Origin of the sequence: Streptococcus sp. TATVAM-FAB8 (assembly GCF_046592795.1) — a bacterium.
Classification (GTDB): Bacteria; Bacillota; Bacilli; order Lactobacillales; family Streptococcaceae; genus Streptococcus; species Streptococcus ruminicola.
In genome coordinates this window covers 1-57,671 of the sequence record NZ_JAWVPQ010000011.1, presented here as the reverse complement: position 1 = coordinate 57,671, position 57,671 = coordinate 1, and the positions used below count along the sequence as shown (strand labels likewise).

General features: G+C 35.5%; 52 protein-coding genes (1 of these 52 running past the window's edge). 45 read left to right on the top strand and 7 right to left on the bottom strand.

Features of this window, described 5'->3' with window-relative positions; all coding sequences use genetic code 11:
- The 18 genes from SFC32_RS06875 to SFC32_RS06790 form a co-directional block, all read left to right on the top strand.
- Nucleotides 1-126: the 3' end of an alpha/beta fold hydrolase gene (locus SFC32_RS06875; protein ID WP_411050147.1), read on the top strand. 612 nt of this gene lie to the left of the window's left edge; 126 of the gene's 738 nt are visible here — the last part of the coding sequence; its start codon lies beyond the left edge, outside the window; the stop codon is at nt 124-126.
- Between the two features lie 16 nt (nt 127-142).
- Nucleotides 143-460, top strand: a complete 318-nt coding sequence (locus tag SFC32_RS06870) for a TfoX/Sxy family protein (RefSeq protein WP_039696644.1) — start codon at nt 143-145, stop codon at nt 458-460.
- 101 nt (nt 461-561) lie between these two features.
- Nucleotides 562-1,317, top strand: a complete 756-nt coding sequence (locus tag SFC32_RS06865; protein ID WP_411050148.1) for a GNAT family N-acetyltransferase — start codon at nt 562-564, stop codon at nt 1,315-1,317.
- Between the two features lie 25 nt (nt 1,318-1,342).
- On the top strand, nt 1,343-1,837 hold the full coding sequence (locus SFC32_RS06860; protein ID WP_074602343.1) for a GNAT family N-acetyltransferase: 495 nt from the start codon (nt 1,343-1,345) through the stop codon (nt 1,835-1,837).
- A 25-nt stretch (nt 1,838-1,862) separates the two neighbouring features.
- Nucleotides 1,863-2,030, top strand: a complete 168-nt coding sequence (locus tag SFC32_RS06855; protein ID WP_006532590.1) for a hypothetical protein — start codon at nt 1,863-1,865, stop codon at nt 2,028-2,030.
- 187 nt (nt 2,031-2,217) lie between these two features.
- Nucleotides 2,218-3,120 carry an NAD-dependent epimerase/dehydratase family protein gene (locus SFC32_RS06850; RefSeq protein WP_411050149.1) on the top strand — a complete coding sequence of 301 codons (903 nt, stop codon included), beginning with the start codon at nt 2,218-2,220 and terminating at the stop codon, nt 3,118-3,120.
- 12 nt (nt 3,121-3,132) lie between these two features.
- Nucleotides 3,133-3,729, top strand: a complete 597-nt coding sequence (locus SFC32_RS06845; RefSeq protein ID WP_411050150.1) for a transglutaminase domain-containing protein — start codon at nt 3,133-3,135, stop codon at nt 3,727-3,729.
- Between the two features lie 9 nt (nt 3,730-3,738).
- Entirely contained in the window at nt 3,739-4,215 is a 477-nt protein-coding gene (locus tag SFC32_RS06840) for a GNAT family N-acetyltransferase (protein WP_411050151.1), read from the top strand.
- Nucleotides 4,216-4,251: 36 nt separating this feature from the next.
- Nucleotides 4,252-4,662: a GNAT family N-acetyltransferase gene (locus SFC32_RS06835; protein WP_074563996.1), complete on the top strand. Its 411-nt coding sequence runs from the start codon at nt 4,252-4,254 to the stop codon at nt 4,660-4,662.
- Between the two features lie 189 nt (nt 4,663-4,851).
- Nucleotides 4,852-5,328, top strand: a complete 477-nt coding sequence (locus tag SFC32_RS06830) for a nucleoside deaminase (protein WP_074602331.1) — start codon at nt 4,852-4,854, stop codon at nt 5,326-5,328.
- Between the two features lie 87 nt (nt 5,329-5,415).
- A complete protein-coding gene (locus SFC32_RS06825; protein ID WP_411216641.1) occupies nt 5,416-5,628 on the top strand; it encodes a hypothetical protein in 213 nt (70 codons plus the stop codon).
- Between the two features lie 230 nt (nt 5,629-5,858).
- Complete coding sequence (locus SFC32_RS06820) at nt 5,859-7,514, top strand: SulP family inorganic anion transporter (RefSeq protein ID WP_411050152.1); 1,656 nt, start codon at nt 5,859-5,861, stop codon at nt 7,512-7,514.
- 344 nt (nt 7,515-7,858) lie between these two features.
- The gene (locus tag SFC32_RS06815; protein WP_411050153.1) at nt 7,859-9,508 is read left to right on the top strand and encodes a peptide ABC transporter substrate-binding protein; all 1,650 of its coding nucleotides are present in this window, start codon (nt 7,859-7,861) and stop codon (nt 9,506-9,508) included.
- Nucleotides 9,509-9,918: 410 nt separating this feature from the next.
- Complete coding sequence (locus SFC32_RS06810; RefSeq protein WP_411050084.1) at nt 9,919-11,565, top strand: peptide ABC transporter substrate-binding protein; 1,647 nt, start codon at nt 9,919-9,921, stop codon at nt 11,563-11,565.
- 104 nt (nt 11,566-11,669) lie between these two features.
- Nucleotides 11,670-12,398 (top strand): pseudouridine synthase, encoded by a 729-nt coding sequence (locus SFC32_RS06805; protein ID WP_411050085.1) that lies wholly within the window; start codon nt 11,670-11,672, stop codon nt 12,396-12,398.
- Nucleotides 12,399-12,481: 83 nt separating this feature from the next.
- A complete protein-coding gene (locus SFC32_RS06800; protein WP_003065505.1) occupies nt 12,482-12,610 on the top strand; it encodes a DUF4044 domain-containing protein in 129 nt (42 codons plus the stop codon).
- 85 nt (nt 12,611-12,695) lie between these two features.
- Nucleotides 12,696-14,009: a GTPase ObgE gene (obgE, locus tag SFC32_RS06795; RefSeq protein WP_039696654.1), complete on the top strand. Its 1,314-nt coding sequence runs from the start codon at nt 12,696-12,698 to the stop codon at nt 14,007-14,009.
- Nucleotides 14,010-14,300: 291 nt separating this feature from the next.
- Nucleotides 14,301-14,483 carry a hypothetical protein gene (locus SFC32_RS06790; RefSeq protein WP_411050086.1) on the top strand — a complete coding sequence of 61 codons (183 nt, stop codon included), beginning with the start codon at nt 14,301-14,303 and terminating at the stop codon, nt 14,481-14,483.
- A gap of 379 nt (nt 14,484-14,862) precedes the next feature.
- Here the strand turns inward: SFC32_RS06790 and rbr are convergent, their stop codons facing one another.
- The 3 genes from rbr to SFC32_RS06775 form a co-directional block, all read right to left on the bottom strand.
- On the bottom strand, nt 14,863-15,399 hold the full coding sequence (gene rbr, locus SFC32_RS06785) for a rubrerythrin (protein ID WP_039696657.1): 537 nt from the start codon (nt 15,397-15,399) through the stop codon (nt 14,863-14,865).
- 307 nt (nt 15,400-15,706) lie between these two features.
- Complete coding sequence (locus SFC32_RS06780) at nt 15,707-16,447, bottom strand: amino acid ABC transporter ATP-binding protein (protein WP_039696658.1); 741 nt, start codon at nt 16,445-16,447, stop codon at nt 15,707-15,709.
- On the bottom strand, nt 16,447-18,651 hold the full coding sequence (locus SFC32_RS06775) for an ABC transporter substrate-binding protein/permease (protein WP_411050087.1): 2,205 nt from the start codon (nt 18,649-18,651) through the stop codon (nt 16,447-16,449). The genes SFC32_RS06780 and SFC32_RS06775 overlap by 1 nt, the downstream gene beginning before the upstream one ends.
- 188 nt (nt 18,652-18,839) lie before the next feature.
- On the opposite strand from SFC32_RS06775, the gene uvrB reads away from it, so the two are divergent.
- Together uvrB and SFC32_RS06765 are read left to right on the top strand one after the other, a co-directional pair.
- Nucleotides 18,840-20,831 carry an excinuclease ABC subunit UvrB gene (uvrB, locus tag SFC32_RS06770; RefSeq protein WP_411050088.1) on the top strand — a complete coding sequence of 664 codons (1,992 nt, stop codon included), beginning with the start codon at nt 18,840-18,842 and terminating at the stop codon, nt 20,829-20,831.
- A 16-nt stretch (nt 20,832-20,847) separates the two neighbouring features.
- The gene (locus SFC32_RS06765) at nt 20,848-21,312 is read left to right on the top strand and encodes an 8-oxo-dGTP diphosphatase (RefSeq protein WP_411050089.1); all 465 of its coding nucleotides are present in this window, start codon (nt 20,848-20,850) and stop codon (nt 21,310-21,312) included.
- A 121-nt stretch (nt 21,313-21,433) separates the two neighbouring features.
- On the opposite strand, the gene SFC32_RS06760 is transcribed toward SFC32_RS06765, so the two are convergent.
- The 3 genes from SFC32_RS06760 to SFC32_RS06750 form a co-directional block, all read right to left on the bottom strand.
- Nucleotides 21,434-22,270 carry a sugar ABC transporter permease gene (locus tag SFC32_RS06760; RefSeq protein WP_013852034.1) on the bottom strand — a complete coding sequence of 279 codons (837 nt, stop codon included), beginning with the start codon at nt 22,268-22,270 and terminating at the stop codon, nt 21,434-21,436.
- A complete protein-coding gene (locus SFC32_RS06755) occupies nt 22,270-23,637 on the bottom strand; it encodes a carbohydrate ABC transporter permease (RefSeq protein WP_411050090.1) in 1,368 nt (455 codons plus the stop codon). The genes SFC32_RS06760 and SFC32_RS06755 overlap by 1 nt, the downstream gene beginning before the upstream one ends.
- A gap of 129 nt (nt 23,638-23,766) precedes the next feature.
- A complete protein-coding gene (locus tag SFC32_RS06750) occupies nt 23,767-25,026 on the bottom strand; it encodes an extracellular solute-binding protein (RefSeq protein WP_074481565.1) in 1,260 nt (419 codons plus the stop codon).
- A gap of 343 nt (nt 25,027-25,369) precedes the next feature.
- Between SFC32_RS06750 and SFC32_RS06745 the strand changes: the two genes are divergently transcribed.
- The 8 genes from SFC32_RS06745 (at nt 25,370) to rpsU (ending at nt 34,599) form a co-directional block, all read left to right on the top strand.
- On the top strand, nt 25,370-26,398 hold the full coding sequence (locus SFC32_RS06745; RefSeq protein ID WP_074481566.1) for a LacI family DNA-binding transcriptional regulator: 1,029 nt from the start codon (nt 25,370-25,372) through the stop codon (nt 26,396-26,398).
- A 165-nt stretch (nt 26,399-26,563) separates the two neighbouring features.
- Nucleotides 26,564-28,066, top strand: coding sequence for a 4-alpha-glucanotransferase (malQ, locus tag SFC32_RS06740; RefSeq protein WP_411050257.1), 1,503 nt, complete (start codon nt 26,564-26,566; stop codon nt 28,064-28,066).
- 21 nt (nt 28,067-28,087) lie between these two features.
- Nucleotides 28,088-30,352: a glycogen/starch/alpha-glucan family phosphorylase gene (gene glgP / locus SFC32_RS06735; protein ID WP_411050258.1), complete on the top strand. Its 2,265-nt coding sequence runs from the start codon at nt 28,088-28,090 to the stop codon at nt 30,350-30,352.
- Between the two features lie 160 nt (nt 30,353-30,512).
- Nucleotides 30,513-31,331 carry an ABC transporter substrate-binding protein gene (locus SFC32_RS06730; protein WP_411050167.1) on the top strand — a complete coding sequence of 273 codons (819 nt, stop codon included), beginning with the start codon at nt 30,513-30,515 and terminating at the stop codon, nt 31,329-31,331.
- Between the two features lie 12 nt (nt 31,332-31,343).
- Entirely contained in the window at nt 31,344-32,153 is an 810-nt protein-coding gene (locus SFC32_RS06725; protein ID WP_411050168.1) for a transporter substrate-binding domain-containing protein, read from the top strand.
- Nucleotides 32,154-32,239: 86 nt separating this feature from the next.
- Nucleotides 32,240-33,349: an aminotransferase gene (locus tag SFC32_RS06720; RefSeq protein ID WP_411050169.1), complete on the top strand. Its 1,110-nt coding sequence runs from the start codon at nt 32,240-32,242 to the stop codon at nt 33,347-33,349.
- An 82-nt stretch (nt 33,350-33,431) separates the two neighbouring features.
- On the top strand, nt 33,432-34,247 hold the full coding sequence (locus tag SFC32_RS06715) for a transporter substrate-binding domain-containing protein (RefSeq protein ID WP_411050170.1): 816 nt from the start codon (nt 33,432-33,434) through the stop codon (nt 34,245-34,247).
- A gap of 175 nt (nt 34,248-34,422) precedes the next feature.
- The gene (rpsU, locus tag SFC32_RS06710; protein ID WP_000048058.1) at nt 34,423-34,599 is read left to right on the top strand and encodes a 30S ribosomal protein S21; all 177 of its coding nucleotides are present in this window, start codon (nt 34,423-34,425) and stop codon (nt 34,597-34,599) included.
- 72 nt (nt 34,600-34,671) lie between these two features.
- Here rpsU and mscL read toward each other — a convergent pair whose 3' ends face one another.
- The gene (gene mscL, locus SFC32_RS06705; protein WP_411050172.1) at nt 34,672-35,055 is read right to left on the bottom strand and encodes a large conductance mechanosensitive channel protein MscL; all 384 of its coding nucleotides are present in this window, start codon (nt 35,053-35,055) and stop codon (nt 34,672-34,674) included.
- Between the two features lie 117 nt (nt 35,056-35,172).
- Here mscL and dnaG point away from each other — a divergent pair, with 117 nt between their 5' ends.
- The 17 genes from dnaG to SFC32_RS06620 form a co-directional block, all read left to right on the top strand.
- On the top strand, nt 35,173-36,981 hold the full coding sequence (gene dnaG, locus SFC32_RS06700; RefSeq protein WP_411050173.1) for a DNA primase: 1,809 nt from the start codon (nt 35,173-35,175) through the stop codon (nt 36,979-36,981).
- An 8-nt stretch (nt 36,982-36,989) separates the two neighbouring features.
- A complete protein-coding gene (rpoD, locus tag SFC32_RS06695) occupies nt 36,990-38,099 on the top strand; it encodes an RNA polymerase sigma factor RpoD (protein WP_024343868.1) in 1,110 nt (369 codons plus the stop codon).
- Between the two features lie 22 nt (nt 38,100-38,121).
- Nucleotides 38,122-38,457, top strand: coding sequence for a metal-sulfur cluster assembly factor (locus SFC32_RS06690; RefSeq protein ID WP_039696672.1), 336 nt, complete (start codon nt 38,122-38,124; stop codon nt 38,455-38,457).
- Nucleotides 38,458-38,811: 354 nt separating this feature from the next.
- Nucleotides 38,812-40,785, top strand: coding sequence for a peptide ABC transporter substrate-binding protein (locus SFC32_RS06685; RefSeq protein WP_411050143.1), 1,974 nt, complete (start codon nt 38,812-38,814; stop codon nt 40,783-40,785).
- Nucleotides 40,786-40,852: 67 nt separating this feature from the next.
- A complete protein-coding gene (locus SFC32_RS06680) occupies nt 40,853-42,355 on the top strand; it encodes an ABC transporter permease (protein WP_074602291.1) in 1,503 nt (500 codons plus the stop codon).
- Entirely contained in the window at nt 42,355-43,281 is a 927-nt protein-coding gene (gene oppC / locus SFC32_RS06675) for an oligopeptide ABC transporter permease OppC (protein ID WP_021142592.1), read from the top strand. The genes SFC32_RS06680 and oppC overlap by 1 nt, the downstream gene beginning before the upstream one ends.
- Nucleotides 43,282-43,289: 8 nt before the next feature.
- Nucleotides 43,290-44,360: an ABC transporter ATP-binding protein gene (locus SFC32_RS06670; RefSeq protein WP_074602289.1), complete on the top strand. Its 1,071-nt coding sequence runs from the start codon at nt 43,290-43,292 to the stop codon at nt 44,358-44,360.
- Nucleotides 44,353-45,279 (top strand): ATP-binding cassette domain-containing protein, encoded by a 927-nt coding sequence (locus SFC32_RS06665; RefSeq protein ID WP_074602286.1) that lies wholly within the window; start codon nt 44,353-44,355, stop codon nt 45,277-45,279. Before SFC32_RS06670 ends, SFC32_RS06665 begins: the two co-directional genes overlap by 8 nt.
- 170 nt (nt 45,280-45,449) lie before the next feature.
- Complete coding sequence (gene cps2T, locus SFC32_RS06660; protein WP_074602284.1) at nt 45,450-46,604, top strand: beta 1-4 rhamnosyltransferase Cps2T; 1,155 nt, start codon at nt 45,450-45,452, stop codon at nt 46,602-46,604.
- Entirely contained in the window at nt 46,594-47,529 is a 936-nt protein-coding gene (locus SFC32_RS06655) for a glycosyltransferase family 2 protein (protein ID WP_411050144.1), read from the top strand. Before cps2T ends, SFC32_RS06655 begins: the two co-directional genes overlap by 11 nt.
- Nucleotides 47,526-48,332: an ABC transporter permease gene (locus SFC32_RS06650; RefSeq protein WP_074560549.1), complete on the top strand. Its 807-nt coding sequence runs from the start codon at nt 47,526-47,528 to the stop codon at nt 48,330-48,332. The genes SFC32_RS06655 and SFC32_RS06650 overlap by 4 nt, the downstream gene beginning before the upstream one ends.
- A complete protein-coding gene (locus SFC32_RS06645; RefSeq protein ID WP_133018403.1) occupies nt 48,332-49,552 on the top strand; it encodes an ABC transporter ATP-binding protein in 1,221 nt (406 codons plus the stop codon). The genes SFC32_RS06650 and SFC32_RS06645 overlap by 1 nt, the downstream gene beginning before the upstream one ends.
- The gene (locus SFC32_RS06640; RefSeq protein WP_411050271.1) at nt 49,549-50,868 is read left to right on the top strand and encodes a glycosyltransferase family 2 protein; all 1,320 of its coding nucleotides are present in this window, start codon (nt 49,549-49,551) and stop codon (nt 50,866-50,868) included. Before SFC32_RS06645 ends, SFC32_RS06640 begins: the two co-directional genes overlap by 4 nt.
- The gene (locus SFC32_RS06635) at nt 50,865-52,643 is read left to right on the top strand and encodes a rhamnan synthesis F family protein (protein ID WP_411216640.1); all 1,779 of its coding nucleotides are present in this window, start codon (nt 50,865-50,867) and stop codon (nt 52,641-52,643) included. The genes SFC32_RS06640 and SFC32_RS06635 overlap by 4 nt, the downstream gene beginning before the upstream one ends.
- Nucleotides 52,627-55,116 carry an LTA synthase family protein gene (locus tag SFC32_RS06630; protein WP_411216639.1) on the top strand — a complete coding sequence of 830 codons (2,490 nt, stop codon included), beginning with the start codon at nt 52,627-52,629 and terminating at the stop codon, nt 55,114-55,116. The genes SFC32_RS06635 and SFC32_RS06630 overlap by 17 nt, the downstream gene beginning before the upstream one ends.
- 8 nt (nt 55,117-55,124) lie before the next feature.
- A complete protein-coding gene (locus tag SFC32_RS06625; RefSeq protein WP_411216642.1) occupies nt 55,125-56,390 on the top strand; it encodes a hypothetical protein in 1,266 nt (421 codons plus the stop codon).
- 32 nt (nt 56,391-56,422) lie between these two features.
- Nucleotides 56,423-57,671, top strand: a 1,249-nt coding sequence (locus SFC32_RS06620) for a hypothetical protein (RefSeq protein ID WP_411216638.1), incomplete at its 3' end; no start/stop codon positions are given.

The window sequence follows — 57,671 nt, the reverse complement described above, 5'->3', positions numbered from 1 at the left end:
TCAGCAAGGTATTTACATGATCTTTTACCAGACAGTCGCTTGGAAATCAAAGCTGGTCTGGCTCACGGTCAATATGCGATTAACCAGCCAGATTTATATGTGAAAGAACTTTTTGAGAGTTTATGATTAAGGAGTGAACGATATGGCATCAAGTAAAGAATACTTAGCTTTTATATTGGACCAACTTTCAGAAATTCCAGAGATTTCCTACCGTTCAATGATGGGAGAATACATCCTTTATTACCGTGGTAAGGTCATTGGTGGGATTTATGACAATCGTTTTTTGATTAAACCAACTAAGTCTGCTACAGCTTTATTACCAGAAGCAAGGCTTGAGATTCCCTACGAAGGGGCTAAAAAGATGCTTTTAGTCGATCAACTTGATGACAAAGCTTTACTCAGCCGCTTGCTGCAAGCCATGTACGAAGAATTACCAGAACCTAAGAAAAAAAGAAACTAGCTTACCAAAGGTTAGTTTTTCTTTTGTCATAATCATCTGATTTTGCTACAATGAAAGCAAAGAGTGATAACGCTTTCTTGGGTGATTAGGAGGTATTGATTATGGAATACATCCAAGTGACAAAAGATAATTTAGAAAACGAGCATATTTGCTGTGCTATTTCTAACAACAAAGATGTTCAAGTCTCATCTAAAAAAGCTTGGTTATCTGAGCGCTTTGATGATGGACTTGTTTTTCTAAAAAGTGTTGAACGTGGCAAGTGTTTTATCGAGTATCTTCCTGCAGAAAAGGCTTGGAATCCCATTGAGGCAGAAGATTACATGTATATTGATTGTCTCTGGGTTTCGGGTTCTTTAAAAGGTCATGGTTATTCGACTGATTTGCTGGAGGCTTGTATCGCTGATAGCACAGCAAAAGGGAAGAATGGGTTGTGTATCTTAGCAGCAGCTAAGAAGAAACCATTTCTTGCTGATCCAAAGTACCTAGCTTACAAAGGTTTTAAGGTGGCTGATGAAGCTGATAATGGCATTCAACTTTGGTATCTGCCGTTTTCCGATGATGCTAAAGTACCAAACTTTAAAGCTTGTGCCAAACACCCTTACATTGAAAAATCAGGTTATGTTTTGTATTACACCAGCCAATGTCCTTTCAATTCTAAGTATGTCCCAATCCTTGAAGAAACAGCTAAGCAAGAAGGGATTTCTTTTAAGGCTATTCAAATTACGGATAGGAAAACAGCGCAAGCTGCGCCGACACCTATAACGACCTACGCTCTTTTTTACAATGGGGATTATGTTACAAATGAGCAGATGAATGCCAAAAAATTTTTAAAACTCGTCTCAAAAGTTGGAGGATAATAATTTTTCACTAAAAGAGGTAAGTATGATTGAGTTGAAACCACTTGTTTCAAGTGATCGTGAACAATTTATTAAAGATAACCAAGAAGCTTTTAATTATGGAGCTTTAGAGGAATTTGGTCTTCGAGATGACCATTTTGAAGAAGATGGTCAAATCATCTCTCGAGAGACAATTGAAGAATCCATAGATAGTGGAGAAGCCTACCGTATCCTTGATGATGGAAAGGTTGTCGGTGGTGTTGTAGTCCGTATCGAGGGAGATAGAGGAGATTTGGATTTGCTTTTTGTTTCTCCCAAATGCCACAGTAAGGGAGTTGGCTACGGCGCTTGGTGTCAAATTGAAAAGATGTTTCCACAAGTGAAAATCTGGGAAACCGTGACGCCATATTTTGAAAAACGTAACATTCATTTTTATGTGAATCGCTGTGGGTTTAAGATTGTTGAATTCTTTAACAGCCATCACAAAGATCCAAATGATGATGAGGCTTCAGAAATGTTCCGATTTGAAAAGCACTTATAGTTTCAGATTTTAGGAGGGCAATATTATGACTAAAGGAAATGGTATCTTAATTGGTATGGGATTTGGAGTAGCCATTGGTGCAGGAATAGGTTTTCTAACACATAATATTGGACTTTGGATGTCACTTGGTATTGCCTTTGGGGTTATGGTTGGACTATTTATTGACAAAGATGACGATGATGAAGGCGAGTAATTTATCAGACGATTGAATCTATAAAGAATAAGATGTTAAACTGTAGCTTTTCTGGCTGCAGTTTTTGAATGTTTTAGAGGATGACGCGAGATAAAAGCTAAAAAACAGTTGTTCTTTGTAAGTGCTGTCTTTTTGTGCTACAATGCAAGTATCATAATATTCTGATAATTCAAAAGGAGGTTTCTGGATGAAAACAGTACTTGTAACGGGTGGCACAGTTTTTGTTAGTAAATATACAGCGGCTTATTTTGCTAAAAAAGGCTATGACGTCTATGTGCTCAATCGAAATACCAAGACACAAGTCGAAGGCGTGACTGTGATTCAAGCTGATCGACATAATTTGGGCAATCGACTGAAAAGTCACCATTTCGATATCGTTTTGGATGTGACAGCTTATAACGCTAATGACATTTCTTGTTTAGTAGAAGCAATAGGCTCATTTGAAACATATATCATGATTAGTTCAAGTTCTGTTTATCCAGATGACGGCGCGCAACCATTTTTAGAAACCTCTCAACTTGGTGAAAATAAATTCTGGGGCCAGTATGGTCTAGATAAGATTGCAGCAGAAAAACGTTTGCTTGAGCTGGTTCCAGAAGCTTATATTTTACGTCCACCATATCTCTACGGACCGATGAATAATGTTTATCGCGAAGCTTTTGTCTTTGATTGTGCTAAGGATGATTTGCCATTTTATCTGCCACGCCACGGTGAATTAAAATTACAATTCTTTTATATTAAGGATTTGTGCCGCATGATGGAAGCTATTATTGAAAAGCGGCCAACAGAACACCTCTATAACGTAGGAAATACTGAAGTTATAAGTACTCGCCAGTGGGTGAAGCTCTGCTATGCCTGCAGCAATAAAATTCCAGAATTCATCGAAGTCTTTGATGAGGTCAATCAGCGCAATTACTTTAGTTTTTACGACTATGAGTTCTTTTTAGATGTCAAAAGGCAAGAGAAATTATTACCAGAGCTAACACCTCTAGAAATTGGTTTAAAAGAATCCTACACATGGTATGAAAACCATGTCTTCGACGTCAAAAAGAAACCATTTTTTGATTATATTGAAAAACATTTGAAGTAAGGGAGGGCGTTTATGAATCAAGAATTTTTAGAAGTCAGTGAATATGTTGATTATCTTCATCCTGAAATTCAAAAACTTGCTCACCAATTAAAAAATGAGAGCATAGATGAAATAGATTTGGTCAAAAATACTTTCCATTTTGTGAGAGATGACATCCACCATTCGTGGGATGTTAAAGATAAGCACGTTACAGTTTCAGCAAGTGATTGTCTTTGTGAAGGTGTTGGCATTTGTTGGGCAAAAGCTAATCTTTTAGCAGCACTACTTCGTACCAATGGTATTTCGTCAGGTTTTTCTTACCAGCGCTTGATACTTGGATCTACTCCGGATACGGGCTATTGCATCCATGCTCTTAATACTGTCTATCTTGATTCTATAGGAAAATGGCTTCGCCTAGATGCTAGAGGAAATAAGAAAAATGTTCAAGCAGAGTTTTCGTTAGATGAGGAACGATTAGCTTTTTATCCAGATGCAGAAGGTGAGGTAGATTATCACGATAATCATGCAAAACCAGATCAAGGCTTGATGACGGTACTAGAAAAGAGTACAGATGCTATTGATATGTACCTGCATCATTTACCTGATAGATTAACTTGCGAAGTGAGGTAAGGGAGCGATATGTTATTTAAAAAAGCTAGTATTTCTGATATAGATATGTTGGTGTCAACACGGATTGAAGTGCTACGGGCGGCAAATCAATTAGAGCATTCCGTAGATTTAAGTCATTTGACTAAAAGTTCAAAAAAGTATTATCAAGAAGCTTTGTCAAATGGCAATCACACAGCATTTTTGGTTTATGATGCTGACAAGGTGGTTGCAACAGGAGCAATTTCTTACTATCGTGTTATGCCAACCTATCATAATCCGTCAGGAAAAAAAGCTTATATTATGAACATGTATGTGGCTCCAGAATATCGTAGACGAGGGATTGCGAGCAATTTATTGGATTTGTTGATTGCTGATTCAAGAGAACGTGGCATTGACTTCATCACGCTTGAAGCGACTCAAATGGGAAGAAAGCTTTATGAAAATTACGGCTTTTGTCAAATGAATGATGAAATGCAATTTATTATTCAAAATAAAGCGCGTGAGTAAGATAAGCGTACTTGTACGAAGAAACGAGGTAATCAGATGGCGGCAGATATTGATTATAAATCTATTCAAAATTTTAAATGTAGCGACTTAGAGCGTTTATTTCTTTCAGTAGAATGGTCCTCAGGCCATTTCCCTGAAAAGTTAGTCCTTGCCATGCAGAATTTTAAGACTGTCTATTCAGCTTGGGATGGAGAGAAGCTGGTAGGTATGATTTGTGTTATGGATGATGGCATCATGAATGCCTACATTCATTATTTGCTCGTTGATCCTGACTATCAAGGGCATACTATCGGAAGAAAACTGATTCAGATGGTAAAAGAAAAATACAAGTCTTTCATGCGAATTGCTGTGATTGGCTATAATAAGGAAATTGACTTTTATGAGAATTGTGGCTTTGTTAAAAGTGAAAATTGCTCACCACTTTTCATTACATCGCTATGGACTTAGTTTTTTATATTAATGAGTGAGAAGGAATAACTGAATATCTTGTTAAATTAACAAGAGAAAGTCGCTGAAAGTTTGTCGCAGTTATCAAAAGTTAAGAATACTTATTTTAGAAATAAACGTCACTTTTTGATAGCGCTTACCAAAATCCTATGATATACTGAAAGTGTCTGATAGGAAGGGGTGTTTTTGATGTCAAATGAAACATTAGAAATTTATATGCAAAAGGCTATTGAAGAAGCTTATGATGGAATTCATAAGGGAGATGGTGGACCTTTTGGTTCAGTTGTTGTGAAAGACGGCGAAATCATTGGTAGTGGTCATAATATGGTAATCAGAAAAAATGATCCAACTGTCCATGGAGAATTGTTGGCAATTCGTGAAGCTAGTCAAAAGTTGAATAACTTTGACTTATCTGGATGTATTTTGGTGTCAACAGGTGAACCAAGCTTACTTAGTTTGGCAGCATGTCTTTGGGCAAACATTGATAAAATCTATTATGGCTGTTCAAATGATGATATTGCAAAAATTGGTTTTCGCAATGAAAAATTAGATGACATTGTTAATAGCTTGTCACATCTTCCTAAAAATTATTTAAACCAAATATGTCACGAAGAGTGTCTCAAGCTATTTGATGATTATCAAAAAATGAATCATGACCTTTATTAGATTGAAGGATTCAAGTTGTTATTAGCTGTAGCAAAATATGCTACAGTTTTTTTGTTAATAAAATGATATAATGACTGAGGTATTTTTATGGCAGGATTGGTTAGTAAAAAATCATTATTTTGCCAGTGTTATTCTGATTTGGTAACGCCATTAGCAACTCAAATTGCTCCCGCTCATACAGAGATTCACATTTTTTATGCTGAAAAAATGGGTAAGAAATACTTGAAATGTTATCAAAAACATTTTAAAAATCTAATCATTCACCTGAAGGTTGAAAATAATCTGAAAAATTACTTTTGAATTTTTGTGGATTTTCAAAAAACGCAGCTAAAACAGCGTATAGCGCTTACAATTTTAAATCAGAATGATTTTTGATTCAAAATCCAAAATCTGTAAGCTAGCGGAGCTAAAAACTAGCAAATAAAGCTAGTTTTTCCCTTGATATACCTAGAATTCTAACTTTCGGTGTGATAAAATGGTAGTATGAGTTCTCGTAAGCGTCTGAGAACAAATAAAAATAGGAGGAAAAGATGGACGCTTTTAAGTATATTAAGCCAAAACTGTTTAGTACTCTCAAAAATTATTCGGGTGCACAGTTTGCAAAAGACCTTGTTGCGGGGATTATTGTGGCGATCATTGCCCTACCATTGTCAATTGCTTTAGCGATTGCATCAGGTGTTAATCCAGAACAAGGTCTTTATACTGCAGTTGTCGCAGGTTTTTTTATTTCATTTTTAGGTGGTAGTCGTGTTCAAATCGGTGGACCGACAGCAGCATTCGTAGTCATCATCTACGGTATCATCGCCCAATATGGTATGGCTGGTCTTACCATTGCTACATTCTTAGCTGGTATTATGATGATTGTGATGGGGCTTCTTCGTTTTGGAGATTTGATTAAATTCATTCCTAAAACAATCACAGTTGGGTTCACATTAGGTATTGCTGTAGGAATCTTTGTTGGTCAATTAAAAGATTTCTTCGGACTAAGTATGGGGGCTGTTCCAGCTGAATTCGTTGAGAAAATGGTAGCTTATGCTCAACACATCAATACAATCAACTGGCCTACACTTTTGATTGGTATGATTGCTTTGCTTATCCAAATCTTCTGGCCACGTGTTTCTCAAAAAATCCCAGGTTCTCTTATTGCTATTATCGTGACAACAGCTCTTGTTGGATTTGGTCACATGTCAGTTAAAACAATCGGTGACTTGTACACTATCAAAGCTGGTTTACCGTCATTTACAATGCCTGAATTGTCATTTGGTCTTATCCGTCAAATGATCTCACCAGCCTTTACAATTGCAATCTTGGCATCTATCGAATCACTTCTTTCATGTGTGGTTTCAGATGGTATGATTGGTAGTCAACACCGTTCAAATGCTGAATTGGTCGGACAAGGTGTTGGTAACATGATGTCTGCTCTATTTGGTGGTATCCCCGCTACAGGTGCTATCGCTCGTACAGCAGCCAACGTTAAAAATGGTGGTCGTACACCAATCGCTGGTATGACTCACGCTGTGACATTGCTCTTGATCCTCTTGTTCTTGATGCCTTACGCATCACTTATCCCAATGAGCTGTTTAGCATCAATCTTGATTATGGTTGCATACAATATGAGTGGATGGCGTACATTTGTACACATGCTTAAAAAAGCACCTAAGAGTGATATTGCTGTCTTGGTGATTACACTTGTATTGACAGTCTTCTTTGATCTTGTTGTAGCCATCGAATTTGGTATGGTTTTGGCTGCCTTCTTATTCCTTAAACGTATGTCAGACGTTGCTGCAGTTCGTCAATGGGTTGATAAAGATAGCCTTGATGATGCTGAACTTTCAGAAAACACTGATTTGAAACATGTTCCAAGTAATACAGTTGTTTATGAAATCTTCGGTTCATTGTTTTTCGGTGCAGCCAATGACTTCCTTAACTTCACTCATGAAGAAGGGAAAAATGTTTTGATTCTTCGTATGCGTAATGTGCCTGCTATGGATATTTCAGGACTTGAAGCTCTTGAAGAAACACTTGAAATCTGCAAAAAACGTGGCATGACATTGATTTTATCTCACGTTAATAAACAACCATATCGTGTGATGGAAAAAGCTGGCTTTATCGAAAAAGTTGGTCAAGAAAATCTTTGTGAAAATATTGATGCTTCACTAAAACGCGCAGCAACTTTAGCAAAATAATATAGATAAAAGGGTGTCCTTTGGGCATTCTTTTTTATTATAGTGTTAGTTTTTCTCACTTATTTTGCAGGAAAGAAGCGTAAAATTTTATGCTTTTATTTTTTAATCTTTGCTAAAAGTGAAAAATCAAGAATACCAGAAGTAGTGGGCTTTGCCATAAAAGTGCCTTAAAAGCCTGTATTTTCAAGCAATTTCACCATTTTTCAGTCATAAATGACATCTTGTTATCATAAAGTGAGTTTTTGAAATTTTTATTAATTTTAAAATTTTCTGTATTTTTAGAAAATAGTGTGTTATAATACCAGACATACCGAAAGAAAGTTTATGGTAGGAGGAAAAATTTTATGGAAAGTAAATCAACTTGGAAACGTGTTGGTCTGGGAGCGGTTAGTTTGGCTTCTGTCGCTCTACTAGCAGCATGTGGTGGCGGTAGCAAATCAGCTACTAATAAAGATGAAATCAATTGGTACACACCGACTGAAATCTTGTCACTTGATATTTCAAAAAATACTGACCAATATTCAGCACTAGCTATTGGTAACTCATCAAGTAACCTTCTTCGTGTTGATAAAAATGGTAATCCAAAACCAGACTTGGCTAAAAGTGTTGAAGTGTCTGAGGATGGTTTGACTTACACAGCAACTTTGCGTGATGGACTTAAATGGTCAGATGGCAGTGCTTTGACAGCAGATGATTTTGTCTATACTTGGCAACGTATGGTTGATCCAAAAACAGCTTCTGAATATTCTTATCTAGCTGTTGAATCTCACCTAGAAAATGCGGATAAAATCAATTCTGGTGAAATCAATGATCTCAATCAACTTGGAGTAAAAGCAGATGGAAACAAAGTAACTTTCACTTTGACAAGCCCATGTCCACAGTTCAAATATTACCTTGCCTTCTCTAACTTCATGCCACAGAAAAAAGCATTTGTTGAAAAAGAAGGCGATAAATACGCGACAACTTCAAAAAATCAACTTTACTCAGGTCCTTATACAATTAAAGGTTGGAATGGTAGTGAAGGTAGCTTCACATTGGTTAAAAATAAATACTATTGGGATGCTAAACACGTTAAGACTAAAAAAGTTAACATTCAAGCTATCAAAAAAGCAGATACCGCTGTTCAAATGTATAAAAATGGTGAGCTAGACACAGCAAATATCTCAGCAACATCATCTATCTATAAAGCTAATAAAGGAAACAAAGATGCTGTTCCAGTACCAGAAGCTCGTATGACTTACATCGTTTATAACGAAACTGGTTCAGTAGCTCCTCTTGCCAATGAAAAAATCCGTCAAGCACTTAACCTAGCGACTGACCGTAAAGGAGTTGTTGAAGCAGCTATCGATACAGGATCAAAACCAGCCACAGCTCTTGCAACACCAGGACTTGCTAAATTAACTGATGGTACTGACCTTTCTAAATACGTTGAACCAGGTTACAAGTACGACGAAAAAGCTGCCGCTAAATTATTTAAAGAAGGCTTAGCTGAACTTGGTACAAACTCAGTTAAATTGACAGTGACTGCTGATTCAGATGACGCCGTTACAAAAGCAGCTGTTGACTACATCAAACAAAGTTGGGAAGAAGCTCTTCCAGGCTTGAAGATTGAAGAAAAATTTGTTACCTTCAAACAACGTCTTGAAGATACTAAGAACCAAAACTTTGAAGTTGCCCTTGTATCATGGGGTGGAGATTATCCAGAAGGATCAACATTCTATGGTTTATTCTCATCAGCATCAGCTTACAACTATGGTAAAGTATCAAGCCCAGAATTTGACCAAGCTTATAACAAAGCTTTGACAACTGATGCTTTGGATACTGATGCAGCAGCAGCGGATTATAAAGCAGCTGAAAAAGTCCTTTACGAAGGTGCACACTACAATCCAATTTACTTCCGTAGTACTGAATGGCTTCAAAATCCAGATCTTAAAAACCTTGTTCGTAACTCAACAGGTCTAACAGTGGACTTTAGCCATGCTTATAAAAAGTAAGCATTAGAATTTAGTTTAACCAAATAAGCCCAACTGATGTTTGGGCTTATTTTTTTGTGTGATATTTATACTTTTTATGTAAAAATATGTAAAAATATGTAAAACGATGTCAGCTTTTATACGCTGACAAATACTTTGAAAAGTATGATTATTTGAGTGATTAAAACTCTAATAATCGCTGAAAATGATAAAAGAAAACTGATTGTAAATCACCAAAACAAGTGAATTTTTATAAAATAACGAACAATTTCCATCTCTATCAGTCTAAATGTTTGCAAAATGAGTGAAAAATGAGTGTAAGCAATCTTTTTGAAATTTTAATTAATTTTCAAATTTTCTGTATTTTTAGATAATATTGTGTTATAATACATAACATACCGAAAGAAAGTTATATGGTAGGAGGATCTATTATGGAGATCAAAACTTTAAAACGTGTCGGTCTTGGGGCTGTCACATTGTTGTCTGCTGCTACACTAGCAGCATGTGGTGGAAATAATTCATCATCAAAATCTGCTAGCAAAGATATCAATTGGTTTGTACCAACTGAAATCAGCACACTTGATATTTCAAAAGTAACTGATACTTACTCATCAATTGCTATTGGTAACTCAGGAAGTAACCTTCTTCGTGTTGATGAAAAAGGTGATTTGAAACCTGATTTGGCTGAAAAAGTTGAAGTATCTGAAGATGGTTTAACATACACAGCTACACTTCGTGATAACCTTAAATGGTCAGATGGTAGCAAATTGACAGCTGAAGACTTCGTATACAGCTGGCAACGTATTGCTGATCCAAAAACAGCTTCTGAATACTCATATCTTGTTTCAGATGCGCATGTTTTGAACGCTGAAGATGTTATTGCAGGTACTAAAGGTGTTGACCAACTTGGTGTTAAAGCTGACGGCAACAAAGTTATCTTTACTTTGTCAAACCCTTCTCCACAGTTCATGAGTCTTCTATCATTTGCAAACTTCATGCCACAAAGTAAAGCATTTGTTGAAAAAGCAGGTGACCAATACGGTACAACTTCTGAAAAATCATTGTACTCTGGTCCATACACAGTTTCAAAATGGAACGGTACAAATGGTAACTTCACACTTGTGAAAAACAAATACTACTGGGATGCTAAAGACGTTAAAACTAAGAAAGTAAACGTTCAAACAATCAAGAAACCTGATACAGCTGTTCAAATGTACAAAGATGGTGACCTTGATACAGCAAACATCTCAAATACAGAAGCTACATTCAAAGCTAACAAAAATCGTAAAGATGTTGTTCCAGTTCCAGAAGCAACAACAGCTTACATGGTTTACAACCAAACTGGTACAGTTACTGCTTTGAACAACCTTAAAGTTCGTCAAGCACTTAACCTTGCAACTGACCGTGCAGGTATCGTTAAAGCTGCCATCGACACTGGTTCAAAAGCTGCAACTGCCCTTGCACCAACAGGTCTTGAAAAACTCCCTGATGGAACAGACTTGGCTAAATATGTATCACCAGGCTACTCATACAATAAAAAAGAAGCAACTAAACTCTTCAAAGAAGGTCTTGCTGAACTTGGTACAGATTCAGTTAAATTGACTGTAACTGCTGACTCAGATACTCCAGTTGCTAAAGCTGCTGTTGACTACATCAAACAAACTTGGGAAGAAGCTCTTCCAGGCTTGAAAGTTGAAGAAAAATTCGTTACTTTTAAACAACGTCTTGAAGATACTAAGAACCAAAACTTCGATGTTGCCCTTGTTCTTTGGGGTGGTGACTATCCAGAAGGATCAACATTCTATGGACTCTTTACTACTGGTTCATCATACAACTACGGTAAATTCTCAAATGCTGATTACGATGCTGCTTACCAAAAAGCCATCACTACAGACGCTCTAGATGCTAAAGCTGCTGCTGATGATTATAAAGCTGCTGAAAAAGCTCTTTATGATAACGCACTTTACAACCCAATCTACTTCCGTAGCACTAAATCACTTCAAAATCCTGACCTTAAAGGTCTTGTACGTAACTCAACAGGATTGCAAGTTGACTTCACTCACGCATACAAAAAATAAATCATTCTAGTGATGATAAGACAAGGTTCGAGCCTATCGAGCCTTGTTTTTTTATGACTTAAAAAATGGTACAATGAAAGTATCATATTAGTAAAAGGAAATATATGCGTTTAGATAAATTTTTAGTTGAAGCAGGTCAAGGCTCACGCACAGAAGTCAAACAACTTCTTAAGAAAAAACAAGTCTCTGTCAATGGAAAAATCGAGACCTCTCCCAAGACACAAATCGATGAAAAAGTAGATCAAGTCATTTGTCAGGGACAAAATCTGTCTTATGAAAAATACGTTTATTACATGCTTAATAAGCCAAAAGGAGTCATTTCTGCAACTGAGGACAATCATCATAAGACGGTTTTGGATTTACTTGATAAGACCGCTTGGGATAAAGAAGTCTTTCCTGTTGGACGATTAGATATTGATACTCACGGACTTTTGCTTTTGACAAATAATGGGAAATTGGCGCATGCCATGCTTTCGCCTAAAAAGCATGTTGATAAGCTTTATCTCGCTAAAGTAGCTGGGATTATGACAGCTAAAGATGTCGAGCATTTTGCTAAAGGCATCGAGTTGAAAGATTTCACGTGTCAACCAGCGCAGCTAGAGATTTTAGAAATTGATGAAGCTGCCAAGACAAGCTTAGTGGCTATTACGATTAAAGAAGGCAAATTCCACCAAGTTAAACGCATGGTTTTAGCTTGTGGCAAAGAAGTTACAGACCTAGAACGTTTGAGTATGGGACCATTACAATTGGATGAAAACTTATCACTAGGTGAGTGGCGTCGATTGACAGCAGAAGAGCTAGCGAAACTAGAAGTATTTGCCGTTGAGCTGTAAATTTCTTACAGTACTTATTTGATTATTTAGCCTAATCATGTTAAGATAATAGTAATAAAATCAATTGAGCGAGGTGTATTAAGGTGGCATTTGGTGAAAACGGACCACGTAAAAAAACAGCGTTTGAAAAACTGACTTTAGTAGTTGTTATCTTAATGGTTCTAGTAACTGTAGGTGGTCTTATTGCGACTGCTATTGGTTCAATTATTTAAAGAACGCTGAAGAGGCGTTTTTTTATGCTTTTGCACATCCAATTTTAGTGCAACAGTTATTACAATGAAAGAATAGGAATTAATAATGAGTATGTTTTTAGATACTGCCAAAATCAGCGTTAAAGCTGGTCGTGGTGGTGATGGCATGGTTGCCTTCCGTCGTGAAAAATACGTCCCTAATGGCGGTCCTTGGGGAGGTGACGGTGGTAAAGGTGGCTCAGTCATCTTTAAAGTTGACGAAGGACTTCGTACATTGATGGACTTCCGTTACAACCGTATTTTTAAAGCTAAATCTGGTGAAAAAGGGATGACAAAGGGAATGCACGGACGTGGTGCAGAAGACCTTATTGTTCGTGTCCCACAAGGAACAACTGTTCGTGATGCTGAGACAAATAAAGTTATCACTGACCTCGTTGAAAATGGTCAAGAATTTGTTGTGGCTCATGGTGGACGTGGTGGACGTGGTAATATCCGCTTTGCGACACCACGTAACCCTGCACCAGAAATTGCCGAAAATGGTGAACCAGGTGAAGAACGTGAACTTCAACTTGAATTGAAAATCTTGGCAGATGTTGGTTTGGTTGGATTCCCATCAGTTGGTAAGTCAACATTGTTGAGTGTAGTAACTGCTGCTAAACCAAAAATCGGTGCTTATCACTTTACAACTATTGTACCTAATCTAGGTATGGTTCGCACAAAATCAGGTGACAGCTTTGCCATGGCTGACCTTCCAGGATTGATTGAAGGAGCTTCACAAGGTGTAGGTCTTGGAACGCAATTCCTTCGTCACATCGAGCGTACACGTGTTATCTTGCACGTTATCGACATGTCAGCAAGTGAAGGCCGTGACCCTTACGAAGATTATGTTTCAATTAATAATGAGCTTGAAACTTATAACCTTCGTTTGATGGAACGTCCACAAATCATTGTTGCTAACAAGATGGACATGCCAGAAGCAGAAGAAAACTTGAAAGTCTTCAAAGAAAAATTGGCAGCAAATTACGATGATTTCGATGAAATGCCAATGATTTTCCCAATTTCAAGCTTAGCTCACCAAGGTTTGGAAAATCTGATGGAAGCAACAGCAGAGTTGCTTGACAAGACTGATGAATTCTTGCTTTACACTGAAGATGATATGATTGATGAAGAAGTTTACTACGGATTTGATCCAGACGAACGTCCGTTTGAAATTTCACGTGATGACGATGCTGCTTGGGTATTGTCAGGTGAAAAACTTGAAAAACTCTTTGTCATGACAAATATGGAACGTGACGAATCAGTTATGAAATTTGCCCGTCAATTGCGCGGTATGGGTGTCGATGAAGCCCTTCGTGAACGTGGTGCTAAAGACGGAGATATTGTACGTATTGGTAACTTCGAATTCGAATTCGTGGATTAATATAAGATACAAAGTCCGTTAAGCGAGCAAAGCAAAAATAGAAATTTTAACGAAGAGCAATGAGCTCTAGGAAAAATTATCTTTTTTGCCCAGCTCGTAGGACGTGTTCGATTGTTATGTTAGCTATTACTAATTGGTATACTAATTAACAGTTGTGGCAAGCTCTATAGAGCGTTGCCTAGGCATCTTACTAGTTTGATAATGGTTTAATGTCGAACCCATTTTCTCATGTCGTAGCAGGTGTTTATCAACGATAATAAGTTTTATAGATATTTTTAACGGGAGGTTCTTATGGGTGAAAAACCGATATCTTTTAGAGATAAAGATGGTAATTTTGTATCAGCAGCCGATGTTTGGAATGCTGAAAAGCTAGAAGAACTTTTCAATACCCTTAATCCCAATCGACGTTTTCGCTTAGAACGTGAAAAATTAGCAAAAGAAAAAGCAGGAGAAGCAGAAGACCACGAGTCTTAACCTGCACTCCTACTTAAGCTCAGCTTTTTGGCTGGGCTTTTTTAGTTGCTGTTAACTGAGGCAAGCGGTGAAATATTTTAACTGATTAATTTCTAGCATAAGATCCTCGCTTTCAAAAAAACACACTCTACCATAGCAGGTAGAGTGTGAATCTCATTATGGTCAACGCTAAAAATACCCAACACGTCTGATGGATAAGCAAGAGAATAGAGAAGTGCACTAAAAACAAAACCTGATATGGTATACCAAAACGTTTTGTCCTTAGTTGTTCATTGCTTAAATTCCTCCTACTTGATTTGCTTTCATTTTAGCAAAAGAGTGCTATTTTTGTCAAAGAATATGCGAAAATCCCCAGTCAAAAGGCTGAGGATTTTTGAAATTAATAATTTTCAGCTCGGACTTCAAAGTAAGATTGAGCGTGAGCGCAGACTGGGCAAACTTTTGGTGCTTTTGTACCAACAATAATGTGACCACAGTTGCGACATTCCCAAATCTTAACTTCGCTCTTTTCAAAGACTTTAGCAGTTTCGACATTTTTGAGAAGAGCACGATAGCGTTCTTCGTGGTGCTTTTCGATTTCAGCAACCATGAGGAATTTTTTAGCAAGTTGAGGGAATCCTTCTTTTTCGGCGGTTTTGGCGAATTCAACATACATATCCGTCCATTCGTAGTTTTCACCATCTGCAGCAGTTTCCAAGTTTTCGGCAGTATCACCAATGCCAAAGAGTTCTTTATACCACATTTTGGCATGTTCTTTTTCGTTGTCAGCTGTCTTCAAGAAAAGTTCTGCGATTTGTTCAAAGCCATCTTTTTTGGCTCTTGATGCAAAGAAAGTGTACTTGTTGCGTGCTTGAGATTCACCAGCAAATGCAGCTTGCAAATTTTTTTCGGTTTGAGTACCAGCATACTTAGACATATCAAAATCCTCCTTATATTAAACAGTAGATACCTACTGATTTTACACAGAAAAAAGTTATGGATTTGCTACCTTAGCGCTCATATCTCGCTTAAAAAAGGAGTTTTCTGTCAACATAAGTGAGGTAATTCCCTAAGTTATTAGGGTTGAGTTTTTGTTTGTAGCTTGTCTTGATAACTTACCTTCAGTCTACCAAAAGCAAAAATGAAAGTCAAAATTTTAACAGAGATTGTTAAAAGAAAATATTGTTATTTGGTCAATATGGAGACACAAAAAACTAGGTCTTAAAACCTAGTTTTTTGTGTTATTAGACGTTCAATACTTTGTTCAAGAAGTCTTTTAGACGTGGGTGTTGTGGGTTATCAAAGATTTGTTCTGGTGTTCCATCTTCAATAAATTGTCCGCCGTCTGTGAAGATAACACGGTTGGCAACTTTACGAGCAAATCCCATTTCGTGGGTAACGATTAACATGGTCATACCTTGCTCTGCCAAGTCTTTCATAACACCAAGAACGTCACCGACCATTTCAGGGTCAAGTGCAGAAGTTGGTTCGTCAAAGAGCATGATATCAGGATTCATTGCCAAGCTACGTGCGATAGCGACACGTTGTTTTTGACCACCAGATAGGCTATCTGGTTTGGCGTCGCGTTTATCAGCAAGACCAACTTTTGCAAGAAGTTCCATAGCGTGTTTTTCAGCATCTTCTTTGCTTTCTTTTCCTAATTCGATAGGAGCGAAAGTGATGTTTTCAAGAACAGTCATGTGTGGGAAAAGGTTGAAGTGTTGGAATACCATACCGATATTTTCACGAACTTTATCGACGTCAGTATTTGGGTCAGATAGTTCAAAACCATCAACAACAACTTTACCACTTGTGATTGTTTCAAGAAGGTTAAGAGTACGAAGGAAAGTTGATTTTCCTGAACCTGAAGGGCCGATGATACATACAACATCACCTTCGTGGAATTGTGTTGTAATTCCTTTTAAGACTTCATTATCTCCATAAGATTTATGCAAATCTTGAACATCAATTTTTAATTCTGCCATTATTTAAGCCTCTTTTCTAGACGTTTTGCTAAACGAGTCAAAAGGGTGATCATTACAAGGTAGATGATTGCTAAGATAGCGTACATACGGAATGATTGGTAGTTACGAGCGATAATGATTTTACCTGTTTGGAAGAGTTCAACAAGACCAATTGCTGATACGATAGTTGTATCTTTCAATGAAATAACGAATTGGTTGATGAAGTTTGGCAACATCACGCGAACAGCTTGTGGCAAGATAACTTTTTTCATTGTCTTACCGTATGAGATACCTAAGCTTCGACTTGCTTCCATTTGTCCTTTAGGAACTGCTTCGATACCACCACGAACAATTTCAGCGATATAAGCACCAGCGTTCAATGAAAGTGCGATTGTTGCAGCAAGGAAATCATTGATTGGGCTTTGGTGACCTGTCATTGATTCGATAAGGTTTGGAATTCCCCAGAAGATGAAAGCAGCGACGATCATCAATGGGATACCACGAACAACATCGACAAAGACTGCTGATATTGTACGAAGAACTTTATTTGGAGCAACGGCCATCATACCAAAGATGATACCAATAACCATAGCAATTGCAAATGAAATTAGTGTTAGACTAAGAGTTGTTCCAAGACCTGTAAGCAATTGTGAGTAGTTGTTTTTGATAAGTCCCCAAATTGTTGTTTCATCAACGCTTGATGATGTTGATTTTTTAGAATCAGTTGAACCAAGGTATTTGCTTACGATTTTATCGTATTCACCTGATTTGACAAGTGCAGCAAGACCGTTGTTGAACATTTCAAGCAATTCTGGGTTAGCACCTTTGTTTACGGCAAATCCGTATTCACCAGATTTTTCACCATCGATTGGTGTATCAAAGTTACGACCTTGTTTGATAGCATAACGAAGGACAGCTTCATCATCCATAAGGGCGTCGATTGAACCAGAGTTCAAACTATCATACATTGTAGATGCTTCATCAAAGGCACGAAGTGTGTAGCCGTATTGAGCGGCGTGTTCTGACAACCATGTGTAAGATGATGTACCATTTTTGGCACCAACAGTTTTACCGCTTAAGTCATCGTATGATTTTACTGAGCTTCCCTTTTTAACAGCAAGCAAGATGTTTGAAGTGTAGTAAGCATCTGAGAAATCAAAGATTTCTTTACGCGCATCAGTGATTGACATACCAGCCATAACACCATCAGCTTGACCAGCTTGGACAGCGTTAAGTGCTGCATCAAAACCTGGGTTTGAGATTTCAATGTTGAAACCTTGTTGTTTTGCGATAGCTTTGATTAAGTCAACGTCGATTCCTTCATATTTACCTGAGTCATTTTGGTACTCAAATGGGGCAAATGAAGAATCCATAACGATTTTATAACTTGATTTGACTGGAGTTGCCTTTGCAGAAGCGTCACCAGATAATTTTAGGCTGCTTGAGGCAACAACACTTGATTGATCAGCAGCTTTATCAGAATCACCGAGCCATTTTGCCATGATAGTATCGTAAGTACCATCTTTTTTCATTTCAGCAAAAGCTTGGTTAAATTCGTCGATGAGGTATTCGTATTTGCTTCCTTTTTTAACAGCAAAAGCGAAGCTTCCGACTTTTTCACCGTCGATATTGATAGCGTAGTTTTTACCTTGGCTAATAGCGTATTGGACAACAGGTTGGTCATCCATAGCAGCATAGACTGAACCAGCATCCAAGCTGTTGTTCATCAAGTCGCTTGTATCAAAAGTTTTGATTTTATAGCCATATTTCTTTTGATTTTCTTTAAGGAATGCTTGTGCAGCAGTTCCGTTTTTAACACCAACAGTTTTACCTGACAGTTGTTTATAGTTAGACACTTTAGCATCGCTACGAGTGTAGACAACAACAGCTGTATCGTAATAAGTATCTGAGAATGTGAAGACTTTTTTACGAGCTTCTGTGACTGTTGTACCAGCCATAAGGGCATCGGCTTGACCAGCTTGAACCGCATTAACTGCTGCGTCGAAACCAGGGAATGTCATATCGATATTCCAACCCTCTCGGTTTGCGACTTCATTAATAATGTCAACGTCAATACCTTTATAAACTTGATCTGAATCTTTGAATTCGAATGGGGCATAAGCAGTGTCAGACACGATACTGATTGTATCGGCGTTAGTATTTGCACCAAACACAAAGATTGCAGAAACCATTGCTAGCATAATAGCTTTCAATTTGTGCTTCATGTTAGTCTCCTTTAGAATAGATTGCATTAATTATATCAAAATTCAGACACTTAAGCAACTTAAGTTTTTATCTCATGTTAGAAAACCTAACATGAGAAGTCAGGACGAATTGCCTTCGATATCAAAAGGGAGTATTTTGCCCTTATTTATGGTAGAATGAAGGTAATAAAGGCAGTTTGAGGAATATTATGATTGATAGAATAGAAAATAATCATTTTAAATTAGTCTCGAAATATGAGCCATCTGGTGACCAACCACAGGCAATTGAGACTTTAGTTGATAATATTGAAGGGGGAGAAAAAGCTCAGATTCTTCTCGGAGCGACAGGTACTGGTAAAACTTATACTATGAGTCAAGTCATTGCTAAAGTTAATAAACCGACCCTTGTTATTGCACATAATAAGACCCTGGCTGGTCAGCTTTATGGGGAATTCAAGGAATTCTTCCCAGAAAATGCGGTTGAGTACTTTGTATCTTACTATGACTATTACCAACCCGAAGCTTATGTGCCATCAAGTGACACCTATATTGAAAAAGATAGCTCGGTCAATGATGAAATTGACAAGCTACGCCACTCAGCAACGTCATCACTTCTTGAACGAAATGATGTTATTGTCGTTGCATCTGTATCATGTATTTATGGTTTGGGGTCACCGAAAGAATATGCTGATAGTGTTGTAAGTCTTCGTCCAGGTCAGGAAATCTCACGTGACCAATTGTTAAATGACCTTGTTGACATTCAATTTGAACGAAATGACATTGATTTTCAACGTGGTCGCTTTCGTGTTCGCGGTGATGTGGTTGAAATTTTCCCAGCCAGCCGAGACGAACATGCCTTTCGTGTCGAATTCTTCGGTGATGAAATTGATCGCATTCGAGAAATCGAAAGTTTGACAGGCAAAGTTTTAGGTGATGTTGAGCATTTGGCGATTTTCCCTGCAACCCACTTCATGACCAATGAAGAACACATGGAAGAAGCTATTCAAAAAATCCTAGCAGAAATGGAAGATCAGGTTAAGCAGTTCGAAGCTGAAGGCAAACTCATCGAAGCACAGCGTATTCGTCAACGTACAGAATATGATGTCGAAATGCTTCGCGAGATGGGCTATACAAATGGTGTTGAAAACTATTCTCGTTATATGGATGGACGTTCAGAAGGTGAGCCGCCATTTACCCTTCTTGATTTCTTCCCAGAAGACTTTTTGATTATGGTTGATGAAAGTCACATGACCATGGGACAAATCAAGGGAATGTACAATGGTGACCGTTCACGTAAGGAAATGTTGGTTAACTATGGATTCCGCTTGCCAAGTGCACTTGATAACCGTCCGCTTCGTCGTGAAGAGTTTGAAAGTCATGTTCACCAAATTGTTTACGTCTCAGCGACCCCTGGTGATTATGAACTAGAACAAACCGATACCGTCGTTGAACAAATTATCCGTCCGACAGGTCTACTTGATCCTGAAGTCGAAGTTCGTCCGACGATGGGGCAAATGGATGACCTTCTTGGTGAAATCAATACTCGTGTTGAAAAAGGTGAGCGTACATTCATCACGACATTGACTAAGAAAATGGCAGAAGATTTGACGGATTATCTCAAAGAAATGGGTGTCAAAGTCAAATACATGCACTCAGATATCAAGACTTTGGAACGTACCGAGATTATTCGCGATTTGCGTTTAGGTGTTTTTGATGTTTTGATTGGGATTAATTTGCTGCGTGAAGGGATTGACGTGCCAGAGGTTAGCTTGGTCGCTATTCTTGATGCAGATAAAGAAGGATTCCTCCGTAATGAACGTGGTCTGATTCAAACCATTGGTCGTGCTGCGCGAAATAGCGAAGGTCATGTTATCATGTACGCAGATAAGATTACAGAATCAATGCAAAAAGCCATGGATGAAACAGCGCGCCGTCGTAAGATTCAAATGCGTTACAACGAAGAACATGGTATTGTACCGCAAACCATTAAGAAAGAAATTCGCGATTTGATTTCTATTTCTAAAGCGACAGATACTGAAGTGGCTGAGGATACGCCAGATTACTCAAGTATGAACAAGGCAGAGCGCAAAGATGCTATTAAGAAATTGCAAAAACAAATGCATGAAGCTGCTGAAATGCTTGATTTCGAGCTAGCTGCTCAACTGCGTGATATGGTATTAGAGTTGAAAGCTATGGATTAGGGGGAAATGTAAGAAAATGTCTCGTGCACAACGTGTGATTTTAACCAATATGTGCTTAATTGAAGATGGCAAAGGCAATGTCGTCATGCAGATTCGTGACCCAAAACGTTATTCTTGGTCAGGCTATGCTCTTCCTGGAGGACATATCGAAGCCCATGAAGGTTTAGTTGAATCAGTTATTCGTGAAGTCAAAGAAGAAACAGGACTTACCATTAAAAATCCTCAGTTAGTTGGAATGAAACATTGGTACACTAAAGAAGATGAACGTTATCTAGTTTTCTTGTACCGAACTTCTGATTTTGAAGGGGATATTCATTCTACTGATGAGGGAGAAATTAAATGGGTAGCTAGAAAAGATTTACTTAACCTTGACTTAGCTTATGATATGCTAAATTTGCTACGTGTTTTTGAAGAAGATAATCTCAATGAACTCTTTTATCGTGAACGTTTGAAAGACGATTTCTTACGCGAATTTTGGTAAGAATAATAAGTTTTCTTCCTATTAAATAACCAGATTTTAAACAGTCAAAAAGCCTGGAACAATTGTTCCAAGCTTTTTTTGATAATTAATAATAGAAGGGGAGAAGTGATTGAACTTCTTCTTATTTAACTGAACCACCAGTAATGCCTTCAACGTAGTATTTTTGCATAAACATGAAGAGCAATGTGATTGGGACAGCGATAAGAACTGAACCAGCAGTGAATGACATGAACCAGTCATTAATAGTATCTTGTTGCAACATTGAGAATAGACCAATGGCAACAGTGTATTTACTTGTTGCATCACCTAGGATAACCTTAGCGAAGATGAAATCAATCCAAGGACCGATGAATGCCATAAGCGCTGTGTAGACAATGATTGGTTTTGAAAGCGGGAGAGTGATTTTAAAGAAAATGTCAGCGCGAGTAGCTCCATCAATCATAGCAGATTCATCAAGTGAGTAAGGGATTGTATCAAAGAATCCTTTAGCAATGTAGAAACCAAGTGCTGCACCAGCAGAGTAAACTAGGATAAGTGCTAGTAATGTTTGGTCAAGGTTGAATGCTTTTAAGATGTAGTAAACAGCAATCATACTCATGAAACCAGGGAACATATTAAGCACAAGTGCTAACTTCAAGAAACCATTGCGGTGTTTGAATTTGATACGACTAAGTGAGTATGCCATAGCAACGGTGATGAATGTTGAAATTACACAAGTAGCAGAAGCGACGAATAATGTATTCAAGAACCATTGCCCAAATGGAAAGGCATCAGAAGTAAATAGTTTAATGTAATTATCTAGCGTCCAAGTTTTTGGAATGAAGTAGTTAACGTATGCTGTTCCTTCGCCACGGAAGCTAGTAAGAACAACCCAAACGATTGGAAAGAGCCAGATGATTGATAAAACAATCAATAAAATATAGACAAAAGTCAGTGTTAATCTTTTTTTGTTTTTCATTATTTAGCAACCCCTTCCTTGTAAGAACTTGTTCTTGTGTAAGCCAAGAGACTAAATACAGCAGAAAGAACAAAGATAAGAATACCGATAACAGAAGCAAGGTTGTAGTCAGCTGCAGTAACTGTTAAGTTGTAGAGCCAAGTAACAAGCAAGTCTGTGCTACCAGCTTGGTAGAAGTTAGAGTTAGTAGGACCACCACCAGTAAGAAGGTAAATAACGTTGAAGTTGTTGATGTTACCGATAAATTGTTGAATCAAGTTTGGCATCATCACAAGTAAGATTTGAGGGAATGTGATTGATTTAAAGATTTGGAATTTATTGGCACCATCGATTTCAGCGGCTTCAATTTGTTCTTGAGGGAGGTTCATGATAATACCTGAAGCGACAAGCATTGTGACAGGAATACCTACCCACATGTTAACGATGATGATTGAGAATTTAGCCCAAAGTGGGTCTGACAAGAATGGCAGTGGGTTTGTAGCAGATATAAGTCCGATTTTTTCAAGGAATGCATTGACTGGACCAGCATCACTGAGCAAGTTTCTCATGATAAGAAGTGAAATGAATTGTGGTACGGCGATTGTGATAACGAAGATAGTACGCCACATTTTTTTCAATTTCAAACCTTTAGTATTGATAATAAGTGCTAAGACAATACCAAAGAAGAAGTTTGTTACTGTAGCAAATACTGCCCAAATCAAAGTCCAAGAAAGAACTGGGAAGAATGTTCCCGCCATACGACCATTAAAGATGTTACCGAAGTTAGCAAGACCAACCCAGTCAAACAAACTTTTCGGTGGTAAATGATTGTGGTCATAACTTGTGAAGGCCAAACAAATCATATAAATTAATGGCAAGATAGTGAAGAGAAGTACCCCAATCATTGGAACTGCCATCAAAGTCATGTGGAAACGACCGTTTGCCAAAGTTTCAAAGTCTTCTTTAAAGGTAGGAACTTTCAAACCTTCTTTATCGATGACATAAAGATTTCTAGCGCTCTTAAGGTTACACCAATAAATGTAAGCAAAAACAAGGCAGAAGATAAGTGAAGCAAGACCGAAGATAAGCATTAACATTGAGTTATCGCCATCAACAGCAACTTTCATCTTAATCCCGTTGACGGTTTGTTCAACAAGACCTTGTTGGTGTGTTCCCAGAGTGATTAATCCTTGCAAGTTTGGAATAATCTGAGAGAAGAAAGTGATTAAGAAAAGAATCTCTGATAGTAAAAACAAACAACCTTTAATAATCTGTTTATGGTAAAAATTTGAGAATCCCATAATCAGAAATGACAGTTTGGTATCAAATTTTCCTTTTTTAAAAGCCTCAGTAACTGATACACTGTCAAAATAGTGTGAATTAGTCATACAAAACTCCTTTTATTAATCTTGTTGGAAGTCACTGCTAAAAATTTAATCTTAAAGTTCTTAGCAATAACTCCGACAAGAGTTTCCCTAAAAATAAAGTGGGGATGTAACTCCCCACTTCAGAACATCTTACTTAGCGTTAGCTAAATCTTTGTCAAATTGTTGCAATTTAGCGAGGTAGTCACCACTTTGAATTTTACCATTGTAGACGTCGCTGAGAAGAGCAGCACTTTCAGTCCAGAATGTAGTCATTTGACTAAGTTTAGGTGTTACAACTGTGTAGTCTGATGATGAAGCCATCTTGATAACTGCTTGAGCTAATTCATCTGATTGAACTTTATCTGATGATTGAACTTCTTTGTTAGCAGGAATAATGTTACGACCTTCGTAAGTGAATTGGTTTTCTTGGCTTTCTGCGCTAGTAAGCATAGAAGCAAGTTTGTAAGAAGCAGCGATACGTTTTGTATCTGAACCTGCAGGAGCTTGGTTAACAGCAAAGAGTTTCACACCAAGGAAAGCTTTTTGTTGTACTTCGTTACCGCCGATTGAGATTTTTGGATAAACAGCGATACCAAGATTATCTTTACCAACAGCGTCTTGTGCAGCTTTAAGATCCCAAGGGCCTGATTCAAGTGAAGCAACGCTTCCGTCACCGAATTTAGACATTGCATTTTCAGCAGTCAAGTTAACGAAACCTTTGTTTGATTTTTGATCAGCAATCCATTGAAGAACTGATACACCAGCATCATTACCCCAGTTAGTGCCATCAACTGTTTCGCCATCTTCACCAAATAGTGTATCACCAACTGACATGAAGAGTGGAGCAGTTGCGTAAGCGTTCATTGCTTTAAATGTTGCACCGAATGTTGCTTTGCTTGTGATTGTTTCGTAGTTAGCAACATCGTCAGCTGAAAGTTTTGATTTGTTATAGAAGAGAACTTGTGACTCGATACCAAATGGGAAAGCGTAAGTTTTACCATTGTATTTTGCACCAGCTACTGCTTGATCAGTATCGTTAGTAGCAATTTCTTTGGCATAATCTTCAGGAACTTCTTGGATAACACCAGATTCAACTAGTTGACCAAGTTGATCGTGTGGAAGTGAAAAGACATCAGCAGCTTTTTGTGGGTCTTTCTTAACGTTTTCTTGTGCTTTTGAATCATTTGATTCAACCATCTTAACTGTGTAACCAGATTCTTTTTCGAAATCTTTAACAATAGCAGTGTAAGATTTTTTAGCACCAGTTGGTACCCAAAGTTTGATTGTCTTGCTGTCAGAGGCAGAAGATGATTTAGTTGATGAGTTATTTGAGCAAGCAACTAAAACGCTTCCAGCAAGTGTTAAACCTGCACCAGCAAGGACCATTTTTTTCCATGTGTTCTTCTTCATGAGTTTCCCCTCCTAGAGAAAGATTAGTAATATTATTTACACTTATATTATGCAACCGTTTGCAGTTAATGTCAAGCGTTTTTTGTAAAAAAGTTTAAAAAACTTGAAAGGTCAAACAAAGAAAGTGATAATAAGTGCGTTAATCTGATATATATTGGTCAGTTTTTACTATAAAATAGCTTGAAAAAACAATATTTTTCTAAAAAATATCACAAAATAGGGCAAACAATTGCAGAAATATCTTATTTATGTATAATAGGGGATAAAAATAAGAGTTTTTACCTCTAAAACCTTGTCAGTACAGTAAATCTATTATAAAATGTAAGATGCAAAGGAGACTTAGATGGTTACAATTAAAGATGTAGCGGCTAAAGCTGGCGTCAATCCTTCGACGGTTAGCCGTGTTTTGAAGGATAATAAATCCATTTCTCAGAAAACAAAAGACAAAGTTCGGAAAGCGATGGCAGAGTTAGGTTATGTTCCTAATGTAGCTGCCCAAATGTTAGCTAGTGGCTTAACGTATAATGTTGGTTTGATTTTTCCACCGTTAATCACACCAGATCGTTTAAACGAACCATTCTTTATGCAAATTCTTTCTACTATAACTAGTGAAGCGAAATTAAATGATTTTACAGTTTCTATTGCAACCGGTATGACAGTTGATGAATTAGAAGAACAAGTAAAATTAATGTATCGCCAAAAACGTGTAGACGGATTTATTATCTTATACTCTGATCCAGAAGATCCAGTTCGTAAGTATTTAATGGATAATAATGTACCTTTTGTGATTGTCGGTGCTCCCGAAGGTTTCGAAAATGATATTACTTATATAGATAATGATAACCAATTGATGGGTAAAAAAGCAGTTGAATATCTTTATCAAAAAGGACATCGTGAGATTCTATTTGTTACGGATGATTTGAAATCTGAAGTGTCATCAGAACGTTATTTTGGTTACCTTCGAGGCATGGAAAAGCTTGGTCTGACAAGCGATAAAGCACTTTTGTTCGATCGTAGAGATCCAATGATTCTGGAAGCATTAATTGAAAAAATTGAATCAAGTAAAGCAACGGCTCTGATTGTGATTGCTGATACAATTTCAGTTCGATTAGCACAGTTCTTGTCTTATTATCAATTGAAGGTTCCTGATGATATTTCAATTATCACTTTCAATAACTCAGCCTATTCCACTTTGATTCACCCTTATATGACAACATTTGATATTAATGTTGCTAATTTAGGTCGAACTAGTTTCAGACGATTGGTCGAATTGATTAAATCTCCTGAAACAGCGATTACTGAAAAAATCATTGTTCCTTTTACCTTGAGAGAGCGTGAAAGTGTCCGTCAATTGCATGTTGAAGACAAATAAAATCCCTTTCTAGCGGTTTTTATGAATGAAAATAAACGCCTTAATTGCTATTAGTTTTAGCAGTTAAGGTGTTTTTTTTATATTTTTTTGCAGAAAATGATTGACTTACGCAAACGCTTGCGTTATAATTTGCAGTGTAAAGATCGTTGATAAAGGAGAAAACATATGGAAAAACGTGCAAGTGGTGTACTGATGCATATCACATCATTACCCGGCAAACAAGGGGTGGGAACATTTGGTCAAGAAGCTTATAACTTTGTTGATTTCTTGGTTGAAACTGACCAAACATACTGGCAAATCCTACCATTAACAACGACAAGTTATGGTGATTCCCCTTATCAATCATTCTCAGCAACAGCTGGGAACACTCATTTAATTGATTTAGAATTGCTTTGTAAACAAGGCTATTTAACAAAAGAAGACTATGAAACCGTTAACTTCGGTGATGACTTAGAAAACGTTGATTATGCTCGTATCTTCGAAGCACGACGTCCAATTTTGGAGAAAGCAGTTGCAGAATTTATGCAAAATTCTGATAACCAAAAAGCTCTAGCAGAATTCGAAAAAGAAGCGACATGGGTGAAAGATTATGCTGAATTCATGGCTATTAAAGAATTCTTTGGCAATAAAGCTTTGCAAGAATGGGATGACAAAGCAGTTGTTCGTCGCGAAGAAGCAGCTCTTGAAACTTATCGTGAAAAATTAAAAGACGTTATCACTTACCATAAAGTCACTCAATATTTCTTCTACCAACAATGGGATGATTTAAAAGCTTATGCCAATGAAAAAGGTATTAAGATTATTGGTGACATGCCAATCTACGTTTCTGCTGATAGCGTAGAAGTTTGGACAATGCCTGAACTTTTCAAAGTTGATGCTGAAAAGAACCCACTTTGTATTGCTGGTGTTCCTGCGGATTCATTTAGTGATGATGGTCAACTTTGGGGAAATCCAATTTATGATTGGGAAAACCACAAGAAAACAAATTATGCTTGGTGGGTTTACCGTATTAAAGAGGGGATTAAGCTCTACGACCTTCTTCGTATTGACCACTTTAAAGGTTTCTCAGATTATTGGGAAATTCGTGGCGATTACGAAACTGCAAATGATGGTAGCTGGCAACCTGGTCCAGGACGCGCTTTGTTTGATGTCGTACGTGACGAGCTTGGCGAACTTCCTATTATTGCAGAAAACCTTGGTTATATTGATGCCAAAGCAGAGCAATTGTTAACTGACACTGCTTTCCCAGGTATGAAGATTCTTGAATTTGGTTTCTATGATACCGAAGGTAAGAGTATCGATGCTCCGCATAACTGCAATAAAAATAGTGTTGCTTACAACGGCACACATGATAATGAAGTGGTCAATGGTTGGTACGATAACTTGACTGATGAACAAAAAGCATTTGTTGATGCTTATACGCATCGTCATGAAGGCGAACCAATCACACAAACAATGCTTCGTACCTTGTTTGCAACGGTTAGTGATATTGCAATTGCAACTATGCAAGACATCCTAGACAAACCAGCTGAGTCTCGCATGAACATTCCAAATACTGTTGGTGGCAACTGGCAATGGCGTATGTTAAAAGAAGATTTGACAGATGAACGCAAAGCATTCTTGAAAGACATTACAGCACTATATTGCCGCAAAAATACATTTAAATAAAAAAGAAAAAGGGATATTATAATGACAACTAAATTTACAGATTACGTAACTTCGAAAGGCCAAAAACTTGCTGAATTGAGCAATGAAGATATCTATGTAGCGCTTTTGCACTACGTTAAAGAATTAGCTGCCGAAAAACCAAAAAATACAGCTAAACGCAAAGTTTACTACATTTCTGCTGAATTCCTTATTGGTAAACTTTTGTCAAATAACTTGATTAACCTTGGTATCTATAAAGATGTTAAAGCTGAACTTGCTGCAGCTGGTAAATCAATTGCAGAAGTAGAAGATGTCGAACTTGAACCATCACTTGGTAATGGTGGTCTTGGTCGTTTGGCATCATGTTTCATCGATTCAATGTCAACTCTTGGTATCAATGGTGAAGGTGTCGGACTTAACTACCACTGTGGCCTATTCAAACAAGTCTTCGTTGATAACCAACAAGAAGCAGAAGCTAACTACTGGATTGAAAAAGATTCATGGCTTGTACCAACTGACATCAGCTACGATGTTCCATTTAAAGACTTTACACTTAAATCTCGTCTTGACCGTATTGATGTTCTTGGTTACAAACGTGATACTAAAAACTACTTGAACTTGTTTGATATTGATGGGCTTGACTACGGTTTGATCCACGATGGTATTTCATTTGATAAGACTGAAATCAAGAAGAACTTGACACTCTTCCTTTACCCAGATGATTCAGACCGCAATGGTGAATTGCTTCGTATCTACCAACAATACTTCATGGTATCTAATGCTGCACAATTGTTGATTGATGAAGCTCTTGAACGTGGTTCAAATCTTCACGATTTAGCTGACTACGCTTATGTTCAAATCAATGATACTCACCCATCAATGGTTATTCCTGAGTTGATTCGTCTTTTGACTGAAAAACATGGTCTTGAATTTGAAGAAGCTGTTTCAATCGTGAAAAGCATGGTTGGTTACACTAACCACACAATCTTGGCTGAAGCGCTTGAAAAATGGCCTCTTGACTACCTTAACGAAGTTGTGCCACACTTGGTAACAATCATTGAAAAATTAAACAAACTTGTTGCTAGTCAATATTCAGACCCAGCTGTTCAAATCATTGATGAATCAGGTCGTGTTCACATGGCTCACATGGATATTCACTTCTCAACTTCAGTAAATGGTGTAGCTGCTCTTCACACTGAAATCCTTAAAAATAGTGAATTGAAACCATTCTATGACATTTACCCTGAAAAATTCAACAACAAAACAAATGGTATCACATTCCGTCGTTGGCTTGAATTTGCTAACCAAGACTTAGCGGATTACCTTAAAGAATTAATCGGTGATGAATACCTTACTGATGCTACTAAGCTTGAAAAACTACTTGCTTACGCTGATGACGAAGCTGTTCATGCAAAACTTGCTGAAATCAAACACAATAACAAATTGGCGCTTAAACGTTATCTTAAAGATAATAAAGGTATCGAACTTGATGAAAACTCAATCATTGATACACAAATCAAACGTTTCCACGAGTACAAACGTCAACAAATGAATGCACTTTATGTCATTCATAAATACCTTGAAATCAAACGTGGTAACCTACCAGAACGCAAAATCACTGTTATCTTTGGTGGTAAAGCAGCTCCAGCATATATCATTGCACAAGATGTTATTCACTTGATTCTTTGCTTGTCTGAATTGATTAACAACGACCCAGAAGTAAACAAATACCTAAATGTTCACTTAGTTGAAAACTACAATGTTACTGTAGCTGAACACTTGATTCCTGCGACAGATATTTCAGAACAAATCTCTCTTGCTTCTAAAGAAGCTTCAGGTACTGGTAACATGAAATTCATGCTTAATGGTGCTTTGACGCTTGGTACAATGGATGGTGCCAACGTTGAAATTGCTGAACTTGCTGGTATGGATAATATTTATACATTCGGTAAAGATTCAGATACTATCATTGATCTCTATGCAACACAAGGTTACGTAGCAACTGATTACTATGAAAATGATCCTGTTATCAAAGAAGCAGTAGACTTTATTGTTAGTGATGAGTTGGTTAAACATGGTAATGCTGAACGTCTTGAACGTCTCTATAATGAATTGATTAACAAAGACTGGTTCATGACATTGATTGACCTTAAAGAATACATTGCTGTTAAAGAACAAATGCTTTCTGATTATGAAGATCAAAAATCTTGGATGACAAAAGTTATCAAAAATATTGCTAAGGCTGGTTTCTTCTCATCAGACCGTACAATCGAACAATACAACGATGAAATCTGGCACAGCAAATAAACAATAGTTTAAATAAGCGAGGTTGTTAAAGCAACCTCGCCTTTTTTATGTATATACAGAAAAATACAAAAAATGATGAATTTTTATAAAAATAGGGTTGACAAATGTATAAATATTAAATAAAATGTATACATATCAAAAAAGAAAAGAGAAAATGACTATGAAAGTAAGTAAAATGTTTGGTGGGTTAGCTCTTGTTGCTTCAGCTTTTCTATTGACAGCTTGTGGCTCAGGAAATCAAAAAGATACATCAGTTTCAGATATTAAAGATAAAGGAACTCTTGTCGTTGCTATGAATCCAGAATTCGCTCCTTTTGAATTTAAAACTTTAGTTGATGGCAAAGATACTATTGTTGGTGCGGATGTAGAGATTGCAAAAGCTATCGGTGAAGAGCTTGGTGTTAAAGTGAAATTCTCTTCAATGTCATTTAACAATGTTTTGGCAAGTCTTCAATCAGGTAAAGCTGATGTGGCTATCTCAGGTATTTCAGCAACGCCTGAACGTAAAAAAGCTTATAATTTCTCAGAAGCTTATTATGAATCAGAAAATGTTGTATTGATTAAGAAAACAGATGTTGATAAATATACAAAAATAAGTTCATTAGCTGGTTTGTCTGTCGGAACTCAAAAAGGATCTATTCAAGAAACAGTTGCTTCTGAGCAATTAAAAGGATCTAAAGTTGTTGCCTTGACACAAAACGGAGAAATGATTAATGAGTTGAAAAATGGTCAAATCCAGGCAGTTGTTCTTGAAAAACCAATTGCAGAAGGTTACGCTGCTAATAACGATGATTTGACAATTGCCAATATCAAATTAAAAAATGATGATGCCGATGCATACGCTGTTGCTCTTCCTAAGGGAGATGACAAATTGACGAAAGAAGTTAATAAAGTTATCAAAGACTTGAAAAATTCAGGTAAAATCGATCAATTTGTTCAAGAAGCTTATGCTTTGTCAACTAGTGAATCAAGTAACTAAGGAGAAAATGATATGAAGAAGTTTTTAGGAGGTTTGTTTCTACTTTTAGCATTAGGAACGATGACAGCTTGTTCAACGTCAGGAACAAGTCAAAAAAGTATTCAAAATAAAGGTAAAATCGTCATCGCGACGGAATCAGAATTTGCACCTTTTGAATTTAAAACTTTAATTGATGGAAAAGATACCTTGGTTGGTGCAGATATTGAACTAGCTAAGGTAATTGCTAAAGAATTGGATGTTAAAGCTGATTTTTCAGTGATGTCCTTCAATAACGTTCTCGCTTCTGTGACTTCTGGTAAAGCTGATATCGCTATTGCGGGAATTTCAGTGACAGATGAACGTAAAAAAGCTTACGAGTTCTCAGATGCTTATTATGAAGCAGAAAATGTCGTGATTCTTAAAAAAGCTGATTTAGCGACTTATACAAGTCTTGAAAGCTTGGCAGGAAAATCTGTTGGTGCACAAAAAGGGTCAATTCAAGAAAACATTGCCAAAGACCAATTACCAAGTTCAAGTCTAGTTTCACTAACTTCAAACGGTGAAATGATTAATGAATTGAAAAATAATCAACTTCAGGCAGTTGTGCTAGAAAAAGCGATTGCTGAGGGCTATATTTCTCAAAATCCTGATTTAGCCATCGCAGATATGCCATTGAAATCAACTGATACAGATGCTTATGCTGTAGCCTTTGCTAAAGGAACTGATAAAAAGTTAATTGCTTCTGTAAATAAAGTTATCAAGAAAGCTAAGAAATCAGGTGAGTTTGATGCTTGGATTGAAAAAGCTTCAACTTACACGCAGAGTAGTTCTGAATCAGAATAATGAAGTGAAAAGAAACTGAGGGTTATTGCTCTCAGTTTTTCCTTACGGATGGTAAAATAATCTTAGAAAGTCAAAAGAGGTAAGCGATGAAATTACCACGATTTGGAGTCGAAGAATGGCTCAATAGCCACGAAAGAGAAGCTGTGTATGACATTGCAGGTGTGTCAATAGAAGCTCTAACATTGCAAGAATTATTTGAATTGACAGGGGAGTCTGAAACGTCTTTTTATCAGGAATTACTTGCTAAAAAATTAAATTATGGCTGGATTGAAGGGGCTCCAGAATTTAAAAAGGCGGTCAGTCAATTATATGAATCTGTGACTGAAAATCAAATTCTCCAAACCAACGGTGCCACAGGTGCGAATATGCTGGTTTTGTATGGTTTGATTGAACCTGGGGATCATGTGATTTCTTTGTATCCAACTTACCAACAACTTTATGATATTCCAAAATCTTTGGGAGCGGAGGTTGATTTATGGCAGGTCCGTGAAGAAAATAAGTGGTTACCAGATTTAGCAGAACTTCGTCAATTGATTCGTCCAAATACCAAAATGATTTGCATTAATAATGCCAATAACCCGACGGGTGCTGTTATGGATGATGACTATCTGCGTGAACTAGTCGCTATTGCTAGATCTTGCGGAGCTTATATTTTGGCCGATGAGGTTTATCGTCCTTTTACGGACACAAAAGTTTCGTCGATTATTGATTTGTATGAAAAGGGGATTTCGGTAAATAGTCTTTCTAAGACCTTTTCACTGCCTGGAATTCGTGTCGGCTGGGTGGCCGCTTGTGATAAAGTAACTGATATTTTGCGTGATTATCGCGACTATACCATGATTTGTGCGGGTGTGTTTGACGATATGGTTGCTAGCTTAGCTTTGAAACATAAGGACGTAATTCTAGAGCGTAATCGCAAAATCATCAGACAGAACCTTGAAATTCTTGACAAATGGATAAAAAAAGAGAAAAAAGCTTCCTATATAAGACCAGCAGAAGTGCCGACTTCATTTGTCAAATTGGAGGTTGATTGTCCAATTGAGGAATTTTGCCTGACTCTGCTCAAAAATTACGGTGTCTTATTGGTTCCTGGAAACCGTTTTGAGCGAGAAGGATATGTTAGATTAGGATATTCATGTAAAAAAGAAACTTTAGAAAAGGGATTAGAGTTATTATCTTTGTGTTTGAATAAATAATTGAATTTTTATTCAAAAATCGTTGACTAATCGTTCAAAAATGGATAAAATAGAGATAATATTAAGAGAAGAGAGAATAAATATGAAAATTAAAAAGCTTGTTCTAGGGGCACTTGCGCTTGTCTCTGTTTTTGCCTTGGCAGCTTGTGGATCTTCATCAAATGAAAATTTGCAAGAAAAAGTGGTTAAAAAAGGTAAATTAGTTGTTGCAATCAGTCCAGACTATGCACCATTTGAGTTTAAAGCTTTGGTTAATGGCAAAGATACTATTGTCGGTGCTGATGTTGAGTTGGCGAAAGCCATTGCTGATGAACTTGGCGTTAAACCTGAATTGTCTTCAATGAGTTTTGATAACGTCCTTTCAAGTCTTCAAACTGGTAAAGCTGATATTGCGATTTCTGGTTTGTCAGCAACTAAGGAACGTAAAAATGCTTACGATTTCTCAGACCCGTACTACGAAACTGAAAATGCCATTCTTGTCAAAACAAGCAACCTTGATAAATTCACTTCAATTAGTAGCTTGTCAGGTCAAAAAGTAGCAGTTCAAAAAGGAACTATCGAAGAAGGTTTGGCTAAAGACCAATTGAAAGATTCAAAAATTGTTTCTCTAACAGCAATGGGTGAAGCCATTAATGAATTGAAATCTGGTCAAGTTCAAGCGGTTGACCTTGAAAAACCAGTTGCTGAAGGTTACTTGTCACAAAACTCAGATATTGCTCTTGCAGGTTTTGCTCTAAAAACTAGTGATGGAGACTCTAAAGCGGTAGCAATGCCAAAAGGTAGTGGCAAAATGGTTAAGACAGTTAATAAAGTTATCAAAAAATTAGCTAAAGACGATAAATACAAACAGTACATTTCAGACGCTGCAAAATTGACAGCAAATGAAATCGAAGACTAATAAAAGAGAGCTGATTTACGGCTCTTTTTTTCTATTTTAAAATATTATTTTAGTGGACTAGGAGAAATCGCAAAAATTGTCATTTAATGCGGTTTTTAGATTGACTTTTTGATATAATTCATGTATCATGGTAAGGAACGTGTAAATGTTACAATGTCTTGAGGAGGTGAAACATATGTCAAAAACAGTAGTACGTAAAAACGAATCACTTGACGATGCACTTCGTCGTTTCAAACGTTCTGTGACTAAAGCTGGGACTCTTCAAGAATCACGTAAACGTGAATTCTACGAAAAACCTTCTGTAAAACGTAAACGCAAATCAGAAGCAGCTCGCAAACGTAAAAAATTCTAATTAAACATTAGATACAAAGAAAAGAGGCGCTAAGCTAGGCGTCTCTTTTTATGCTTTAACGATTGATAAAGATTATTTTTCTTTCAACAAATCGCGAATTTCTGTAAGAAGTTCTTCTTGAGTTGGAGCGGCATCTTCGTTTGCTTTTCCAGTTTCTTCTTTCTTAGTAAGAGCAGCAGCGGCGTTAGCAGCTTTGACGATGAAGAATAGTGTTGTACCAACAATAAGGAAGTTGATAACAGCACTTAGAAAGCTACCATAAGCGACACCATTCCAAGAAAGGTCAGCTATTTTGGCAACACCAGCAGCTTTTAGAGCTGGGTTTAAGAAAAGTGGTGTAATGACATCATTAACAAGTGATGTTACGATAGCGTTGAAAGCAGCCCCCATAACAACAGCGACAGCGAGATCAAGAACGTTTGCTTTGAACAAAAATTCTTTGAGTTCTTTAATCATACGAAAAACCTCCTGTATGTTTTATTAGTATTATTATACCAAAATTATGTGCTAAAGTCTGGTTTTTGAGAATTTACAAATCTGAATCAAAATGGTATAATGAAATACAAAACTAAAATGGGAATAGTGCGTGGAGGTGATCTTTTGGCAATTGACAAAGAGTTAATTACCGAGATAAAAAATAGCGTTAATATTGTTGATGTTATTGGCGAAGTGGTCAATCTTACACGTGCAGGACGCAACTATATAGGATTATGTCCATTTCATAAGGAAAAAACGCCATCTTTTAATGTTATTGAAGACAAGCAGTTTTTTCATTGTTTTGGTTGCGGAAAATCTGGGGATGTTTACAAGTTTTTAGAGGAATATCATCAGATTAGTTTTTTAGAGAGTGTTCATCGTGTCGCTGAACGTGCTGGAATTCCTTTGCAGGTTGAAACACAGCAAGCACAAGCAAAAACGCAAAATCCTAACCAAGTTCTTATTGATATTCATAAGGATGCGGCTAAGTTTTACAATGCTGTTTTAAAAACAACCAAAGAAGGTCAAGAAGCGAAAGCTTATCTAGCACAACGTGGTTTGACGGATGAATTGATTGATTATTTCAATATTGGATTGTCGCCAAATGAGCCTGATTTTCTTTATCAATCTCTTGCAAAACGTTATGAAGAGAATGCTTTGATGGCTTCAGGTCTTTTTAATTTGTCTGAACGTACCAATCGAGTTTATGATGCGTTTCAAAATCGTATCATGTTTCCTTTGACGGATGATAATGGTCAGGTGGTTGCTTTTTCTGGGCGTATTTGGACGAAAGAGGATTTAGATAGTCAGCAAGCTAAGTATAAGAACACAAGGTCGACAGCTTTATTTAATAAGTCTTATGAATTGTATCATCTTGATAAAGCTCGTCCGGTTATGTCTAAAAAACATGAAGTTTACTTGATGGAAGGTTTCATGGACGTTATTGCGGCTTATCGCGCTGGTATTGAAAATGCTGTTGCCTCGATGGGGACGGCATTAACACCTGAACACGTCAGACATTTAAAACGATATGCTAAAAAAGTTATTTTAACATATGATGGTGATAATGCTGGGCAGAATGCGATTGCTAAGTCTTTAGAGCTTTTAAAAGATTTTAATGTTGAAATTGTGCGAGTTCCTGAACAGATGGACCCAGATGAGTTCATTCAAAAGAATTCACCTCAAGCCCTGGCTAACTTGCTTGAAAATAGTCGCATTAGCAGTACTGAATTCTTTATTCATTACTTAAAACCGGAAAATAGTGATAATCTCCAGGCTGAGATTGCTTATGTGGAAAAAATTTCTAGGATTATTGCACAATCGCCGTCAATTACAGCACAAAATTCGTATATTAATATGGTGGCTGATTTATTGCCTGACTTTGATTATTATCAAGTTGAACAGTCGGTAAACAGCGAGCGACTTCAAAATCGTTCAGCTCTTCAGTCGGAAGCTGCTAAGCAAAGAGTGACGGTCGTTGAATTGCCAATATCAAAGAATATCTCTGCGATTATGAAAGCAGAGAGTCAATTGATGCAACGGTTGTTGACGCATGATTATCTTCTTAATGAATTTAGAAATCGGGAAGAATTTACCTTTGATACCCAAGAATTGCAGACACTTTATGATTTGTTGATGCAACAAGGTGAGGTGACTTCCTATGATTTAGCGCAGCTAGATGACCGAACGCGGCAGATGTATTATCAAGTGTTAGAAGAAAATCTACCAGAAGATGTTGCCCCTAATGAAATTGAGGAAATTATTCAAAAACGCAATCGCCTGCTCCAAGAAAGAGATTTGCAAAAGCAAAGTAAGTTAATTCGTGAATCTAGCAATCTTGGGGATGTTGATGCAGCACTTGCGGCTTTGGAAAATCTCATTGCTCAAAAAAGAAAAATGGAATAGAGGAAAATATGGCAAAAGAAAAAGAAATTACTACTTTTAATGTTCAAGTTGCAGAATTTATTCGTAATCATAAAAAGAACGGAACAGCTGTCGATGACGAAGTGACAGAAAAATTGGTTATTCCATTTTCACTCGATGCTGATCAAATTGATGATCTTTTGGAACGTTTGACAGACGGTGGTATTTCAATTACTGATAAAGAAGGTAACCCATCAACAAAATATGTGGTTGAAGAACCAAAACCTGAAGAACTAACTGACGAAGAATTGCTTGGTAGCAACTCTGCTAAAGTTAATGACCCAGTTCGTATGTACCTTAAAGAAATTGGGGTTGTGCCTTTGTTGTCAAGCGAAGAAGAAAAAGAATTGGCAGTTGCAGTCGCAGCAGGCGATCTTCAAGCAAAACAACGTTTGGCAGAAGCTAACTTGCGTCTGGTGGTTTCTATTGCTAAACGTTATGTTGGACGTGGTATGCAATTCCTTGATCTTATCCAAGAAGGTAACATGGGATTGATGAAAGCCGTTGATAAATTTGATTACTCAAAAGGGTTCAAATTCTCAACTTATGCAACATGGTGGATTCGTCAAGCTATTACACGTGCGATTGCTGACCAAGCTCGTACAATCCGTATCCCTGTTCACATGGTTGAAACAATCAACAAACTTGTTCGTGAACAACGTAACCTTCTTCAAGAACTTGGACAAGATCCAACGCCAGAACAAATTGCTGAACGTATGGATATGACGCCTGATAAAGTTCGTGAAATCTTGAAAATCGCTCAAGAACCTGTTTCTCTTGAAACACCTATCGGTGAAGAAGATGACAGCCATCTTGGGGATTTCATTGAAGATGAAGTTATTGAAAATCCAGTAGACTACACAACTCGTGTTGTTCTTCGTGAACAACTTGATGAAGTCTTAGACACATTGACTGACCGTGAAGAGAACGTCTTGCGCTTGCGTTTTGGTCTCGATGATGGTAAAATGCGTACATTGGAAGATGTTGGTAAAGTCTTCAACGTGACGCGTGAACGTATTCGTCAGATTGAAGCTAAAGCACTTCGCAAGCTTCGCCATCCGAGCCGTAGCAAACAGCTCCGTGATTTTATCGAAGATTAAAAAATAGTCAAGAGGTTCGCTTATGTCTGAACAAAAATATACAGAAGAAGATGTCGCAAAGATTAAAGATCGTATTCTTGAAGCTTTGGAAACAGTTATTGACCCTGAATTAGGGATTGATATTGTTAATCTAGGGCTTGTTTATGAGATTCGATTCGAACAAAATGGACACACTGAAATTGATATGACCTTAACAACAATGGGTTGTCCACTAGCAGACCTTCTTACCGATCAAATTCACGATGCAATGCGTGAGATTCCTGAGGTAACTAATACTGAAGTCAAATTGGTATGGTACCCAGCCTGGTCAGTTGATAAAATGAGTCGCTATGCCCGCATTGCTTTGGGAATTAGATAAAAGATGACACCAGTAGAAATGCTGGTGTTTTTGTGTGGCAAAATTCACATAGTCTTTATTAATGTTTTTTATAGAGATGTTTTATCTAACAAATTGTGTAACAAATACAAAAAATTTAGAAAATTCCATAAATAGTCTTTACATTTTAATCTGATGGTGTTATATTATCTCTCATAAGTAAGAAGTTTTGATAAAATGGGTTCTTATTTATAACATTTTTATATTGGGGTATAGAAAAGAGGGATTTATCATGAACAGTAAATATTACAGACGCTTTTTTGTAACATTACTCAAATGGAATGAATAAGTCGTGGTTGTTGTTGATATAATCAGATTTATTTTTATGAAAAGAGGATGTTTATGAAAAAATATTTAACTGTCGCAGGAGTTGCACTTTTATCGGTTTCGCTTTTACAAGGATGTTCTAATTCAAAATCGACTAAGCAAAAATCAAATGTTTATTCTTATGTCTATGTTTCTGATCCGAATACACTAGATTATACAGTATCAGGTCGAGCAACTACATCATCTGTAACAACTCAGGGAATAGATGGTTTGCTAGAGAATGATAAATACGGTAATTTAGTGCCTTCTCTTGCAAAAGATTGGAAAGTTTCAGCTGATGGTTTAACTTATACCTATAAGCTGAGAAAAGGTGTTATGTGGTACACTTCTGATGGTGAAGAATATGCAGAAGTTACGGCGAATGATTTTGTTACAGGATTAAAGCATGCAGCTGATAAGAAATCAGATGCCCTTTACATTGTGCAAAATTCAATAAAAGGTTTGGATGATTATGTTAGTGGTGCTACAAAAGATTTTTCAACTGTTGGCGTTAAGGCGTTAGATAAATATACTGTTCAGTATACTTTGAATAAACCTGAAACCTATTGGAATTCTAAGACGACCTATGGTGTACTTCAACCAGTTAATAAAGATTTCTTGAAGGCAAAGGGTAAAGATTTTGGTTCTGTAGATCCATCTAGTATTCTTTATAATGGTCCGTTTATTTTGAAATCTTTGACTTCTAAATCTTCAATCGAATTTGATAAAAATGAAAATTATTGGGATGCTAAGCACGTAAAACTTGATGGGGTTAAACTAACTTATTTTGATGGTTCAGATCCTGAATCTCTTTATAAAAATTTTGAAAAAGGAAATTACAGCTGTTCAAGACTATACCCAACCAAACCAGGTTTCAAGAAAATTGAAAAGAACCATAAAAATGAAATTAATTACTCATTACAGGATCAATCAACCTATTTCGTTGTCTTTAATTTGAATCGTAAAGCTTATGATTTTACTTCAAAAAACAGTGATACTCAAAAAAATGATACCCATGAAGCTATTTTAAATAAAGACTTCCGTCAAGCTGTTACTTTTGCTTTTAACAGAGCAGCCTACAATTCACAAAATGTTGGTCAAGAGGCTTCAACTAAATCACTTCGTAGTATGTTTGTACCACCAAAATTTGTGTCTTCTGATGGTAAGGATTTTGGTGATTATGTTAAAGATGAGTTAGGCGATAATGCAACTTGGAAAGATGTTGATTTTTCAGATGCTAAAGATGGATTATACAATGTTGATAAGGCAAAAGCGGCATTTTCTAAAGCAAAATCTACATTGCAAAGTGAGGGTGTTCAATTTCCAATCCACTTAGATTTTCCTGTAAATCAAACAAGTGATATTACGACACAACAAGCTAATTCATTTAAGCAATCTGTGGAAGCATCACTTGGTAAGGATAACGTCGTTGTTGATATTCAAAAAGAAAGTGAAGAAGATTATCAACGTACAGGATATTTTGCAGAATCAGCTGATCAAAAGGATTATGATTTGTCTCAAGACTCTGGATGGAGTCCCGATTATGATGATCCTTCTACTTATCTTGATATCTTAAATTCAGATACAGGTACTTCAATTAAGAATAGTGGTATTGATTCATCAACTGATGAAGGTAAAGAAGTTGCACAAAGAGTAGGATTGGATCAGTTCAATAAATTAGTTACAGATGCAAATAATGTTACTGATGATATAACTGCCCGTTATACAGATTATGCAAAAGCCCAAGCGTGGTTAACGGATAGCGCTATCATTATACCAACAACATCTTTAGGTGGTAGACCATCAGTTTCAAAAGTCGTTCCATTTTCGGCTTCTTATTCAACATCTGGAATTAAAGGTAGTGACTGTTACAAATATTATCAATTGCAAGATAAGCCTGTTACGGTTAAACAATACAAAAAAGCTTTAGATAGTTGGAAAAAGGCCAAAGATAAATCAAACACAGAATATCAAGAAAAGCTTTCTGAGCATATTGAAAAATAACATATTTGATAGCTAGAGATTCTCCGTTCTTCGGGGAATCTTTAACTTGATGATTTTTGGAGGAATTATGAAAAAATATGTTGGAATGCGAATTCTGCGTTCGCTGGTATCGATTTTATTAGTAACGACATTAACTTACGGCATTATATACGCTTTAGTACCGAGACACCTCATTTTTAGACAAGATCCTAATTATAATAAAATGGTGACAACAGCTGACAAGCGAATTAATTATGAAAATCAAATTTATAGTAAGACAGGATATATTGAGTACAAAGATAGTAAAGATTTAAGTAAGATTGCTTCTACAATAGATAGTAAAGTCACCGTTGATAATACCAAAAAGAATAAAAAAATTTATCAAGATTGTGTCGATAAACTTGGAAAAGGATGGAAACTTTACCAGTTTCCAGAAAGTAAAAAATTTTATGCAGTACGCGAAATTCCACTCTACGAAAGAGTGCTGAAATTTTACTCTAATTTGATTGTGATTGATCATCCTTGGAAGATTAAGGATTCATCTAATCCAAATTTAAAACGCTATGTTCGGTTTGAAAATGATCCTGCAATAGGTCCAGCTTTGGTTGGTTCAGGAACGGAGCATAAGTACTTGATTTACTTTAATGGTGCCTTTCCATTTGTTCATCAACATATTGTGACGATGAATCTTGGTATTTCTTATCCAACTTATGCTAATGTGCCGATTTTACAAGTAATTAATCAAGGTCAAGGGAAAGCAAAATTAAAAGAAGTTAAATTCCCAACGGGTAAAACTAAAATGAGTTCGATAGATATCTATACACGAACTTACAAATCACCTAAAGAAGCTGATGCAATGGCAGTCAATAATTTTGGAAAGGGTGATGCTTATACTGCGACAAGAAGTATTTACTCAGATCCTTCAATGGTGTCCAATTCAGTTCGAATTGGTGTAATCGGTGTACTTATTTCATACTTGTTAGGGTTACCGATTGGACTTTTAATGGCTAGATTTAAGAATGGTTTTTTTGATCGTTTTTCAACAGGCATTGTTACGTTTTTGCTAGCTGTTCCTAGTATTGCTATTATTTATGCGATTCGTTTTATTGGTTCAGCGATTGGGTTACCAGATGCTTTCCCAACTCTAGGAGCTCACGATTGGCGATCTTATGTATTGCCAGCATTTATTTTAGGATTTTTGAGTATTCCAGGGATTGTCGTTTGGTTTAGACGTTATGTTGTTGATTTACAAAATAGTGATTTTGTGAAATTCGCTAGATCGAAAGGATTATCTGAAAACGAAATTTCTAAGAAACACTTATTTAAGCAAGCTATGGTTCCGATTGTTAATGGGATACCAGAGGCTATTTTAGGGACAATTGTAGGAGCTACTTTGACTGAAACGATTTTTGCTTTTCCTGGTATGGGGAAAATGTTGATTGATTCAATCAAGGCCACTAATAACTCGATGGTTGTAGGTTTAGTTTTCTTATTTACCAGCTTATCAATTATTTCTCTCTTGCTAGGTGACCTTTTAATGGTTATATTGGACCCTCGAATTAAGTTATCATCAAAAGGAGGTAAAAAATAGTGGAAAAAATTGATAAGAAACAATTTGAATTTGTTAGTTTAGATAGTTCAGCTTCAGAAATTATCGATGCTCCAACTTATTCTTATTGGAAATCTGTTTTTAAACAATTTTTCTCTAAAAAATCTACTTTCTTTATGTTAGCAATATTGATTGCAATCATTTTTATGAGTTTTGTCTATCCATTCTTTGTTCATTGTAATTTTAATGATGTCAGTAATATTAATGACTTTTCGAAACGTTATGTTTGGCCGAATAGTCAGTATTGGTTTGGTACGGATAAAGATGGTAGATCTTTATTTGATTGTGTATGGTACGGTGCTAGAAATTCTATTTTAATTTCTGTTTTAGCAACAGTTATTAATATGATTTTAGGGGTTGTTATTGGTGGCATATGGGGTGTCTCAAAGACAGTTGATACCATTATGATTGAGGTATATAACGTTGTCTCTAATATTCCTCAGTTGTTAATTATTATGGTCTTAACCTATTCTTTGGGTGCAGGTTTTTGGAATATGATACTTGCATTCTGTATTACAGGATGGATTGGAATTGCTTATTCGATTCGTGTCCAAATCTTACGTTATCGTGATTTAGAATACAATCTTGCTAGTCAAATTTTAGGAACATCAAAATTTAGAATTGTTGTTAAGAATTTATTGCCACAACTGATTTCTGTAATTGTGACTATGGTATCTCAGTTATTACCATCCTACATTTCATATGAAGCTTTTCTTTCTTATTTTGGTATTGGGCTTCCAATTTCAGTTCCAAGTCTAGGGCGTTTAATTTCAAATTATTCCTCTAATTTAACGACTAATGCTTACTTATTTTGGATTCCTCTGACGGTTTTGGTATTGGTATCTTTGCCGTTATATATCATTGGTCAAAATCTTGCTGATGCAAGTGATCCAAGGACACATAGATAGGAGAGAATATGGTTAGTGAAAATGTAATAATTAGCGTGAATAACTTAGTTGTAAAATTTAAGGTGCGTAATCGTCTTTTGACAGCTATCCGAAATATTTCGCTGGATCTTTATAAAGGAGAAGTTCTTGCAATTGTTGGGGAGTCTGGAAGTGGGAAATCTGTTCTAACCAAAACTTTTACAGGGATGCTAGAAAGTAATGGTTTTATTTCAAATGGTTCTATTTTATATCGTGGACAAGAGTTAACTGATTTAAAATCAAATAAAGATTGGGAGTCGATTCGTGGAAGTAAGATTGCTACTATTTTTCAAGATCCGATGACATCTCTTGACCCTATTAAAACGATTGGCAGTCAGATTGTTGATGTTATCGTTAAACACCAACATCTTTCAAAATCAGAAGCTAAAGCAATGGCTCTAAACTATATGAAAGAAGTTGGAATTTCTGATGTAGAACGCAGATTTGATGAATATCCTTTTCAATATTCAGGTGGTATGCGACAACGTATTGTTATCGCTATTGCGCTTGCTTGTAAGCCGGATGTATTGATTTGTGATGAACCAACGACAGCACTTGATGTTACCATCCAAGCACAAATCCTTGCGCTATTAAAACGATTGCAAAAAGAATATCAATTTACAACTATTTTTATCACGCACGACTTAGGTGTTGTAGCTAGTATCGCTGATAAAGTTGCTGTCATGTATGCAGGACAAATTATTGAGTATGCAACAGTTGAAGAACTCTTTTATGATCCAAAGCATCCGTATACATGGAGTTTATTATCTAGTCTTCCTCAATTAGCTGATGAAAAAAGTGGCTTGCTTTTTTCAATTCCTGGTGCCCCTCCCTCTCTTTATGCGTCAATTCAAGGTGATGCATTTGCTCCGCGATCACATTTTGCAATGAAAATTGATTTTACGGAAGAACCACCGATTTTTAATGTATCAAAAACGCATTGGGCTAAAACTTGGTTACTTCATCCAGATGCTCCAAAAGTTGATAAGCCGGAGGTTATCCAAGATTTACATCATAAGATTTCGCAAAAAATGTTGAGTAAGGAGAGAGAAAATGCCTGAAAAATTAGTAGATATTCGAAATTTAGAAATCTCATTTGGGGAGGGAAATAAGAAATTTACTGCTGTAAAAAATGCGAATTTCTTTATCAACAAAGGAGAGACATTTTCACTTGTCGGAGAATCAGGAAGTGGAAAAACAACGATTGCACGAGCAATAGTAGGCCTTAATGAGACAAGTTCTGGAGATATAATTTTTGACGGTAAGAGAATCAATACGAGGTTGAGTAAGGCTGAAAAAGGAAATCTTATTCAAAAAATTCAGATGATATTTCAGGATCCAGCAGCCAGTTTAAATGAGCGAGCAACAGTAGATTATATCATTTCTGAAGGTCTTTATAATTTTAAATTATATAAAGACGAAGAAGAACGTAGACAAAAAGTTAGAGAAATTATTGAAAAGGTAGGTTTGTTACCAGAACATTTAACACGATATCCTCATGAATTTTCAGGGGGACAACGACAACGTATTGGAATTGCAAGAACGCTTGTAATGAATCCAGAATTTATTATCGCTGACGAACCTATTTCGGCTTTGGATGTTTCGGTTAGAGCGCAGGTACTTAATTTGTTGAAAGAGATTCAAAGAGAAAATGGTATGACATACTTGTTTATCGCGCACGATCTGTCAGTTGTACGTTTCATTTCAGATCGTATTGCAGTTATTCATCAAGGGGTGATTGTTGAAATTGCTGAAACTGAGGAGTTATTTCATCATCCTATTCACCCTTACACTAAATCTCTGTTATCTGCAGTTCCTATTCCAGATCCAATCTTAGAGCGCCAAAAAGAATTAGTTGTCTACGATCCGGAACAACATGATTATACAGTTGACAAGCCTCGGATGTTTGAAATAAAACCCAATCATTTTATTTGGGCTAATCAAGAAGAAATCGAAAAGTATCAGCAAGAGTTATTATAAGGGGATTAGCAATATCATTTAAGGAGTTAAGCGAAAGCTTAACTTCCTTTTTAGTTATGTTATTTTTCTAAACTGCCTATATTCTCAAGAGGCTTTCGTTTTTCCATCGCCAGCTTATTTAAAATATGGTATAATATTTTTGATTGTATTTTAGAATGGAGAAGTGTGCCATGCAACATGTATTCATCATCGGAAGTCGAGGTTTGCCTGCAAAGTATGGTGGCTTTGAGACTTTTGTTGAGGAGTTGGTAAAAAATAAGCAGAGCTCAGATATTGTTTATCACGTCGCTTGTTTAAGTGATGATAAACATCATACGCATTTTAAATATGAGGGCGCAGATTGTTTTACCATCAAGGCACCTAAAATTGGTCCAGCACGAGTGATTGCTTATGATATGATGGCAATTACTTATGGACTTCAAATGGTAAAAAGATCTGGTATTGAACACCCTATTTTTTATATTTTGGGTAACACAATTGGGGCATTTATTGCACCTTTTGTTTGGAGAATTCACGCTCTTGGTGGGAAAGTTTATGTCAATCCAGATGGTCTTGAGTGGAAACGCTCAAAATGGTCAAAACCGGTTCAAGCTTATTTAAAATATGCTGAAAAATCGATGGCTAAAACAGTTGATTTGGTTATTTCAGATAATATCGGTATTGAAAATTATATTAAAGAATCTTATCCAGATGCTAAGACACGTTTTATTGCTTATGGAACGGATTTGAAAAAATCAACCCTAACTGCTGATGATTATAAGGTTAGAAAATGTTTTGATAATTGGAAAACTAAGGAAAATGGCTATTATCTAATCGTTGGTCGATTTGTGCCAGAAAACAATTATGAAACAGCAATTCGTGAGTTTATGAAATCAAATACAAGACGTGATTTGATTATTATTTCTAACCACAAAAATAGTGCTTATTTTGACAAGTTAAAACATTTGACAAACTTTGAACGTGATCACAGGGTTAAGTTTGTCGGCACTGTATATGATCGTGACTTACTGAACTATATTCGTGAGAATGCTTTTGCTTATATCCACGGTCATGAAGTTGGTGGAACAAATCCTGGTTTGTTAGAAGCTCTAGGACATACCAAGTTAAATCTTGTACTTGATGTGCCTTTCAATAAGTCAGTTGCAGGAGCAAGTGCTTTTTATTGGAATAAAACATCAGGTAATCTCTCATGTTTGATTAATGACGCCGATGGTCATTATGATTTTACGGAATATGGCAATCGTGCGCGTGCCATTGTTAAACAAAATTACACATGGGAAAAAATCGTTGGAGAGTACGAGGGACTATTTTTAAATGAAGATTAACATTCTCATGTCTACCTACAATGGTGAACAATTTTTGACTGAACAGATTGAAAGCATTCAGAAACAAACAGTCAAAGATTGGACTTTGTATATTCGTGATGATGGCTCTAGTGATACGACACCCGAAATTATTAAGCACTATGCGCAGCTTGATTCACGTATTGTTTTTATTAATGCTGACAATCGTGAAAATTTTGGTGTTATTAAAAACTTTTATACCCTTTTAAAACATAGCAAAGCTGATTACTATTTCTTTTCTGATCAAGATGATATTTGGTTAGAAGATAAATTGGCCGTTACTTTAGCAGAAGCAGAAAAGTATGATAGTCAGAAACCTTTATTAGTTTATACAGATTTGAAAATTGTTGACCGAGATTTAAATATTTTACATGAAAGCATGATTAAAACACAGTCTGATCATGCCAATACTGAGTTGGTCCAAGAACTGACTGAAAACACAGTAACTGGCGGTACAGCAATGATAAATCATGCATTGGCTGAATTATGGACATCGACAGAGGATTTGTTGATGCACGATTGGTATCTTGCTTTGCTTGCTAGCGCTTTAGGTAATCTTGCTTATGTTGATTACCCAACGGAATTGTATCGTCAACATGATGCTAATGTGTTGGGAGCGCGTACATGGACTAAACGCATGAAAAATTGGATTAAGCCTCATAAATTAGTCGAAAAATATTGGTGGTTGATTAATGCTAGTCAAACTCAAGCACGCTTTTTATTAGCTTTAGCATTGACCCCTGAAAAAAGAGACTTGGTTGAAAATTTCACAACGATTATGGACAAGCCACTGATTCAGCGAATTAAAACCTTGAATCAGTATGGCCTACGCAAAAATCGTACCTTCCATACGCTTGTGTTTAGAACATTAATTATTACCAAATTTGGTTATAGGAGAAATAAATGAAGTTCTTTAGTAAAGAAAATAAAATCTTATTAAAAGAAATGGTAAAAACGGACTTTAAACTTCGCTACCAAGGAAGTTTAATTGGGCATTTGTGGTCAATTTTAAAACCATTGATGCTTTTCACAATTATGTATTTGGTGTTTATCCGTTTTTTGAGATTAGATGACGGAACACCTCATTATGCAATTGGTGTGCTTTTAGGTATGGTAACATGGTCATTTTTCCAAGAAGCTACCAATATGGGGATGGTTTCAATTGTAACTCGTGGTGACTTATTACGTAAATTGAATTTTTCTAAGGAAATCATTGTTATCTCTTCAGTAGTTGGTGCAGCTATTAACTATGGTATTAACCTTTTAGTTGTATTTGTTTTTGCACTAGTTAATGGTGTTCACTTAAGTTGGAACTTTTTAGTCATTATTCCATTGTTTATTGAATTAGCCATGATATCAGCGGGAGTTGCTTTTATTCTTGCAGCTTTATTTGTTAAATATCGTGACTTGGGACCGATTTGGGAAGTTGTAATGCAAGCTGGAATGTATGCTACACCTGTTATCTATTCATTGACTTTTATTATTCAAAAAAATCAGTTTACCGTAGCAAAATTAATGATGCTAAACCCACTTGCACAAATCATTCAAGATATGCGTCATTACATTGTTTATTCAGGTAGCATGCGTGGTTGGGAGTTATATAACAATCATATTTGGGGAGTTATTCCTTACATCCTTCCAGTTTTAATTCTTATTGTTGGATATTCAATTTTCCATAAACATGCTAAGAAATTTGCGGAGATTTTATAATGTCAGATAAAGAAATTGCAGTAAAAGTTGATCATGTTAGTAAATATTTTAAACTACCAACTGAAGCAACTCATAGTTTACGTACAGCTCTAGTTAATCGTTTTAAAGGAGTCAAAGGTTATCGTGAGCAACATGTCTTAAAAGATATTTCATTTGATGTTCACAAAGGAGATTTCTTTGGGATTGTTGGTCGTAATGGTTCTGGTAAATCAACACTTTTGAAAATCATTTCACAAATCTATGTTCCAGAAAAAGGAACAGTTACGGTTAATGGTAAAATGGTGTCATTTATTGAGCTTGGAGTTGGTTTTAACCCTGAATTGACAGGACGAGAAAATGTCTACATGAACGGTGCCATGCTTGGGTTCACAACTGAAGAAATCGATGCCATGTATGATGACATCGTTGAGTTTGCTGAGCTAGAAGATTTCATGAATCAAAAGCTAAAAAACTACTCAAGTGGTATGCAAGTCCGTTTAGCGTTTTCAGTTGCTATTAAAGCCCAAGGTGACGTGCTCATTCTTGATGAAGTCCTTGCCGTAGGTGATGAAGCTTTCCAACGTAAGTGTAATGATTATTTCATGGAACGTAAAGAAAGTGGTAAGACAACAATTCTTGTAACCCATGATATGGGAGCAGTTAAGAAGTATTGTAACCGCGCTGTTCTTATTGAAAACGGTTTGGTTAAAGCATATGGTGATCCGTTTGATGTTGCCAACCAATACAGCTACGATAATACAGCTCCTTTGAAGGAAACTCAGAAGGAACAAAATCAAGGTGATAGTGCTGAAAAAGTAAAACCAAAGGTTGAAAATTTCAAGCTAGAATTATTATCTTCTAATCAGATTACTCCAAATGATGATATTAATTTTAAAATTGAGTATGATGTGATGGAAGACGTTGAAACATATATTGGACTATCGTTAACTGATATTGATCGTAATGTATGGATTTATAATGATAACACATTGGATAATAAGACTAAGGAAATTGGACATAAAACAGCTTATTATTCATGTAAATTATCTTCAGTCAACAATTTGAAATTAAAATTGGAAGTGACTGTTAGAGACGTTGATGGAAACATGCTCGCATTTACGGATGCTACAACAAATCCTATTATTGTAATCAACAGAGATGATATTGCATCAGATGATATTTCTGCTTTAGATTCTGCAACAGGTATAATTCAAAGAAATGGAACTTGGAAGTTTAAATGAGTGAGACTTTAGTATCAGTTTTAGTAACTTGTTATAACCACGAAAAATACATTGAACAGTGTTTAAGGAGTATATTTAACCAAACTCATAAGAATATTGAATTAATTGTATTAAATGATGGGTCAACAGATAATTCAGGTCAGGTTATTAAGGAAACTCTTAAAGATTCTCCTTATAACAAAACTCATTATTTCGTTCATGACAATTCAGGAGTGGTAAGAACCAGAAATAAGGGCTTACATTTAATAAATGGTGATTTTTTTCTTTTTGTAGATAGTGATGATTATCTTGAAGAAAATTATGTTTCAGAATTATTGTACAGTCTTGAAAACAATGATGCTGATATAGCATATTGTAACTTAGTAAACCCTGAAAATGGTGCTGTGGTAGTACAAGCTAGAGAGTTTGACTTAAATACATTCTTAGTCGGAAATTATATTTCGTCGACTTCATTAGTTAGAACGTCTGTTTTAGGTGACGTAAAATATGATGATAGTATAAAACAACTTGAGGATTATGATTTCTTTTTAAATCTTGTTTTAGTAAGAAATGCGAAACCTATTGCTAATCATAGTACGTTTTTAAATTATCGAGTCTTTGATGTTTCACGCTCAGCAAGAGGCGACCTTCTAAAATTCTATGAAGCATATATTTATATATTGACTAAGTATCAGACAATTGCCAGCGATGAAATAGAGCGTGCAATTGGTATTCACTTTGATAAAAATATTAATTTAGCTTTTGAAAATCAATATGTAAAAATCTATTATATTGCTGAAGGTGAAAATTTTAGCGAAGATAAGGTTCTTAAATATAAGTTTGAAGAGAATGGATGCGTAGTGTTCAATCTTCCAGAAGCAGTAACTACAGTTAGAGTTGATTTATCTGAGTTACCTAGTTTTTATAAGCGAGTTGCTTTGATTAGTCAGGAATCTGATACAGAAATTTTATCAAGTTACTCAAATGGTGATATCATTGGAAATTATGTTATGTTTAAAGGTTATGATCCTCAATTGATTTATGATGTTTCTACATCCAGTCAAAAAACTTTTAAACTAATTTATGAAATGTTTAATGTAGATGATATTAACCGGGATGATTACATTGCTAAAACTCTTTCTCAAGATTTATTACATTTACAAAAGCAAGTTAAAGAATTAGAATCATATAGAATTAATTACAAACAAGTGAATGATGAAAGAAACTATTATAAACAGGAACTAGAGAAAATGATTGTTGCTTATAATTCAGTTACACATTCACGACGTTGGACAATTCCTACTGCTATTATTAATTTTTTTAGGAGAAAAAAATGAAACGTTTATTATTGTACGTCCATTTTAATAAGTACAATCATATTAGTTCACATGTGTATTACCAATTGACAAAAATGCGCCCACTTTTTTCAAAAGTGGTATTTATTTCAAATAGTTCGATTAATGATAATGATTATCGCAAGTTAGTTGAACATCGATTGATGGATTCTTTTATTCAAAGAGAAAATATTGGTTTTGATTTTGCTGCTTGGCGTGATGGTATGACTGCAGTTGGATTTGAAGAGCTGGCTACTTATGATTCTGTCACAATTATGAATGATACATGTTTCGGTCCGTTGTGGGATATTAAAGATTACTATCTTGAGTATGAGAGTGATGATAGTGTTGATTTCTGGGGGCTAACAAATAACCGTGCTACTCCTAAGTCTCGCTATACTCAAGGTTTTCGCGAGCATATTCAAAGTTATTTTATTACATTTAAAAAATCTGTTATTGTTTCTCCAGAGTTTAAAGATTTTTGGGAAAATGTGAAAAACTATACCAATGTTCAAGAGGTAATTGATAACTACGAAACACAAGTAACGACAAAATTCTTGGATGCAGGATTTAAATATAAAGTCATTTTTAATACTGTAAATGAAGATGCAAGTCACATGTTGCACGCTGATTTTTCCTTTTACCATCCAACGGCAATTTTAAGTCATAAAGTACCGTTTATCAAAGTTAAGGCAATTGATAATAATCAGCATATTGTACCCTATCTTTTGGATGAAATTGATAAAAAAACAGATTACCCAGTGGACTTAATTATTTCGCACATGTCTGAAATCAATTTCCCTGACTTTAAGTATTTGTTGGCTAGAAAGTACGTTAAAGAAGTCCCTGCGGTTTCGTTAACAGATAAAAAAGTTGCAGTGCATCTTCATGTTTTCTATGTTGATTTATTAGAAGATTTTCTGAATGCTTTTGAAAATTTCCATTTTAGTTATGATTTATATATTACAACTGATAGTGAAACTAAACAACAGGAAATTAAATCGATTTTAGATGAAAATGGTAAAAATGCTCGAATTTTTGTAACTGGAAATATTGGACGTGATGTTCTACCAATGTTGAAGTTGAAAGAATATTTATCTGGTTATGATTATATTGGACATTTCCATACTAAAAAATCTAAAGAGGCAGATTTTTGGGCAGGTGAATCTTGGCGAAATGAGCTGATTGATATGCTAATAAAACCTGCTGATAATATTCTTGCTAACTTTGAAAATGATAAATTGGGACTTGTTATTGCTGATATCCCGACTTTTTTTAGATTTAATAAGATTGTTGATGCGTGGAACGAACATTTGATTGCTCCTGAAATGAATGATTTATGGGAAAAAATGGGAATGACCAAAACAATTGATTTCAATGATTTCCATACATTTGTTATGAGTTATGGAACCTTTGTCTGGTTTAAGTATGATGCCTTAAAACCGTTATTTGATTTAGAATTAACTGATGAAGATGTTCCAGCTGAACCATTACCACAAAATTCTATTTTACATGCTATTGAACGATTACTTGTTTATATTGCATGGAATGAACACTATGATTTTAGAATCTCTAAAAATAAAGTTTCAATAACACCATTTGTTGATAACAAATTATATAATGAACGTGGTGATAGTGCTCCTCACACTTATGTTGATTTTACATATATGGGTGGGATAAAAGGTGCTTTTAAATATATCTTTGTTGGGCCAGCTAGAGCTATGAAATATATTGTTAAAAGAACTTTGGAGAAAATGACTCATGATAGAAAAGGTTAAAGCCGTTTTTGAGGAAACTAATTGGACAAAGATCTTACATTATCTACTTTTGTTTACGTTATTCTTTTATCTTAACTTTTCTCTTCTTAACTTTTATTTTTTGAAGGGACAAGGCGATAATTTATCAGATCAATTTCTTATTCTTAAGACTTTTTGCATTACTGCATATGTTTTATCTGTTTTAGGAATAGCTGTTTATTTATCAAGTTATTTTAAAAGAAAATTTTTTATTGAAATAGCAAGTGGTTATGTAATTTATCTTTTTATTTCTTATTTCTTAGTAGTCACTCGAAATTTAAATAATGGAGATTTTAAATGGTGGAATCTAATGAAAAATGACTTTTTACAGTTTTCTTTTTTGCCGACTATTATTTTTATTATTTTGTTATCGGCTACCATTTTTTATTTATCTTCTAAATTTCAAGTTAGAGAACTTTTAGATAGTTTTTTAGATGAATTTGATTCATACCGATTGGTTACTATTGGTTTAATTGCTTCCTTGGCGCTTAATGGCAGCCTTTTTACTGATATGATGGTGGAAAAGGTAACAAAATATATTGATAAAGGGAATTATAGTGGATACCTCTCAAGTGTAACTTGGAGTGTGATGATAACTTTAGTTTTAATTAGCTTATTAATTTATTTTGTTTTAAATTCCTTCAGTGCTATAAAAGAAAATGTTCCAAGTTACTCACTTGTTGTTGTATTGAGTTTTCTTTTAGCGATAGTATTTAACTATTTGTTTCAATATGGAATCAAGAGTGAGGGAGAAATATTAGATCGTTTTATTTTCCCATCAGCGACCTTATTTCAAATAGTTGTTATTGCTTTATTTAATTTGTTACTTTACATGATTGTCAATCGAATTTTACGTACGACGACATTCATTGTAATTTTAGGAATCATAATAACAGTTGCTAATAGCATAAAATTTAGTATGCGTAATGAACCTCTGTTATTTAGTGATTTGAGTTGGGTAAAAGAAATTAGACTTGTAATATCTTATATTAATATTACATTGGTTCTTTATTCGTTAGTAGCTTTATCTGTAACAGTTATCTTTTTCTATTTATTTAGAAATCAATTATTAAGAGGAAAAATTACAAAAAACTGGAAGGCACGTTTAGCTACAGGAGTTGCGATTATTTCTATTTTTAGTTATATATTTGTTGTATTTTTACAGCAAGAAAATGGTGATATCGCTGAAAATATACCTGTTTTATCTAGATTAAATAATTTTGAAAACATTGAGTGGATGGGACAGGGAACAGTTGCTCGCGAGCGTTCTTTGACATTTGTTTGGTTAAAACAAATGACTTCGAAAAAAATGGAGAAACCTGAGGAGTATAGTAAAGAAAAGATTGAAAAAATTGTAAAAAAATATACTCATAAAGCTCAAGATATCAATGCTTCTCGAAAAAATAATATTTCAGATCAAACGGTTATTTATGTTTTAAGTGAAAGTTTTTCTGATCCTAATCGCATTTCAAATGTGAACTTAACAACTGATCCAATTCCTGTAATTCATTCAATCAAAGAGTCAACAACTAGTGGTTTAATGAAATCAGATGGATATGGTGGTGGAACGGCTAATATGGAATTTGAAACATTAACAGGTTTACCAATGTATAATCTTTCAAGTTCAGTTTCTACATTGTATACAGATGTTGTACCACAGATGACCTATTTTCCATCAATTAGCGATTCGTACTCTTCAAAAGATAAATATGCTATTCATTTAGGAGATGCCGCAACTTATTCACGAAAAGAAGTGTACCGTAAACTTGGTTTTGATACATTTATTGCTGAGAGTAATGGAACTGAAAGGGCAAAACCTTTGGAACATTATGGTGTGTATCCGAGTGATGCTTCAACTTATCAAACTGTCCTAGATAATATTGATGAGAGCAAGAATCAATTCTTTTCAGTGATAACATACCAAAACCATGCACCATGGAATCTAGATGAGGATTCTGAAGTTGGTGGGTCAGGTGAAGGTTTTTCGCCTGGTGAAAACTATTATATGAATAATTACGCTAAGTTACTTTATCAGACAGATCAAGCAACTCAGGAATGGTTACAAAAATTAAGTCAGATTAATCAAAAAATAACGGTTGTTTTTTATGGAGACCACTTACCTGGATTCTATCCACAAGAATCATTTATCGATAATCCTGCTGGACAATATCAAACAGATTATTTTATTTGGAGTAATTATTCAACGGATATATTATCATATCCTCTGGTTAATTCAAGTGATTTTCCGGCTGAATTATTAGCTGTAACAAATTCAAAAGTTTCTCCATATTATGCTTTGTTAACTGAAGTTCTTGAGAATGCTAGTGTTGATAAAGAAAAATTAACTACTGAACAAGAAAAAATAGCAAATGATTTAAAACTTGTTGAGTATGATATGGTTTCAGGCAAAGGATACTTGAAGTCATATAAATCTTTTTTTAAGGTGACTAATTAATTATGAAAATGAAAAAATTTATTTTACCACTCTACTATGCTTTTATAAGCTTCTTATTCACGTTAGAGTCTATTATTTATATTAATGATGCCGGAGATCAGACTAGCTTTGCTCATATGGCTCAAAAATATGGCTTTTTTGAATTTGCTATTTATCGCTATAAAACATGGTCAAGTAGATTGTTAATTGAATCAGTTACAATGTTTATGTCAAATCATTATTTACTATTTGATGTAACAGTGCTTATTTCTGTAGCAATTTTTTTCTATTGTTTTAATGGAATTTTTCTAAGAGAAGAGAAGTACAGAAAATTACAATTTGTATCGCCTGTTATTTTTCTACTTTCTTTTCCAAGTCTGTTTTTCACAAGTGCAGGCTTGATTGCAACAGTTACTAACTATCTTTTCCCAATGATTTCCTTTGTTATTGCGTGGTATTGTATCATTCAGGAGAAACATTGGTATACAATATTATCTTTGCCGTTTCTTGTATTTGCTTGTATGCAAGAACAATTTACGGTTTATGCATTCATTCTATTTGTTTTTGCTCTTATTAGTTCATATTTAGAATGCAAAAGAATAAATAAAAATTATTTTATCGCAACTTGTGTATCGCTGTTGGGGCTAGTTTCTGGTTTGCTTTGTCCAGGATCTGCAAATAGATTAACTACTGAAACCAAGATTTGGTATCCTGGTTTTGAAACCATTTCTTTCCCAGTTAAAATTATTAAAGGGTATTTAGAAACAAATCGTGTGTTATTTGTAACATCTGAATTGAATATTGTTTATTTATTGTTAGTTTTAATTATTGTTGTATCAATTATGAAAAAACGATATTTTGCAACTTTTGTTTCAGGAACAGTAATATATACTGTCATTACGCAAAGATTGGGAATGAATAGTTTACTAACTGCAGTTCAAAGAACAATTGATAATCAAAATAAAAGTGAAATTCCAAACTATTTTAGTCTAAAAGAAAATCTCTACCCAATAGTTTTGTATACTTTAATTTTATGTATTGTTGCTGTAGTAGTATTCATGATTTTTAAAGAGTGGAAAGGTGGCTTAACTGCTTTAGTTGTTTTAGCGGCAGGGTATGCTTCACGAATGACTGTTTCGTTGTCTCCAACAATCTATGCTTCAGGTCTTAGAACATATACACCACTCATTTTTTCATTTGTAATTGTGATTTTGTTATTATCGAAAGAAATCTCTGGTATTGTTATAGAAAAAGATTTGGATAGCGATAATATCAAAAATAGCATGTCAATTTGAGGTGCTTTACCCTTTTGTTAAGGAGAAATTTGTTGAAATTTTTAGCATTTTTAGGACAAAAAGCTATTCTTATTTGGGGATTATTGTTGTTTACCCTTTTAGGCGTATCAAGTATATTGGTGAGAACTAATATGCCAATGGATGGGTCAGAGCTATCAAATATACACTTAAATGGTTGGGCTTTTTTTGCTAGTTTAGTTATTTTTGTATGCTTGATATTTTTGTTATTACGTTTGTTGAAGTATATTAATGAAACAACATTATTCATTTTTGGTTCGCTATTTTATATTCTTGTTGGAGTTTATCTAATTTTTCATCAAAATGATGTAATTCGTCATGATGCTTTAGCTGTTTTAGAAGCAGCAAAAGCACTAAATAGTGGAGATATTCAATCTTTAACGGATATATCAGGGTACCTTCACAAATATCCTCATCAACTAGGTTTAGTTAGTTTTGAACGATTGATTTTGACTGTTTTTGGTGAAAGTAATATTAAGGTATTCTTTATTATAAACTTGATACTTTCTATTATTGATAATTTCTTTCTCTGGAGAATAACAAAACGAGTATTCAAAAAGGAAAGTATTTCAAAACTTGTAATAATCCTCTCGTTTGCTTTCTTATCACATCTTTTTAATATTTTATTTGTTTATGGTTTGACCTTTGGTTTGTTTTTTGCAATTGTAGGACTTTTCTTTTTGCAAATCTATTTTGAAAAAAAATCCTGGTCAATGATGCTGTTGAGTATAATCTTTTTAACGTTATCAGATTTTATCAGAAACAATTATATTATATTAATAGTAACTATTTTTATAGTCTTAGTACTTGACTTATTACAACATAAATCATGGAAAAATTTGGCTTTTATAGTTTTACTTGCTTTGTCGATTTATGGAAGTAATAATTTAGTATCTTACCACTATAAAAGTTTAGCCAACAAAACAAATTTGGATGGAGAACCTAAAATAGCATGGGTGGCAATGGGGTTGAATGATACACCACTTTATAATCGTGTTGCTGGATGGTATGATGCATATGTTGAAAATGTGTATAACGAATATAGTGGTAATTCAGAAAAGATTGAAGAGGCTAGTAAGAAACAAATCGCAACTCGAATAGAATACATGGTTGAGCATCCTCAATATACTTTTAATTTCTTTAAAAATAAATTTTTATCAACATGGACAGATAGTTTATTTGAATCTATCTGGTCAGGTCCTGTTATAAAAATGCCAGTTGAGGGACAGAAGATTAGAGGTCGATTAATGTCGAGCATTTATG

Excerpts from the sequence above, each read along its gene's own strand:
- SFC32_RS06870 (WP_039696644.1), top strand. The coding sequence starts at position 143 with ATGGCATCAAGTAAAGAATACTTAGCTTTTATATTGGACCAACTTTCA.
- SFC32_RS06865 (WP_411050148.1), top strand. The coding sequence starts at position 562 with ATGGAATACATCCAAGTGACAAAAGATAATTTAGAAAACGAGCATATT.
- SFC32_RS06860 (WP_074602343.1), top strand. The coding sequence starts at position 1,343 with ATGATTGAGTTGAAACCACTTGTTTCAAGTGATCGTGAACAATTTATT.
- SFC32_RS06855 (WP_006532590.1), top strand. The coding sequence starts at position 1,863 with ATGACTAAAGGAAATGGTATCTTAATTGGTATGGGATTTGGAGTAGCC.
- SFC32_RS06850 (WP_411050149.1), top strand. The coding sequence starts at position 2,218 with ATGAAAACAGTACTTGTAACGGGTGGCACAGTTTTTGTTAGTAAATAT.
- SFC32_RS06845 (WP_411050150.1), top strand. The coding sequence starts at position 3,133 with ATGAATCAAGAATTTTTAGAAGTCAGTGAATATGTTGATTATCTTCAT.
- SFC32_RS06840 (WP_411050151.1), top strand. The coding sequence starts at position 3,739 with ATGTTATTTAAAAAAGCTAGTATTTCTGATATAGATATGTTGGTGTCA.
- SFC32_RS06835 (WP_074563996.1), top strand. The coding sequence starts at position 4,252 with ATGGCGGCAGATATTGATTATAAATCTATTCAAAATTTTAAATGTAGC.
- SFC32_RS06830 (WP_074602331.1), top strand. The coding sequence starts at position 4,852 with ATGTCAAATGAAACATTAGAAATTTATATGCAAAAGGCTATTGAAGAA.
- SFC32_RS06825 (WP_411216641.1), top strand. The coding sequence starts at position 5,416 with ATGGCAGGATTGGTTAGTAAAAAATCATTATTTTGCCAGTGTTATTCT.
- SFC32_RS06820 (WP_411050152.1), top strand. The coding sequence starts at position 5,859 with ATGGACGCTTTTAAGTATATTAAGCCAAAACTGTTTAGTACTCTCAAA.
- SFC32_RS06815 (WP_411050153.1), top strand. The coding sequence starts at position 7,859 with ATGGAAAGTAAATCAACTTGGAAACGTGTTGGTCTGGGAGCGGTTAGT.
- SFC32_RS06810 (WP_411050084.1), top strand. The coding sequence starts at position 9,919 with ATGGAGATCAAAACTTTAAAACGTGTCGGTCTTGGGGCTGTCACATTG.
- SFC32_RS06805 (WP_411050085.1), top strand. The coding sequence starts at position 11,670 with ATGCGTTTAGATAAATTTTTAGTTGAAGCAGGTCAAGGCTCACGCACA.
- obgE (WP_039696654.1), top strand. The coding sequence starts at position 12,696 with ATGAGTATGTTTTTAGATACTGCCAAAATCAGCGTTAAAGCTGGTCGT.
- SFC32_RS06790 (WP_411050086.1), top strand. The coding sequence starts at position 14,301 with ATGGGTGAAAAACCGATATCTTTTAGAGATAAAGATGGTAATTTTGTA.
- rbr (WP_039696657.1), bottom strand. The coding sequence starts at position 15,399 with ATGTCTAAGTATGCTGGTACTCAAACCGAAAAAAATTTGCAAGCTGCA.
- SFC32_RS06780 (WP_039696658.1), bottom strand. The coding sequence starts at position 16,447 with ATGGCAGAATTAAAAATTGATGTTCAAGATTTGCATAAATCTTATGGA.
- SFC32_RS06775 (WP_411050087.1), bottom strand. The coding sequence starts at position 18,651 with ATGAAGCACAAATTGAAAGCTATTATGCTAGCAATGGTTTCTGCAATC.
- uvrB (WP_411050088.1), top strand. The coding sequence starts at position 18,840 with ATGATTGATAGAATAGAAAATAATCATTTTAAATTAGTCTCGAAATAT.
- SFC32_RS06765 (WP_411050089.1), top strand. The coding sequence starts at position 20,848 with ATGTCTCGTGCACAACGTGTGATTTTAACCAATATGTGCTTAATTGAA.
- SFC32_RS06760 (WP_013852034.1), bottom strand. The coding sequence starts at position 22,270 with ATGAAAAACAAAAAAAGATTAACACTGACTTTTGTCTATATTTTATTG.
- SFC32_RS06755 (WP_411050090.1), bottom strand. The coding sequence starts at position 23,637 with ATGACTAATTCACACTATTTTGACAGTGTATCAGTTACTGAGGCTTTT.
- SFC32_RS06750 (WP_074481565.1), bottom strand. The coding sequence starts at position 25,026 with ATGAAGAAGAACACATGGAAAAAAATGGTCCTTGCTGGTGCAGGTTTA.
- SFC32_RS06745 (WP_074481566.1), top strand. The coding sequence starts at position 25,370 with ATGGTTACAATTAAAGATGTAGCGGCTAAAGCTGGCGTCAATCCTTCG.
- malQ (WP_411050257.1), top strand. The coding sequence starts at position 26,564 with ATGGAAAAACGTGCAAGTGGTGTACTGATGCATATCACATCATTACCC.
- glgP (WP_411050258.1), top strand. The coding sequence starts at position 28,088 with ATGACAACTAAATTTACAGATTACGTAACTTCGAAAGGCCAAAAACTT.
- SFC32_RS06730 (WP_411050167.1), top strand. The coding sequence starts at position 30,513 with ATGAAAGTAAGTAAAATGTTTGGTGGGTTAGCTCTTGTTGCTTCAGCT.
- SFC32_RS06725 (WP_411050168.1), top strand. The coding sequence starts at position 31,344 with ATGAAGAAGTTTTTAGGAGGTTTGTTTCTACTTTTAGCATTAGGAACG.
- SFC32_RS06720 (WP_411050169.1), top strand. The coding sequence starts at position 32,240 with ATGAAATTACCACGATTTGGAGTCGAAGAATGGCTCAATAGCCACGAA.
- SFC32_RS06715 (WP_411050170.1), top strand. The coding sequence starts at position 33,432 with ATGAAAATTAAAAAGCTTGTTCTAGGGGCACTTGCGCTTGTCTCTGTT.
- rpsU (WP_000048058.1), top strand. The coding sequence starts at position 34,423 with ATGTCAAAAACAGTAGTACGTAAAAACGAATCACTTGACGATGCACTT.
- mscL (WP_411050172.1), bottom strand. The coding sequence starts at position 35,055 with ATGATTAAAGAACTCAAAGAATTTTTGTTCAAAGCAAACGTTCTTGAT.
- dnaG (WP_411050173.1), top strand. The coding sequence starts at position 35,173 with ATGGGAATAGTGCGTGGAGGTGATCTTTTGGCAATTGACAAAGAGTTA.
- rpoD (WP_024343868.1), top strand. The coding sequence starts at position 36,990 with ATGGCAAAAGAAAAAGAAATTACTACTTTTAATGTTCAAGTTGCAGAA.
- SFC32_RS06690 (WP_039696672.1), top strand. The coding sequence starts at position 38,122 with ATGTCTGAACAAAAATATACAGAAGAAGATGTCGCAAAGATTAAAGAT.
- SFC32_RS06685 (WP_411050143.1), top strand. The coding sequence starts at position 38,812 with ATGTTTATGAAAAAATATTTAACTGTCGCAGGAGTTGCACTTTTATCG.
- SFC32_RS06680 (WP_074602291.1), top strand. The coding sequence starts at position 40,853 with ATGAAAAAATATGTTGGAATGCGAATTCTGCGTTCGCTGGTATCGATT.
- SFC32_RS06670 (WP_074602289.1), top strand. The coding sequence starts at position 43,290 with ATGGTTAGTGAAAATGTAATAATTAGCGTGAATAACTTAGTTGTAAAA.
- SFC32_RS06665 (WP_074602286.1), top strand. The coding sequence starts at position 44,353 with ATGCCTGAAAAATTAGTAGATATTCGAAATTTAGAAATCTCATTTGGG.
- cps2T (WP_074602284.1), top strand. The coding sequence starts at position 45,450 with ATGCAACATGTATTCATCATCGGAAGTCGAGGTTTGCCTGCAAAGTAT.
- SFC32_RS06655 (WP_411050144.1), top strand. The coding sequence starts at position 46,594 with ATGAAGATTAACATTCTCATGTCTACCTACAATGGTGAACAATTTTTG.
- SFC32_RS06650 (WP_074560549.1), top strand. The coding sequence starts at position 47,526 with ATGAAGTTCTTTAGTAAAGAAAATAAAATCTTATTAAAAGAAATGGTA.
- SFC32_RS06645 (WP_133018403.1), top strand. The coding sequence starts at position 48,332 with ATGTCAGATAAAGAAATTGCAGTAAAAGTTGATCATGTTAGTAAATAT.
- SFC32_RS06640 (WP_411050271.1), top strand. The coding sequence starts at position 49,549 with ATGAGTGAGACTTTAGTATCAGTTTTAGTAACTTGTTATAACCACGAA.
- SFC32_RS06635 (WP_411216640.1), top strand. The coding sequence starts at position 50,865 with ATGAAACGTTTATTATTGTACGTCCATTTTAATAAGTACAATCATATT.
- SFC32_RS06630 (WP_411216639.1), top strand. The coding sequence starts at position 52,627 with ATGATAGAAAAGGTTAAAGCCGTTTTTGAGGAAACTAATTGGACAAAG.
- SFC32_RS06625 (WP_411216642.1), top strand. The coding sequence starts at position 55,125 with ATGAAAAAATTTATTTTACCACTCTACTATGCTTTTATAAGCTTCTTA.